The sequence below is a fragment of the Pseudomonas sp. FSL R10-2964 genome, from assembly GCF_009600035.1.
GTDB lineage: Bacteria > Pseudomonadota > Gammaproteobacteria > Pseudomonadales > Pseudomonadaceae > Aquipseudomonas > Aquipseudomonas bubulae.
Window position 1 is genome coordinate 1 of record NZ_WIWH01000027.1, and the last position, 56,656, is coordinate 56,656.

General features: G+C 58.4%; 50 protein-coding genes and 2 pseudogenes (1 of these 52 cut by a window edge). 29 read left to right on the top strand and 23 right to left on the bottom strand.

Annotated elements, in window-relative coordinates:
- Positions 1 to 319 precede the first annotated feature (319 nt).
- Both mgtA and GHN92_RS15870 read right to left on the bottom strand, forming a co-directional pair.
- Positions 320 to 3,082 carry a magnesium-translocating P-type ATPase gene (gene mgtA, locus GHN92_RS15865; RefSeq protein ID WP_153380572.1) on the bottom strand — a complete coding sequence of 921 codons (2,763 nt, stop codon included), beginning with the start codon at positions 3,080 to 3,082 and terminating at the stop codon, positions 320 to 322.
- A 347-nt stretch (positions 3,083 to 3,429) separates the two neighbouring features.
- On the bottom strand, positions 3,430 to 3,909 hold the full coding sequence (locus GHN92_RS15870) for a sigma-70 family RNA polymerase sigma factor (protein ID WP_095019296.1): 480 nt from the start codon (positions 3,907 to 3,909) through the stop codon (positions 3,430 to 3,432).
- A gap of 318 nt (positions 3,910 to 4,227) precedes the next feature.
- Between GHN92_RS15870 and dkgB the strand changes: the two genes are divergently transcribed.
- Positions 4,228 to 5,031: a 2,5-didehydrogluconate reductase DkgB gene (dkgB, locus tag GHN92_RS15875; RefSeq protein WP_133144179.1), complete on the top strand. Its 804-nt coding sequence runs from the start codon at positions 4,228 to 4,230 to the stop codon at positions 5,029 to 5,031.
- Positions 5,032 to 5,185: 154 nt separating this feature from the next.
- On the opposite strand, the gene zapE is transcribed toward dkgB, so the two are convergent.
- Positions 5,186 to 6,304 (bottom strand): cell division protein ZapE, encoded by a 1,119-nt coding sequence (gene zapE, locus GHN92_RS15880; RefSeq protein ID WP_095020886.1) that lies wholly within the window; start codon positions 6,302 to 6,304, stop codon positions 5,186 to 5,188.
- A gap of 304 nt (positions 6,305 to 6,608) precedes the next feature.
- On the opposite strand from zapE, the gene GHN92_RS15885 reads away from it, so the two are divergent.
- The 3 genes from GHN92_RS15885 to GHN92_RS15895 all read left to right on the top strand — a co-directional run bounded on the left by GHN92_RS15885 (position 6,609) and on the right by GHN92_RS15895 (position 8,070).
- Positions 6,609 to 6,863 carry a DUF2790 domain-containing protein gene (locus GHN92_RS15885; protein WP_095001658.1) on the top strand — a complete coding sequence of 85 codons (255 nt, stop codon included), beginning with the start codon at positions 6,609 to 6,611 and terminating at the stop codon, positions 6,861 to 6,863.
- Positions 6,864 to 7,148: 285 nt separating this feature from the next.
- Entirely contained in the window at positions 7,149 to 7,406 is a 258-nt protein-coding gene (locus GHN92_RS15890) for a DUF2790 domain-containing protein (protein WP_095019298.1), read from the top strand.
- 112 nt (positions 7,407 to 7,518) lie between these two features.
- Positions 7,519 to 8,070: a GNAT family N-acetyltransferase gene (locus GHN92_RS15895; RefSeq protein WP_095001660.1), complete on the top strand. Its 552-nt coding sequence runs from the start codon at positions 7,519 to 7,521 to the stop codon at positions 8,068 to 8,070.
- An 86-nt stretch (positions 8,071 to 8,156) separates the two neighbouring features.
- Here the strand turns inward: GHN92_RS15895 and GHN92_RS15900 are convergent, their stop codons facing one another.
- Entirely contained in the window at positions 8,157 to 8,432 is a 276-nt protein-coding gene (locus GHN92_RS15900) for a PepSY domain-containing protein (RefSeq protein ID WP_095001661.1), read from the bottom strand.
- 164 nt (positions 8,433 to 8,596) lie between these two features.
- On the opposite strand from GHN92_RS15900, the gene GHN92_RS15905 reads away from it, so the two are divergent.
- Both GHN92_RS15905 and GHN92_RS15910 read left to right on the top strand, forming a co-directional pair.
- Positions 8,597 to 9,598 carry a FecR family protein gene (locus GHN92_RS15905; protein ID WP_095001662.1) on the top strand — a complete coding sequence of 334 codons (1,002 nt, stop codon included), beginning with the start codon at positions 8,597 to 8,599 and terminating at the stop codon, positions 9,596 to 9,598.
- A gap of 202 nt (positions 9,599 to 9,800) precedes the next feature.
- Entirely contained in the window at positions 9,801 to 10,187 is a 387-nt protein-coding gene (locus GHN92_RS15910) for a fe2+ zn2+ uptake regulation protein (protein WP_095001663.1), read from the top strand.
- Here the strand turns inward: GHN92_RS15910 and GHN92_RS15915 are convergent.
- Entirely contained in the window at positions 10,184 to 10,372 is a 189-nt protein-coding gene (locus tag GHN92_RS15915; RefSeq protein WP_095020889.1) for a hypothetical protein, read from the bottom strand. The genes GHN92_RS15910 and GHN92_RS15915 overlap by 4 nt on opposite strands.
- A 150-nt stretch (positions 10,373 to 10,522) precedes the next feature.
- Positions 10,523 to 11,428, bottom strand: a complete 906-nt coding sequence (locus GHN92_RS15920; protein ID WP_095001665.1) for a LysR family transcriptional regulator — start codon at positions 11,426 to 11,428, stop codon at positions 10,523 to 10,525.
- 112 nt (positions 11,429 to 11,540) lie between these two features.
- Here GHN92_RS15920 and GHN92_RS15925 point away from each other — a divergent pair, with 112 nt between their 5' ends.
- Complete coding sequence (locus GHN92_RS15925) at positions 11,541 to 12,536, top strand: aldo/keto reductase (RefSeq protein WP_095019299.1); 996 nt, start codon at positions 11,541 to 11,543, stop codon at positions 12,534 to 12,536.
- A gap of 117 nt (positions 12,537 to 12,653) precedes the next feature.
- Here GHN92_RS15925 and GHN92_RS15930 read toward each other — a convergent pair whose 3' ends face one another.
- The 3 genes from GHN92_RS15930 to GHN92_RS15940 form a co-directional block, all read right to left on the bottom strand.
- Positions 12,654 to 16,328 (bottom strand): translocation/assembly module TamB domain-containing protein, encoded by a 3,675-nt coding sequence (locus tag GHN92_RS15930; protein ID WP_095001667.1) that lies wholly within the window; start codon positions 16,326 to 16,328, stop codon positions 12,654 to 12,656.
- Positions 16,325 to 18,052: an autotransporter assembly complex family protein gene (locus GHN92_RS15935; RefSeq protein ID WP_095001668.1), complete on the bottom strand. Its 1,728-nt coding sequence runs from the start codon at positions 18,050 to 18,052 to the stop codon at positions 16,325 to 16,327. Before GHN92_RS15935 ends, GHN92_RS15930 begins: the two co-directional genes overlap by 4 nt.
- 64 nt (positions 18,053 to 18,116) lie before the next feature.
- Positions 18,117 to 18,767, bottom strand: a complete 651-nt coding sequence (locus tag GHN92_RS15940; protein WP_095001669.1) for a GNAT family N-acetyltransferase — start codon at positions 18,765 to 18,767, stop codon at positions 18,117 to 18,119.
- A gap of 182 nt (positions 18,768 to 18,949) precedes the next feature.
- Between GHN92_RS15940 and xthA the strand changes: the two genes are divergently transcribed.
- Both xthA and GHN92_RS15950 read left to right on the top strand, forming a co-directional pair.
- Positions 18,950 to 19,762 carry an exodeoxyribonuclease III gene (gene xthA / locus GHN92_RS15945; protein WP_095001670.1) on the top strand — a complete coding sequence of 271 codons (813 nt, stop codon included), beginning with the start codon at positions 18,950 to 18,952 and terminating at the stop codon, positions 19,760 to 19,762.
- A gap of 122 nt (positions 19,763 to 19,884) precedes the next feature.
- Positions 19,885 to 21,192: a substrate-binding domain-containing protein gene (locus GHN92_RS15950; RefSeq protein WP_153380574.1), complete on the top strand. Its 1,308-nt coding sequence runs from the start codon at positions 19,885 to 19,887 to the stop codon at positions 21,190 to 21,192.
- 27 nt (positions 21,193 to 21,219) lie between these two features.
- On the opposite strand, the gene GHN92_RS15955 is transcribed toward GHN92_RS15950, so the two are convergent.
- On the bottom strand, positions 21,220 to 22,425 hold the full coding sequence (locus GHN92_RS15955) for an acyl-CoA dehydrogenase (RefSeq protein WP_095019302.1): 1,206 nt from the start codon (positions 22,423 to 22,425) through the stop codon (positions 21,220 to 21,222).
- A gap of 155 nt (positions 22,426 to 22,580) precedes the next feature.
- Here GHN92_RS15955 and GHN92_RS15960 point away from each other — a divergent pair, with 155 nt between their 5' ends.
- The 3 genes from GHN92_RS15960 (at position 22,581) to GHN92_RS15970 (ending at position 24,976) form a co-directional block, all read left to right on the top strand.
- Positions 22,581 to 23,534: a LysR family transcriptional regulator gene (locus tag GHN92_RS15960; RefSeq protein WP_095001673.1), complete on the top strand. Its 954-nt coding sequence runs from the start codon at positions 22,581 to 22,583 to the stop codon at positions 23,532 to 23,534.
- A gap of 26 nt (positions 23,535 to 23,560) precedes the next feature.
- Entirely contained in the window at positions 23,561 to 23,971 is a 411-nt protein-coding gene (locus GHN92_RS15965) for a MerR family DNA-binding transcriptional regulator (RefSeq protein ID WP_095001674.1), read from the top strand.
- A gap of 108 nt (positions 23,972 to 24,079) precedes the next feature.
- Positions 24,080 to 24,976, top strand: coding sequence for a hydroxymethylglutaryl-CoA lyase (locus GHN92_RS15970; protein ID WP_095001675.1), 897 nt, complete (start codon positions 24,080 to 24,082; stop codon positions 24,974 to 24,976).
- Positions 24,977 to 25,648: 672 nt separating this feature from the next.
- Here the strand turns inward: GHN92_RS15970 and GHN92_RS15975 are convergent.
- Positions 25,649 to 27,331, bottom strand: a complete 1,683-nt coding sequence (locus GHN92_RS15975; protein WP_095020894.1) for an AMP-binding protein — start codon at positions 27,329 to 27,331, stop codon at positions 25,649 to 25,651.
- Between the two features lie 204 nt (positions 27,332 to 27,535).
- Here GHN92_RS15975 and GHN92_RS15980 point away from each other — a divergent pair, with 204 nt between their 5' ends.
- The 4 genes from GHN92_RS15980 to GHN92_RS15995 are packed head-to-tail and all read left to right on the top strand — an operon-like array spanning position 27,536 to position 33,101.
- The gene (locus GHN92_RS15980) at positions 27,536 to 28,699 is read left to right on the top strand and encodes an isovaleryl-CoA dehydrogenase (RefSeq protein WP_095001677.1); all 1,164 of its coding nucleotides are present in this window, start codon (positions 27,536 to 27,538) and stop codon (positions 28,697 to 28,699) included.
- Positions 28,700 to 28,710: 11 nt separating this feature from the next.
- A complete protein-coding gene (locus tag GHN92_RS15985; protein ID WP_095001678.1) occupies positions 28,711 to 30,318 on the top strand; it encodes a carboxyl transferase domain-containing protein in 1,608 nt (535 codons plus the stop codon).
- 27 nt (positions 30,319 to 30,345) lie between these two features.
- The gene (locus tag GHN92_RS15990) at positions 30,346 to 31,164 is read left to right on the top strand and encodes a gamma-carboxygeranoyl-CoA hydratase (RefSeq protein WP_095025486.1); all 819 of its coding nucleotides are present in this window, start codon (positions 30,346 to 30,348) and stop codon (positions 31,162 to 31,164) included.
- Complete coding sequence (locus GHN92_RS15995; protein ID WP_133144182.1) at positions 31,161 to 33,101, top strand: acetyl/propionyl/methylcrotonyl-CoA carboxylase subunit alpha; 1,941 nt, start codon at positions 31,161 to 31,163, stop codon at positions 33,099 to 33,101. The genes GHN92_RS15990 and GHN92_RS15995 overlap by 4 nt, the downstream gene beginning before the upstream one ends.
- A 60-nt stretch (positions 33,102 to 33,161) precedes the next feature.
- Here GHN92_RS15995 and GHN92_RS16000 read toward each other — a convergent pair whose 3' ends face one another.
- Positions 33,162 to 33,821, bottom strand: a complete 660-nt coding sequence (locus GHN92_RS16000) for a LexA family transcriptional regulator (protein ID WP_095001681.1) — start codon at positions 33,819 to 33,821, stop codon at positions 33,162 to 33,164.
- 129 nt (positions 33,822 to 33,950) lie between these two features.
- Here GHN92_RS16000 and GHN92_RS16005 point away from each other — a divergent pair, with 129 nt between their 5' ends.
- A complete protein-coding gene (locus tag GHN92_RS16005) occupies positions 33,951 to 34,298 on the top strand; it encodes a DUF6124 family protein (RefSeq protein WP_095001682.1) in 348 nt (115 codons plus the stop codon).
- A 47-nt stretch (positions 34,299 to 34,345) separates the two neighbouring features.
- On the opposite strand, the gene GHN92_RS16010 is transcribed toward GHN92_RS16005, so the two are convergent.
- Positions 34,346 to 35,398 carry a Glu/Leu/Phe/Val dehydrogenase dimerization domain-containing protein gene (locus GHN92_RS16010; RefSeq protein WP_095020896.1) on the bottom strand — a complete coding sequence of 351 codons (1,053 nt, stop codon included), beginning with the start codon at positions 35,396 to 35,398 and terminating at the stop codon, positions 34,346 to 34,348.
- Positions 35,399 to 35,568: 170 nt separating this feature from the next.
- On the opposite strand from GHN92_RS16010, the gene GHN92_RS16015 reads away from it, so the two are divergent.
- The 3 genes from GHN92_RS16015 to GHN92_RS16025 all read left to right on the top strand — a co-directional run bounded on the left by GHN92_RS16015 (position 35,569) and on the right by GHN92_RS16025 (position 39,212).
- Positions 35,569 to 36,036, top strand: a complete 468-nt coding sequence (locus GHN92_RS16015) for an Lrp/AsnC family transcriptional regulator (RefSeq protein WP_095001684.1) — start codon at positions 35,569 to 35,571, stop codon at positions 36,034 to 36,036.
- A gap of 540 nt (positions 36,037 to 36,576) precedes the next feature.
- On the top strand, positions 36,577 to 37,728 hold the full coding sequence (locus GHN92_RS16020) for a M14-type cytosolic carboxypeptidase (RefSeq protein ID WP_095001685.1): 1,152 nt from the start codon (positions 36,577 to 36,579) through the stop codon (positions 37,726 to 37,728).
- Between the two features lie 173 nt (positions 37,729 to 37,901).
- A complete protein-coding gene (locus GHN92_RS16025; RefSeq protein WP_133144183.1) occupies positions 37,902 to 39,212 on the top strand; it encodes a protein kinase in 1,311 nt (436 codons plus the stop codon).
- A 56-nt stretch (positions 39,213 to 39,268) separates the two neighbouring features.
- Here GHN92_RS16025 and GHN92_RS16030 read toward each other — a convergent pair whose 3' ends face one another.
- From GHN92_RS16030 to GHN92_RS16040, 3 genes and pseudogenes are all read right to left on the bottom strand, one after another.
- Entirely contained in the window at positions 39,269 to 39,973 is a 705-nt protein-coding gene (locus tag GHN92_RS16030) for a YebC/PmpR family DNA-binding transcriptional regulator (RefSeq protein ID WP_016782338.1), read from the bottom strand.
- Between the two features lie 107 nt (positions 39,974 to 40,080).
- Positions 40,081 to 41,456, bottom strand: a pseudogene (locus GHN92_RS16035) (FAD-dependent oxidoreductase).
- A 15-nt stretch (positions 41,457 to 41,471) separates the two neighbouring features.
- Complete coding sequence (locus tag GHN92_RS16040; RefSeq protein WP_095020900.1) at positions 41,472 to 42,797, bottom strand: MFS transporter; 1,326 nt, start codon at positions 42,795 to 42,797, stop codon at positions 41,472 to 41,474.
- 291 nt (positions 42,798 to 43,088) lie between these two features.
- Between GHN92_RS16040 and GHN92_RS16045 the strand changes: the two genes are divergently transcribed.
- Positions 43,089 to 43,958 (top strand): LysR substrate-binding domain-containing protein, encoded by an 870-nt coding sequence (locus GHN92_RS16045; protein WP_133144185.1) that lies wholly within the window; start codon positions 43,089 to 43,091, stop codon positions 43,956 to 43,958.
- A 44-nt stretch (positions 43,959 to 44,002) separates the two neighbouring features.
- On the opposite strand, the gene GHN92_RS16050 is transcribed toward GHN92_RS16045, so the two are convergent.
- Positions 44,003 to 44,860, bottom strand: coding sequence for a LysR substrate-binding domain-containing protein (locus GHN92_RS16050; RefSeq protein ID WP_133144186.1), 858 nt, complete (start codon positions 44,858 to 44,860; stop codon positions 44,003 to 44,005).
- 113 nt (positions 44,861 to 44,973) lie between these two features.
- On the opposite strand from GHN92_RS16050, the gene GHN92_RS16055 reads away from it, so the two are divergent.
- Both GHN92_RS16055 and phnX read left to right on the top strand, forming a co-directional pair.
- Positions 44,974 to 46,083, top strand: coding sequence for a 2-aminoethylphosphonate--pyruvate transaminase (locus GHN92_RS16055; protein WP_095001691.1), 1,110 nt, complete (start codon positions 44,974 to 44,976; stop codon positions 46,081 to 46,083).
- 72 nt (positions 46,084 to 46,155) lie between these two features.
- Positions 46,156 to 46,983, top strand: coding sequence for a phosphonoacetaldehyde hydrolase (gene phnX / locus GHN92_RS16060; RefSeq protein ID WP_095001692.1), 828 nt, complete (start codon positions 46,156 to 46,158; stop codon positions 46,981 to 46,983).
- Between the two features lie 70 nt (positions 46,984 to 47,053).
- Here the strand turns inward: phnX and GHN92_RS16065 are convergent, their stop codons facing one another.
- On the bottom strand, positions 47,054 to 47,602 hold the full coding sequence (locus GHN92_RS16065; RefSeq protein ID WP_095001693.1) for an NADPH-dependent FMN reductase: 549 nt from the start codon (positions 47,600 to 47,602) through the stop codon (positions 47,054 to 47,056).
- 196 nt (positions 47,603 to 47,798) lie between these two features.
- Between GHN92_RS16065 and GHN92_RS16070 the strand changes: the two genes are divergently transcribed.
- Complete coding sequence (locus GHN92_RS16070; RefSeq protein ID WP_095001694.1) at positions 47,799 to 48,020, top strand: hypothetical protein; 222 nt, start codon at positions 47,799 to 47,801, stop codon at positions 48,018 to 48,020.
- A 171-nt stretch (positions 48,021 to 48,191) separates the two neighbouring features.
- Complete coding sequence (locus GHN92_RS16075) at positions 48,192 to 49,103, top strand: LysR substrate-binding domain-containing protein (protein ID WP_095001695.1); 912 nt, start codon at positions 48,192 to 48,194, stop codon at positions 49,101 to 49,103.
- Between the two features lie 53 nt (positions 49,104 to 49,156).
- Here GHN92_RS16075 and GHN92_RS16080 read toward each other — a convergent pair whose 3' ends face one another.
- From GHN92_RS16080 to GHN92_RS16095, 4 genes are all read right to left on the bottom strand, one after another.
- On the bottom strand, positions 49,157 to 49,732 hold the full coding sequence (locus GHN92_RS16080) for a GNAT family N-acetyltransferase (protein ID WP_095001696.1): 576 nt from the start codon (positions 49,730 to 49,732) through the stop codon (positions 49,157 to 49,159).
- Positions 49,733 to 49,799: 67 nt separating this feature from the next.
- Entirely contained in the window at positions 49,800 to 50,558 is a 759-nt protein-coding gene (gene dnaQ, locus GHN92_RS16085) for a DNA polymerase III subunit epsilon (protein WP_153380577.1), read from the bottom strand.
- Positions 50,551 to 51,003 carry a ribonuclease HI gene (gene rnhA / locus GHN92_RS16090; protein WP_095001698.1) on the bottom strand — a complete coding sequence of 151 codons (453 nt, stop codon included), beginning with the start codon at positions 51,001 to 51,003 and terminating at the stop codon, positions 50,551 to 50,553. Before rnhA ends, dnaQ begins: the two co-directional genes overlap by 8 nt.
- Positions 51,004 to 51,089: 86 nt before the next feature.
- The gene (locus tag GHN92_RS16095; RefSeq protein ID WP_095001699.1) at positions 51,090 to 51,848 is read right to left on the bottom strand and encodes a class I SAM-dependent methyltransferase; all 759 of its coding nucleotides are present in this window, start codon (positions 51,846 to 51,848) and stop codon (positions 51,090 to 51,092) included.
- A 109-nt stretch (positions 51,849 to 51,957) separates the two neighbouring features.
- Between GHN92_RS16095 and gloB the strand changes: the two genes are divergently transcribed.
- Together gloB and GHN92_RS24200 are read left to right on the top strand one after the other, a co-directional pair.
- On the top strand, positions 51,958 to 52,737 hold the full coding sequence (gene gloB / locus GHN92_RS16100) for a hydroxyacylglutathione hydrolase (RefSeq protein WP_095025492.1): 780 nt from the start codon (positions 51,958 to 51,960) through the stop codon (positions 52,735 to 52,737).
- 97 nt (positions 52,738 to 52,834) lie between these two features.
- Positions 52,835 to 53,128: a lytic transglycosylase domain-containing protein gene (locus GHN92_RS24200; RefSeq protein ID WP_256666474.1), complete on the top strand. Its 294-nt coding sequence runs from the start codon at positions 52,835 to 52,837 to the stop codon at positions 53,126 to 53,128.
- Here GHN92_RS24200 and GHN92_RS16110 read toward each other — a convergent pair.
- Positions 53,044 to 54,222: an integrase core domain-containing protein gene (locus GHN92_RS16110; protein WP_372239751.1), complete on the bottom strand. Its 1,179-nt coding sequence runs from the start codon at positions 54,220 to 54,222 to the stop codon at positions 53,044 to 53,046. The genes GHN92_RS24200 and GHN92_RS16110 overlap by 85 nt on opposite strands.
- Positions 54,223 to 54,304: 82 nt before the next feature.
- Here GHN92_RS16110 and GHN92_RS16115 point away from each other — a divergent pair.
- A pseudogene (locus GHN92_RS16115) lies at positions 54,305 to 55,519 on the top strand (transglycosylase SLT domain-containing protein); the annotation flags it as partial.
- 180 nt (positions 55,520 to 55,699) lie between these two features.
- Positions 55,700 to 56,656: the 5' portion of an extracellular solute-binding protein gene (locus tag GHN92_RS16120; protein WP_370688601.1), read on the top strand. The gene runs 849 nt beyond the window's last position; the window shows 957 of its 1,806 coding nt (coding positions 1-957); it begins with the start codon at positions 55,700 to 55,702; the stop codon falls past the right edge of the window.

A 56,656-nucleotide genomic window follows, 5' to 3' on the forward strand; every position in this document is an offset into this window, starting at 1 on the left:
TCGCTGGTTGCTCATGGCACCTCCTAATGGGCCTCATTTTAAGGCTTGGAGGTGTCTACGAAACTAGGGGCGATTCATTGCGACAATATTCGCGCATAACACACATAGCCCGTTCGCAATCGCGCCGCGCATAATCACTAATCGAATACGATTTACGAGAAGGGAAATAGCTACACGTCATGTGCGAATTTTCTTAATCTTCCAAATGGTTGTGGGTAAATCACTGCAGTCTGTTGATCCATCACACCGGCCCTTTAAGACCAGGGCCCACGCAAAGACAAAAGACTGCAGTTTTTCGGCCAACTGCCCCGGCCAGGCCTTATTGCCAGCCAAACCTGCCAATATAAAAGCTTTTCACGGCCTGGGTCAGCGCCATGTAAGCCAGTAAAATCACGGGCAAGAACACAAAGTACAGCGGCGGCAGCGCCTGCAATTTGAAGTAGCCCGCCAGTGGCCCCATCGGCAGGAAGATGCCCACTGCCATGATCACCCCTGTCATCACCATCAGCGGCATCGCTGCGCGGCTCTGCAGAAACGGGATTTTAGGCGTGCGAATCATGTGCACGATCAGGGTTTGAGTCAGCAACCCGACCACGAACCAGCCCGACTGGAAAAGGGTCTGGTGTTCAGGTGTGTTGGCCTTGAACACGTACCACATCAAGCCAAACGTCAGGATGTCGAAAATCGAACTGATCGGCCCAAAAAACAGCATGAAACGGCCTACATCCGCAGGCTGCCAGCGCTGTGGCTTTTTCAGCATTTCCTCATCGACGTTATCGAACGGGATGGCAATTTGTGACACGTCATACAGCAAGTTCTGAACCAGCAAATGCATTGGCAACATCGGCAAAAAAGGAATGAATGCACTGGCCACCAGCACCGAGAACACATTGCCGAAGTTCGAACTGGCTGTCATTTTGATGTACTTGAGCATATTGGCGAAGGTTCTACGCCCTTCCAGCACGCCCTCCTCCAGCACCATCAGGCTTTTCTCCAGCAGGATGATGTCAGCTGCTTCCTTGGCAATATCCACGGCACTGTCCACCGATATGCCGATATCCGCCGTGCGCAGTGCCGGAGCGTCGTTGATGCCATCACCCATAAAACCCACAACATGGCCATTAGCCTTGAGTAAACGCACGATGCGTTCCTTGTGCGTGGGTGTCAGTTTGGCAAATACGTTGGTGGTCTCCACAGCCACGGCCAGTTGGGCATCCGTCATCCGTTCAATATCATTGCCCATCAGCAAGCCTTGCTGCTCCAGGCCCACCTCACGACAGATCTTGGCCGTAACCAGCTCGTTGTCACCTGTCAGAACCTTTACCGCTACCCCGTGCTCGGCCAGGGCTTTAAGCGCCGGTGCGGTGCTCTCCTTGGGCGGGTCGAGGAACGCCACATAGCCAATCAACGTCAACTCCTGCTCATCACTCAGGCTGTAAGCGTCACGCCCATCAGCCATGGACCGCGCAGCCACGGCCACAACGCGCAAGCCCTCTTCGTTGAATGCCGCAGTCACTTGGCGAATGCGCACCAAGAGTTCATCGCCAAGAGTTTCTTCCTTCTCCCCATGACGAACTGTCTTACATACGGAGAGTACTTCCTCGACAGCTCCCTTACAGATCAGCAAGTGCGGCCGGTCCTGCTCGACCACTACCACCGACATGCGCCGACGGGTAAAGTCGAACGGAATTTCATCGACCTTGCTGAAGGCCGTCCCCACGTTCAATTCGCGGTGGACCTCGACGTGCTCCAGTACTGCCACGTCCAGCAGATTTTTCAACCCGGTCTGGTAATAGCTGTTGAGGTAGGCCATTTCCAGTACGTCGTCAGACTCCTGCCCCCAGACATCCACATGCCGGGCCAGAAAAATCTTGTCCTGTGTCAGGGTCCCCGTTTTATCGGTGCACAGTACATCCATCGCACCAAAGTTCTGGATGGCATCCAGGCGTTTGACGATGACTTTTTTACGCGACAGGAAGACGGCTCCCTTGGCCAACGTCGAGGTCACAATCATTGGCAGCATTTCCGGAGTCAGCCCCACCGCAACGGAAAGTGCGAACAGCAAGGCTTCAGTCCAGTCGCCCTTGGTGAAGCCGTTGATAAACAGCACCAGCGGCGCCATCACAAACATGAACCGGATCAGCAACCAGCTGACTTTGTTGACCCCGGCCTGGAATGAGGTCGCACCGCGCTCAGTGGTCCCGACGCGCTGCGCCAGAGCACCGAAATAGGTGTTATTACCGGTCGTCAGCACGACCGCAGTGGCGGCCCCGGACACCACGTTGGTGCCCATGAACAAAATAGTGTCCAGTTCCAGCGGGTTGCTGGTCTGGCTGTCGAGCTGACGCGCAAACTTTTCCACGGGCATGGATTCGCCCGTCATCGCGGCCTGGCTGACGAACAAATCCTTGGCGCTGAGCACCCGGCAATCTGCCGGGATCATGTCGCCAGCAGACAATACGATCAGATCGCCCGGCACCAACTGCTTGATCGGCAGCTCGATACGCTGCGCCCCCCTGATCTGGCGTGAGGCGCCGGAAAACTTGCCGAACACGGGCGAAGCGTCTGCACTGAAGTCGCGACGCATCACCGTCGCGGTGTTGCTCACCATGTCTTTGAGCGCATCGGCGGCTTTGTTGGACTTGGCCTCTTGCCAAAAACGCAGCACGGTCGACAGCACCACCATGGTGCCGATCACCACCGCCGCCTGAATGTCATCAGTGGCCAGGGAAACTGCGGCGAGCAAGGTCAGCAGCAAGTTGAACGGGTTTTTGTAGCAATGCCACGCGTGTATCCAGGGGCTTAGCGGCTGCTCGTGTTCGATCTCATTGAGGCCGTGGCGATCGCGCAGCACATCGACCTCGGCGTCGCTCAAACCGTCGGTGTGGGTGCCCAGGTTGTCGATCAGTACCGCGCTGTCACTGTTGGCCGCGACCACCAGCATCTGTGCCAGCGTGGGTGGTACTTCGCGGTTGACCGTGGTGTTGGTCAGGCTGTCGAGCAGGACCAGACGCCGGAAATGCCGGCCAATATGGCGAGTCCGCAAAAAGCCGGCGAAAAATTCTTTCAGGGAGAGTTTCATGGTGCTGCTCCTGCGCCGCCTGCGCTCACGCCATGCAGAGTACCTGCGCAGCCGGCATTGATCTGAGGCCTTCGTTCATGGGGTCAAACTCGTGAGCGAGCCAAAAGGCACGCGCATGCAACGTGCTGCGACCTGCCACTGGAGGGGCGTAATCACATACGTTTCTGTGTCGATAAGTGGACTTGGGCAATCAGGCCAGAACAGCCCAACCAAGACGCCAACTGCTTATGCGCGACGTTTTCGAGATTAAACCTTGGTGGGGTTTGTGGTGTGCATATAAGAAAGTTCTTCAGGCGCAGTTCAGTTTCATCTCTGAAATGTCATGCAATCTGATTTTTTAGCGCCACTCAGGCGTTGTCCCACTGCCTGATACGGATTCGGCAATGCTTCATGGCGTTAACGATATGCTTCTCGACCACACTGCGCGATACCCCGAGGCGTTCGGCGATTTCAGGGTGCGACAGTCCTTCGATCTTGCGCAGCAGAAAACACTCGCGACACGCCGCAGGCAGCTCAGCCAGGGCTTTCTGGATCATGGCCAGGCGCTGGTCGTGGTCCATTAATAGTTGAGGCGAGGGGCTGTAAAAACGCTCTTCGCTATCCAGCACTTCCAGCGGTTCGGCCTGGCGCAGGCTGCTGCGGCGATGGCCGTCGATCACCAGATTAAGTGCAGTGCGATACAAAAAAGCACGTGGCTGCGCGATCGGCTCGTCGCCTGAACGCTCCAGCACTCGCACATAAGCGTCATGCACCACGTCTTCGGCCGCCTGGGCATTACCCAGCCTGGCACTCAAAAAGCCCACCAGTTCGCGATAGTAGTTTTCCAACAGGACTCCTGGCCGCAACAGCAACGGCAACACTCCATGAGCGCAGAAACAGATCTAATGGGATAACGGCGTGATGATGGCACTTTTGTAGATGTAATTTATAGTAATTCTCATATAGATTTAAACCCCAACCCCTCAAACAACTGCGAAACATTCAGCAGCATCCCAATCGGCAAACCGCTAATGGGGTGGCAGTCGGGGGGGTCAGCTGAAGATTCATGATCTGTGGTCAAGAGTGCTTTGCTTGGCCAGCGGTTTTTCCGCCGGTGAAGGGCGAGGAGACTCAACCTCATTCTTACGTCCACCAAGGAGATATCCATGACAGTTCCAGCATTTGGCCTCGGTACATTTCGCCTTAAAGGCCAGGTAGTCATAGACTCGGTCAGCAATGCCCTGGACCTGGGCTACCGCGCCATCGACACCGCACAGATTTACGAAAATGAAGCTGAAGTCGGCCAGGCCATTGCCGAAAGCGGCGTGGCGCGTGACGAACTGTTTATCACCAGCAAAATTTGGGTCAGTAATTTCGCCAGGGAGCAACTGATCCCCAGCCTTGAAGAGAGCCTGAAAAAACTGCGCACCGACCATCTGGACCTGACCCTGATTCACTGGCCGAGCCCTGACAATGCAGTCCCGGTAGCCGAGTTTATGGGCGCATTGCTTGAAGCCAAAGAAAAGGGCCTGACCCGGCAGATTGGCGTCTCGAACTTCACCATCGCCCTGATGAAAGAAGCCATTGCCGCGGTGGGCGCGGAAAATATCGCGACCAACCAGATCGAACTGCACCCCTACCTGCAAAACCGCAAAGTGGTGGAATTCGCACAAAGCCAGGGCATCCATATAACCTCGTACATGACCCTGGCTTACGGCGAAGTACTTAAAGATCCAGTGATCATGGCCATTGCCGACCGCCATAACGCCACTGCGGCACAAGTGACCCTGGCCTGGGCCATGCAATTGGGCTATTCGGTGATTCCGTCTTCGACCAGGCGCAGCAACCTTGAGAGCAACCTCAAGGCCTGCTCACTGAAACTGAGCGATGACGACATGGCCCGGATTGCAGCCCTGGACCGCGGTCATCGCCTGACCAACCCACAGAGCGTTGCGCCAGCGTGGGATTGACCTTGAATCCTTCAAGCCCCTTGTAGTCGCTGACGAGGAACGAAGGCTGCGAGCGGCTGGACACGTTCAGAAGGGGCACCCTCCCATTGCTTTCAAGCCCCCCTCGCAGCCTCGCTCCGCGAGTCAGCGACTACACGGCCCACGCAATCACGGGTTATTGGAGGCCAAACCGCTGCAACTGCATTTCCTGCAGCCGGCTCAAGGTGCGGCGAAAGGCAAACTCCAGGTACCCCTGGGTATACAAATGATCCATCGGCACCTGCGCTTCAATACACACCGGTACCTTGCGGTCATAGCACTCGTCGATCAGGGCAATAAAACGCCGCACACTGTCATCGTATTTTGACAGTTGCGGCAGCTCACGATCCCCCGCCTCGACCTTCACCGCCCCGTCTTCCGTACCACGGGCTATTTTGCCTTCGCGCTGCTCGGCACTCAGGCAGGGCACTTCGCTGAGCAACATGACCTTGTAACGATCACAAATCTGCATGAACTCAGTGGCCGCCAGCGGCTGCTCGCACAGCTCATGAAAATTGCACCACAGCACCCCATCACTGGCCTGCACCACGTTCAGCGAGCGATGGCCCACATCAATGGGTTGGTCAGACACCGCCTGGCCCTCGGTCAAGGATCTGAACACCGGCTCTATGGCACTCGGCCGGCCCGGCCCGGTCACCCAGTAACGCTGATGTGCAATGCCGGGATGCAGGCGGTGGTCTTCAATACCGTTTACCGCCACCACCTCCATATGCTTGAGAATCGCCGTAATACCGGGAGCAAAACGATCACGGTTAAAACCGTGACCATAAAGGTCGTTCGGTGGCTGGTTTGAGGTACAAACCAGCACCACGCCTTCATCGAACATCACCTGAAACAGACGCCCAAGAATAATCGCATCGGCAATGTCATTGACGAACAGTTCGTCAAAGCACAGCACCTTCACTTCCGCGCCCAGGCCTTTAGCCAGTGTCTTGAGCGGGTCCGCCGTACCGGTCAGCTGAAACAGGCGCTGATGTACCCATTGCATAAAGTGATGAAAATGCTGACGCCGTGCGGGCACCCGCAGGCTTTGATAGAACTGATCCATCAACCAGGTTTTGCCCCGCCCCACCGGCCCCCACAAATACACGCCATTGACCGGCTGCGCACCCGAGTGCAGGGCCTCATGGCAGCGCTGCAAGGCCTGGACTGCAACCCATTGGGCGGGGTCGTGGACAAAGCCCTGGTGTTCGACAGCTTGTTGATAGGCATTAAGGGGGGACACGACATTCATATCGATAAATGGCTCCTGAACCAGAGAGGCCAGTATGCCAGCCAGGAGACGACCCAGGCACTTGAAAAATAACGCAGGGCCCTCACATTGTTACCCATGTGGTAACAGAGCATTTTGCCATCAGCTATTTTTACTTTTGCAAATCAGCGTAACCTCACTCACATGACTCAACTATCAGTTGCACTTGAAACTCCGGTACTTCGTACGCACCCGGCGACCTTGCCGGGTGTCGTAACTTCTTCCCGCCTTATCGGCAAATGAAGTCAGTCAGCTTTAAATCTTGATTACTTTAGAGGCCAATCACATGAAAAATCTTATTGCACTGTTTCTCGCCGGTTTTGCCACATTGGCTGTTGCAGGTGAAACTTCCACTGTTCAGCCTGCGACTGTAGAACACTACCACTACGGTACCCAACTGGATATTGCGCGGGTGGTCAGCCTGTCCAACATACCCAAGGTGTGTGAAGTGGTACCGGCCACCATGGTCTATGAAGACTCCCAAGGCCAGCGCCACACCCTTGAATACCAGGTGATGGGCGACGGCTGCAGCACCCACTAAAGTTCAATGGTTGCACGCACGGATGCGACCCCAGCCCCCTCTTTGAGGGGGCTTTTTCGTGGTGCTGCGGAAAAAGCGTCGATTGTTACTGATCCGGAAAGACTCCATGACGATCTTTTGACTTTAATCAATACGCAGCGCGCGTATTCTATGTACATCCCTCAACGCAACACTGAAACAGGGCACGGTACTTCGTGTTACGCCACTTACTCCACGGCGTAACAACTTCGACCGCCACCATGGCAACTGAAGTCAGTGATTCGTGATTGTTTTAAGGTCTTATAAATGAAACGTTTGATCGCTCTTGCACTTATTGGCTTTTCTACGCTGGCGGCTGCTGACGAACTTCAAGTTACGCAACTACAACCGGTGGTCGAGCATTACACTTATGCCACCGACCTGGATATTGCCAAAGTTATCAGCGTGTCACCGGCTGCCGACGTCTGTGAAGTAGTGCCCGCACAAATGACCTACGAAGACCACCAGGGTCAGCGTCATATTCTTGAGTATCGCGTGATGGGCAATGGTTGCAGTAACGGCTGATATTATCGCCAGGCGCAACTATCCCCATACAGCCCCCGTTTAACGGGGGCTTTTTTATGGATGGCATTGCGCGGTACTCTCGACGCAAACCAATGGCAAGGAGCCACCCACGATGCAGCCCCTACCTACCCTCCAGACCTCGCGACTGGTACTGCAACCCCTGCAACTAAGCGACGCGCCCGCCATCCAGAGGCGCTTTGCCCACTGGCAAGTCGTGCGCTACCTGAATGCAGTCGTGCCATGGCCCTACCCGGACGATGGCGCACTGAGCTATGTGCGTGACGTGGCGCTGCCAGCCATGGCCCGCAGCGAAGAGTGGCACTGGACGATTCGCCTGTTAGCAGAGCCAGATGAGCTGATTGGCAGCATCAGCTTGATGGATGCCGTGGACAACAACCGGGGGTTCTGGCTGGCGCCGCAATGGCAGGGTCAGGGGTTGATGAGCGAAGCCTGCGAGGTGGTCGATGCCTACTGGTTCAAGACCTTGCACCGCGCGTGCATGCACGTGCCCAAAGCGGCGCCCAATACGGCTTCACGACTTATTTCCGAGCGAGGCGGAATGCGCTTGATAGGCAGGGAAGAGAAAGACTTTGTCAGCGGCAGGCTGCCATGCGAGCTGTGGGGAATAACTCGCGAACAATGGTTGGCCCGGCAGAAAACCTGAGGCGTAAAAACACCCGACCCTGTCAAAACAAACGATCAGGGCCGGGTAGAAACGCTCAGTGCACGATTCGTTTCAGGTACCGGGAATCAGTCTTTCTTCTCGGAAATTACCTTACCGGTCGAATCGAAAATAATTTCGTATTCCAGGCCATCGACCTTCTTGATGCCTTCGGCCTTCCAGATACCGGCAGCCGGGTCCTGGGCTTCAATTTTCTTGATCACGGTGTAGCCGTTCTTGTTCTTGAGAACTTCGACCAACTCCTTGGAGAATGCCCAGTTCGGATCAACAGGCTGAGCCATCGCTGCACCGGCACCCAACAAAGCAGCAGTAGTGATCACAGCAGCAAAGGTTTTCTTCAACATTGTCTTAACTCCATTAATTGATGTTGCGTCTGGTACTCAATGTGACTGGAACAACCGTAGCAGAGAAAAACCCGGCCATAGGGCTAAATGACATGCTTTTGACATGGCTCATGTTCTCGTTAGCTCTGGCACGGGGTTAGAATGCGCAAAACCGGGAAATATCAATGAGTGAAACACGCCACACAGACGCTGAAAACGAGGCCATCACCGAAGCTGCGGCTCAGTGGTGCCTGCGTTTGCACGAGCCCGACTGCACCTGCCAGGAACGTGAAGCTTTCGCTGTGTGGCTAAATGCCAACCCCCTCCACGCGCTGGAATATGAAGCGATGCTGGATGTCTGGGACATCAGTGCGCACCTGACACGTCCGGCCCCCGCTCCAGCCCGGGTGGTTGCATTGCCTCCCGCACCGCGCCGCAGCACCTGGCAGCGCTTTGCCGTGGCCGCCGCCATTACCCTGCTCGCCCTTCCCGTGGCAGCCTACAGCGGCTGGCAACTGGGCTGGGTGCCCAATGCCCATGAGCGCTACAGCGCCGATGCCAGTGCCAGGACGGTGACACTGCCCGATGGCAGCCAGGTCGAACTCAACCTGGGTAGCCAACTGACCTTCAGTAACTACAAGGATCAGCGCCAGGTGACCCTGAGCAAGGGCGAGGCCTTTTTCAAGGTCAGTCACGACGCATCCCACCCGTTTCTGGTGCAGGCGGCAGAAGGCCAGGTGCGTGTCACAGGCACCCAGTTCAATGTGTGGATGTACGAAGACCAGGTGCGGATCACCCTGCTCGAAGGTTCGGTGCTGGTCACCAGCAACAAGCGCCTGAGTGGCGATGGCCTGCGGTTGGAGCCGGGCATGCAGGCGCGTTACAAGGCAGGCGACCATGCCGCGCAAATTGGCCCGGTCGCGGCCGTCACCTCCGAGCTGGCCTGGCGCAACGGCCAGCTGGTGCTGGACAACCTGTCACTGGCTGACGCCTTGCCCCTGATCAACCGCTACCTCGACACTCCCCTCGCCCTGGCCGACAGCGCCACCGGCAAACTGCGCATTGGGGGTGTATTCAATACCCGGGAAATCGATCATCTGGTGACCTCCCTGCCCAAAGTGTTGCCGGTATACCTGAGCCGCAACACCGAGGGTCGGCCGGTGCTGACTGCCCGCCAGGCCCTGTAGAGGGCCAGAGCATGCCCTTCACGATTAAAAAAATTTAATAATCGCTCCAAACCCCCGCCTACACTGGTCGCAAACGCGATTGAGACGAATTCACGACAAAATTTCTACATTTGAATGTTCATGATTTCTGTCGCTCATTCGTCTAGTTAAGTAAGAGCATTTTTTTCTTTTCCTGATCAGGCTCTGAAAAGGAGTTTTTTGCATGCATAACCAGCAAATACCAACGGATGGTAGAAACCCGCATCGCGAAGTCGCTTTTCAGCCCGATACCGGGCTGCTTGAAGCGCTCGCGCCCTTGCAAGGCAACGAACGGATCCGCCACCTGCTCAAGTGTTTCGGGCTGCGTACCAGCCTGGTGCGGCTCAAGGTCATTGACGCGCTGTTAACGGCTGCAGGCAATGATCGCAGGCTGGGGGTGCGCGGCATGCACAGCCACTTGCAGGCGCTGGATATCCCGCTGTCATTCTTGAGTGTGCGCGAGGTACTCAAGCGCCTGTGCAGCGAAGGGGTGGTGGTACTCAACAGCGACAAGAGCTACAGCCTGCATCCACAGGCTGAAGCCGTTTTGACCGGCAAGATCGAAGCTTAGATCTTGGTCTTGCGGCGCATGACGCCGTTGATGACAACCACGACCACGGCCACACCGATGGCGATGTACTGGAACATCTTCTCGGTGATCATGCCGGCGTTTTGCAAGTAAGAAAGGCCGAACATGATGCCCAGAACCACCAGTGATATCAAAATCGAGTATTTCAAGCGCTGCGAAGGGGTCATGACCTGTTCCTGACAGTAAGTCCGTATACGAAAGCCGCCAACCGGGTCGGTTTTCATGGAGAAATTGAAAAAATCGGGCCCCATCTTACAGCCAAGCCAGCTTTTTGGCTGCCACCAACGAACATCCCGGGCCTGCCCTGCAGGCCCGGGCTAACGTTTGAAGGCACTCCCCGGCCGGGCACACAGGTCCACCAGCCAATCCACAAAGACACGTACCCGCGGCGACAATTGCCGATGGTGTGGATATAAGGCTGTTAACGCCAGCCGCGGTGGCAAACAGTCTCTGAGCACTTCTTGCAGGCGCCCTTCGCGCACCAGCTGCGCAACATGGTAATGGGGGGTTTGCACCAGCCCGTACCCCGCCACACACGCCGCCAGATACCCCTCGGCACTGTTGACCGCAAGCCGCTTGGGCAAGTCGACGAGGCGCACTTCATCATCGACCTGGAATTCCAGCCCGTAACGCTTGCCCGAGGCGCTGGAGAAATATTCCACCACCTGATGCCCGCTCAGGTCTTCGAGCGATTGCGGTACACCGCGAGCTTGCAAATAGGCAGGGCTGGCGCATGTCACCTGATCCATCTGCACCAGGGGCCGCGCCACCAGGGAGTCGTCCATGGTCAGTCCACCGCGGATCACACAATCCACACCTTCCCGAATCAGGTCCACCGGGCGGTCGTTGAGGCCGATTTCCAGTTCGATCTGCGGGTAACGGTCCGTGAACTCCGGCAAGGCCGGCAACACCACCAGACGCCCCACCGAAGCGGGCATCTCGACCCGCAGCGTGCCTTTGGGCTGGCTGCCGCGAAACAGCCCTTCGGCATCTTCAAGATCATCCAGCAGGTTGACGCAGCGCTGGTAGTACGCCGCGCCGTCCAGGGTCGGACTGACCTGGCGAGTGGTGCGATGCAGCAGCTGCACGCCCAAATGCGCTTCCAGTTGCTTGATCAACACCGTCACCGATGCACGAGGTAATTGCAGACTGTCGGCAGCCTTGGTAAAGCCGCCCAGTTCAACGATGCGAGTGAAGACCCGCATCGCGTTGAAACGGTCCATAACCCCTCCATTGTTTAGAAATTACGAACAGTGATGGTGTATTTACCCTGTTTATCTTGCCACTGTCGAGGTGAAGAATAGCTCTACCCCCACTCATTCAGGAGCACCTCGCATGCACACTCGCCAACTGGGTAAAGACGGACCTCAGGTCAGCGCTATTGGCCTGGGCTGCATGGGCATGACCGACTTCTACACCACCGGCAGCGACACCCGCGAAGCCGTGGCCACCCTGCACCACGCTCTGGAACTGGGCATCAACCTGCTCGATACCGCCGACATTTATGGGCCACACACCAACGAAGAACTGATTGGCCAGGCCATTCGCGGGAAACGCGAGCAAGTGTTTCTGGCCAGTAAATTCGGCATCGTCCGCGACCCGGCCAATCCGGCCTTTCGCGACATAAATGGTCGCCCCGAGTACATCCGCCAGGCCGTCGAAGGCAGCCTCAAGCGCCTTGGGGTTGAGACGCTCGATCTGTACTACCAGCACCGCATGGACCCGAACGTACCGGTTGAAGAAACCGTCGGCGCGCTGTCAGCTCTGGTCAAGGCAGGCAAGGTGCGTTATCTGGGCCTTAGCGAGGCATCGGTGGCGACCCTTGAACGAGCGCACAAAGTGCATCCGATCAGCGCATTGCAAAGTGAGTACTCGCTGTGGAGCCGCGACCAGGAAGGCAACGGTTGCCTTGAAGCCTGTCAGCGCCTGGGCATTGCCTTTGTGCCCTACAGCCCGCTGGGTCGGGGGTTTTTGACCGGTGCGCTAAGAACCGTGGACGATTTTGCCGCAGACGATTTCCGCCGTTTCAATCCCCGTTTCCAAGGTGAGAACTTCGGCAAAAACCTGCTGTTGGTCGAACAAGTGCAAACCCTGGCTGCCGAAAAAGGCGTGACGGCCGGGCAACTGGCGTTGGCCTGGGTACTGGCACAGGGCGATTACCTGATCCCGATTCCGGGCACCAAGCAACGCAAGTATCTGCAGGAGAATGTGGGAGCGCTGGAGGTCAAGCTGAGCGCCAGCGAGCTGGCCGCACTGGAAAGCATATTCCCGGCCAGTGCCGTGGCCGGGTTGCGCTATGCCGAAGCAACGATGAAGCAGCTCACTCTCTGAGACTGCACTACCTTTACCCTATCCTGTGGGAGCGAGCCTGCTCGCGATACAGGCAAACCGCGTCGCCTGTTTCGCGAGCAGGCTCGCTCCCACACCATCAGGTCATATCACAGCACGTCAGAAATCCCGTTTGTAGAAGATATCCAGCGAGCTGGCAAAACCGCTGGCTACTTCGACATACACACGCTTGCTCAGTTTGTAGCGCAGGGCAATGGTACTGGCAGGTTCAAACACACCCACACCATAGCGTACGCTCAGCCGCTCGTTGATCTTGCCACTGGCCACCACTGCAGTGCTGTTGCCGGTGCCTTCGGTATCAAGCTCAAAATCCTTGATCCCCAGGTGGTTGGCCAGGCTGGTGGTAATCCCCGAACTGCCCATCAGGCCCAGGCCCAGCGCCGCCTGCGCCAGCAGGTTTTCATCTTCCCCGGTACCCGTCAGCGGACGCCCAAGAATCAGGTAGGACAACGCCTGTTCCTGACTCATGGCCGGTTCCGAGAAGATTTGCGTAGTGGGCTGTTCCGCACTGCCTGTCAGGCGAATCCCGGCAATCACGTCGTCGGTCTGGCGGACCGCTTCGATATCCAGATAAGGCTGGTCAATCGGCCCGGCGAACAGCAAACGCGCACGGCGTATGGTCAGCTTCTGGCCATAGGCACGGTAGCGACCGTTATTGAGGCGCAGCTCGCCACGGGTGTCCATGTCGTTGCCAATATGCACCTGCCCCGCCAGATCGGCGTTCAGGCCAAAGCCGGAGAATGTCAGCAACTCCTGCCCCACCACCACGGTGATATCCATGTCGACCTGCATCGGCGCGGCTTCACCCGTCGTCTGCTGGCCCACAATCACCGTGTCATCTGACACCTTGACCGTCGAGGGTGGCAATTCCCGTACCACGATTTCACCCTTGGGCACGTTCACCGTACCGGCGATCAACAGGGTGTTGTCGGGGTTGAGGGAGATTTTCAGGTCCGGGGCGACTTCCAGCTTGGCATAAGGCTCGACCGTCACCGGCAGGTTGTTGCCCTTGACCAGCACATTGACCGCCACTGCCTGACCCCAGGCCACATTGCCGCTGACGCTGCCCTGGCCCTTGTCGCCGCTGGTCCAGCCGCCATTGATCTGCGCCGTTTCGCCGTTGATGGCCAGCGAAAGCTGCACATTCTCGAAGTTGGTCGGCAGCTCCGGCCCCGAGATTTCACCGCCGGTCAGGGCCACATTGCCGTTGACATGGGGCGACAGCAAAGCACCCGATATCGTGCCAGAGCCGTTGAGCTGGCCGGTGAGTTTTTCCACCATCGGCGCAAACGGACGAATCATCGACACATCCAGCCCGGTGAGACGGAATTCACCGGTAACAGGTTTGCTTTTGGGCAGCGGATTGATCCGCGCTGCCAGCATCAACTGCCCCAGCTTGCCACCATCGAAATCAAGCCGCGATTCAACCCGGTTAGGGGTCAGGTTGCTGGTCAGCTTGAACGCCTGGTATGGGAAGTCCAGCCACTGGCCCTTGTCTTTGAAGCGCAACGTGCCACCACTGGCATCCACCACCACCTGGCCTTTAGGCCCGCTGGCAGGCAAGTCCAGCATCAAGTCGGCATTGAGCTGGCCCTGCCACTGGAAGTCCTTGGGCAACCACTCAGCCAGGCTGTCGAGGGGGAACTGCTTGAGGTGCAGACGCAGTTTCGGGTCCGGCACCAGGCGCTGCTCTTCGCTGCACAAGCTCGCCGGGCCGGAGAGCCAGCACTGCGCGCCCAGATTGAGCCGGCCATCGGCCAGGCGCTCCAGCCGTGCCGGGTTTTGCAGCACCCAGGCCTGGCCGCCGGCCTTGACGTCGCCACTGGCCAGTCGCCCGCGCCAGTTGCCTTTGTCCAGGCCGCCATCCACGGCCAGGCCCAGTTGCACCAACGGTCCTTGCAAATCCAGCTTGAGCTGCTGACGCTTGATATCGCCACTGCCGTTGGCGGTGAGCACGCCCAGTTGGGTGTCACCGGCGCGGATGCCGCTGCCCTTGAGGTCGATGCGGCCACGCTGGTTGCGATCGAGGCTGGCATCCAGGGTCAGGCTTTGCAGATGATTGTCGGCAAACGCAAGTTGCTGCCCATTGAGCGCCACTTTGCCTTGCGGTGCCTTGAGGGTTCCGCCTACATCGACACGGCCCTTGAGCTGACCGCGCAGTTCGGGCCACAGCTGGCCCAGACGCGGCATATTGAGATCAAGCTGGGCCTTGATTTGCTCCTGCAAACTGGCGCTACCATTGATGCGATTATCGCCCAGGCGAATATCCAGCGCACTGACGGTCCAGGCCTCACCGGCGCCCTGGGCCTTGGCTTGCAGCACCGCAGGCAGGCCGCGCAAACGGCCCTTGAGGTCGAGATTGGCATCCAGCTCCAGACGCTCGTTTTTAAATGAACCCTTGCTGCGCAACGGGCCTGCCAGCGTACCCGGCAACTCGGCCACCCAATACGCAGGGTTGAGCGCACTCAGGTCCAGCGCCGTGTCCCACACCACGCCATCGGCAAACTGCACATTGACGTGGCCCTCGGCTTTGCCCTGCCCGGCCACCAGTTTGAGCTGCGGCAGGAAGACCTTGCCCAGATCGCCACTGAACGGGCTGCTGAGGCTGAACTTGCCCGCCGGGCCATCAAGGTCCGCCTTGAAGTTGCCCAGATAATTACCGTCGCGATAGGACACTTCACCCACAAACGTGCGCAAATCCACATCAGGCTTGTCGATCAGCGGATACAGGTTGTGCCAGGGAAACTCCAGCCAGTCGATTTTGGCCTCGGCGCTCAAGCCTTCATGCCAGTCCACTTGCCCCGACAGTTTCAGGCGCTGCTGCGGGTTGGCGGTCAGGTCCAGCGCAGCGATCTGCGCACCCTTGGCATCCACGCGGCCTTTGAGCTGCAGGTTCACTGGCTGTTTTTCGGCAGGCAACAGGGCGCTGCCATTCAATTCATAGCCGTCCTTGAGGTCGCCCTTGGCCGTCAGCAACAACTGATTGAGCACCAGGGTGTCCGGCAGATCGGGGCTGGCCTTGAACGGTTCGGCGGTGATTTTCAATTGCGCCGGCAAGTTGTCGGCCAAAGGCTGCAGCTCGCCCGTCAGGTGCGCATTGATGTAACCGGTGGTGTCGGCCTTGAGGTTCAAGCTAGTACGCAGATTGCCATCAACCTTGAGCGCGATCGCCAGGGGTTTGCCATCCGGAGCTGGCAGGCTGACGTTACCTTGCAAGGTCAACGGCCAGTCGCCATTGGGTTGCAGCAGGCCGGACAGGTCAACGTTGAGGTCTTCGCGCTCGACCTGCACCGAGTCGAGCTGCAAGCCCTTGGCCGTCCACTGCGCCGACATCTGCATGCCCTTGAGCTGCTCGATGCCGTTGAACAGTACATTGCCGACCTTGACCACACCCACTTCAATCGCCAGCGGCAATTTCAGCTCCGGCAGGCTGATCGGCCCGCTGCTGCTGTCTTCACTGGGCGGAAATTGCAGGCTGATGGCGTCAGCCTGCAATTGATCGATACACAGCGTCATGCGGGTCAGACAACCCGGCGACCAGGCAAAGATCGGCCGGCTTACCTCCACCCGGCTGGTGCCTTGCTCCCACAAGAGATGATCGGCACCCCACTGGCCGCCCAGGCGCCCGGCAAAATTCTCCACCTGCAAACCCGGTACCTGCCCCAGCACCCAGCGGCTGCCTGCTTGCGTACCCAGAATCACGCCCACACTGACAACGGCCAGCAGCACCAACGCCACCAGCACCAGCCCGGCTATTTTCAAACCACGAATCACAGTTCTGGCCCCATCGAAAAGTGCAAACGGACACCGCCATCGTCATCCAGCGCATGGGCCAGATCCAGACGTATGGGGCCTACCGGCGAGATCCAGCGAATACCAACGCCGACCCCGGTTTTCAGGCTCGGAAAGTCCAGTGTGTTGAACGCATTGCCCTGGTCGACAAAGGTCGCCCAGCGCCACTTTTCGGCGAACTGATATTGATATTCCAGGCTACCCGCGAGCATGTAGCGCCCGCCAATACGATCACCTTCGGAGTTTTTCGGCGACAGACTCTGGTAATCATAACCGCGCACGCTCTGGTCGCCACCGGCGAAGAAGCGCAGGGACGGTGGAATCGATTTGTAGCCGTTGGTGGCACTGCCACCAAACTGGATCCGGCCCAAAAAGCGGTGTTTTTCCCACAGGGTGGTCAACGCCTTGAACTGCACATCGCCATGCAGCAGGTTGGTATCGGACATCAACCCTTGCTTGGCCACCTGCATATCCGTGGTCACACTGTAGCCGTGACTGGGGTCGATGCGGTTGTCGCTGCGCAATACCGAATAGCTGACGCCCGGCATCAGCAAGGTACTCAGGCCCGAGTCATCGCCCAGGCGGTACTCTTCATGCTGCCATTTGAGCGAGATGACGCGCGTCCAGCCGTTATCCAGTTTGCTGTGCCACTCCGGGCCGACCGTGAGCAGCTTGCTCAAGGTGTCGGTGTTGGCGATTTCTTCGTTTTGATAACCCGCAGCAAGACGCAGTTTATCGGTCAGCGGTGGATCCAGCGGGATGTCATACCAGGCACCGACGTTTTGCTTGGGCTGGGATATTTCGGATTCAAAGCCGTAGCTGTCACCGCGCGGGTTGCCCCAGTGGCGCATCCAGCTGGCCTTGCCACGGGCTCCGGTATCGGTCGAGTAACCCAGGCCCAGGGTCATGGTGCGCGGCTTGCGGGTTTCCAGGTCGACGTCGACCGGGATCACCTGCCCCACCGCAGTACTGGGTGCGGCATCGACGCGCACCACTTCAAAGTAGCCACTGCTTTGCAGGTTCTGGTTAAGTTCGGCAACCAGTTCCGAGTCGTACGGGGTATCCGGGGTAAACGGCACCATGCGTTGCAGCAAGGTCTGGTCAAAGGGTGCATCGCCGGCAAAACTGACTTTACCGAGAAAAAAACGCGGGCCGCTTTCGTAGACCAGATTGATATCGGCAAAACCGCCCTTGGGGTCGACCAGCAGTTCATGCTGAGTGAATTTACCATTGAAAAAACCGTAACGCAGGGCACGGTTCTGGATCAGGCGCTTGGCGTCTTCGTAGTTGCCCTGATTGAGCACCGCGCCGGGTTTGAGATCATCGCTGGCCGGTATCTGAAAGGCCTTCAGCGAAGCGGCCGGGCCTTCGACGCGCACGTTGACGTTGCGCAGATGCACCGGCTCGCCGGGATCGATGCTCAACACCAGACGCGGCGGATCGCCGGGCTTGACCTCGGCGTCGATGGAGGGCTGGTAGTAACCCAAGGCCTGGGAGGCTTTCAGGGCCTGCTCCTGCGCGCCACGTTGAAAACGCAAAAGCGCTTTCTCGTCACGATCGCCGAGGCTGCCAATATAGCCTTCCACGTTGGCCTTGAGGGCGTCGTTTGCCGGTTTGACCTTGACCACCAACTCGCTTTGGGCACACGCCGCAAAACTGCTGAGCAGCAGGACAACACCACTGGTAAATCTTCCTGGGAACGTCATAGGCGCGGATGCTATCACGGGCTGGGGTGCTCATAGAGCGCGTCAACGGGCAAAAAGTTCGTGTTCAAACCGTTGCGGTATGTGACACCTGCGGATTGGCATGGAAGAACACATGTTCTATCACCGGCCCCACCGCAACTTCCCCGATCTCCACATAGCCCTGGCGCTTGTAGAATTCAAGGTAATGCGGGTTTCCGGTGTCGAGCACCACACCTTCGGAGTGCTCGTCCTCGGCGCACCAGTTATGCACTGCTTCAAGCAACTGCTCACCGTAATGCAAACCCTGGAATTCGGGATGAATACCCAGCAACGGCAGCATATGCACGGCATCTCCCGGCACGCAGGCCTGCACTGCCTGGTGATAGTCCAGATACCGCCGCGTGCAGTTCAGCCCGGCACTGAGCACCATGCGCAACTGCCAGGCCCAGCTTTCGGTAATCCCCAGGCGCCGCTGCGGCGGGGCAATCAGGGCAATGCCCACCAGACGGTCATTGACCAGCAACCCCAGCGCCGGCAAGTCCTGAAAAAAATGTTGCCTGACCAGCTCCCGCACTGTCGCGCGAACCCGTTGTTCGTAACCGCTGCGCTCGGCGTTGAACAGAAAGCGGAATGTCGGCTCATGGCGATAGGCCTGATACAGCAAGGAGCGCGCTTCTCTTGAATAGCCACTGTCAAGCAACTGGATCTGACTGGTGGCGTTCGGCGTTTGCGTCATGCGATCAACTCCCCGGCGCGGCCTGGATAGCGGCGCTTCTAATGCGTACGAACCCCCGAGGGCCACAACAGTTCCATCATGGCCAAGTGCATCCTACGTTAGCAGTGCATTTGCCCCACTGCACGCTGGCAGCCAGAGCGTCAGTCCGCTAGCATCGCAGTTTTGTTCAGGACTGCCCGCCCATGAAAATCGTTTCATTCAACATCAACGGCCTGCGCGCTCGGCCACATCAGCTGGCAGCGCTGATCGAGAAACACCAGCCTGACGTGATCGGCCTGCAGGAAACCAAGGTCCATGACGATCAGTTCCCCATCGCCGACATCGAAGCGCTGGGGTATCACGTGCACTTCCATGGTCAAAAAGGCCATTACGGGGTCGCCCTGCTCTCGCGCCAGGCACCTCTGGAGCTGCACAAGGGTTTTGCCGGTGATGAAGATGACGCCCAGCGGCGTTTTATCTGGGGCACTTTCGCTGACGAAAACGGCCAGCCGGTGACCATCATGAATGGTTACTTCCCACAGGGCGAAAACCGCGATCACCCCACCAAATTCCCGGCCAAGCAGCGTTTCTACAGCGACCTGCAGCAGCTGCTTGAAAGCCAGTTCAGCAATGAACAACCACTGGTGGTAATGGGCGATATCAATATCTCGCCGCAGGACTGCGATATCGGTATCGGCCCGGACAACGCCAAGCGCTGGCTGAAAACCGGCAAGTGCAGCTTTTTGCCGGAAGAACGCGAGTGGCTGGAACGTCTCAAGGGCTGGGGCCTGGTGGACAGCTTTCGCTACCTGCACCCGGACGTGGCCGACCGTTTCAGCTGGTTCGATTACCGCAGCCGTGGTTTTGAGGATGAGCCCAAGCGTGGCCTGCGCATTGACGTGATCCTTGCCTCCCAGGGGCTGGTGCCACGAATCAAGGCAGCGGGTGTGGACTACGACCTGCGTGGCATGGAAAAACCATCGGATCATGCGCCGATCTGGCTGGAGTTGAGCTAAGAACAATCCCTTAGCAGCAGCCTCGTTCCTTCGGCAGCTGCTACAGAGGGGCCTGTCATCGGCTTGAAACCTTTCTGACTTAAATTGCAGGCCTTTCTATGGCTCCAGGAAGGTGCCTGCCGATGCTGCGTCTTATGTCCTTGACCCTGTTATGCGCGCTGACCGGCCTGGTCTGCGCTGCCGACCTGCGCATCCAGGGCTCCAACACCATCGGCGCCAACCTTGGCCCTGCACTGGTCAGCGCCATGCTCGCCGAGCAAGGCCTGCATGACATCCACAGTGTCCCGGTCATCCCGCCCAACGAGCACACTATTGTCGGCACCACGGCGCAGGGCCGGCAGATCCGGGTGGATGTCGCCGCCCATGGCTCGGGTACCGGCTTTACTGTCCTGGCCGCCGGGCATGCGGATCTGGTGGCGTCCTCGCGCCCCATCAAGGACCGCGAACTGGTAGACCTTGAGCGCCTGGGAGACCTGAAAAGCCCGAGCGCCGAACAAGTGATTGCCATCGATGGCCTGGCGATCATTCTCCACCCGCGCAACCCGCTCAATCAGCTTGATACCGAGCAACTGGCACAGGTTTTCAGTGGCCAGATCAGCCGCTGGGAACAGCTGGGCGGGGTCGGTGGTGCCATTCATTTATATGCCCGCGATGGCCAGTCCGGCACCTGGGAGACCTTTAAAGAGCTGGTCTTGAACCGCAACGGGCAGTCCTTGAGCAGTACGGCACAGCGTTTCGAATCCAGCGAAGAGCTATCCGATGCCGTCAGCCGTGACCCACAAGCCATCGGCTTTATCGGCCTGCCGTATATCCGTGAGGCCAAGGCCCTGGCTATCGTTGATGGCGCATCGCAGCCCATGCTGCCGCTCACCAGCCTGATTGCCAGCGAAGACTACCCCTTGTCGCGGCGTCTGTTCTTTTACCTGCCTCCCTCGACGATAAATCCCTGGGCAAAAGCACTGGTTGCCTTCACCCAAAGCCCGCAAGGTCAGGCCATTGTCGGGCAAAACGGCTTTGTCGCCCAAAGCGTACAAGCTGGCAGCGTGCTACCGGGCGCGCACATGCCCCAGGCGTATCAGGCGCTGACGCGGGAGGCACAGCGCCTGTCAGTCAACTTCCGTTTTGAAGAAGGCAGCGCCTCACTGGATAACAAGGCGCGTCAGGACTTGCTGCGTGTGGCCGACTACCTTAGCGCCCATGGCAAACTCGACAAACAGATCACACTGGTGGGTTTTGGCGATGCCAAGGATGACCCGCAGCGTGCACAATTGCTGTCAACGTTGCGGGCGATGGCCGTACGCCGCGAGCTGGTGAAAAGCGGCGTGGTGCCCAGGGAAATTCGGGGCTATGGCGCACAAATGCCGGTGGCAGCCAATATCGAAGATGAAGGGCGCCAGAAGAATCGTCGGGTTGAGGTGTGGGTTTATTGAGTGTGCAAGGTCAAATGCCCCCTCTCCCTAGAGTGCATATTTATCCAGCTCAAACTTGCCCACTGCCGCCCGGTGTACTTCGTCCGGGCCATCCGCCAGGCGCAGCGTGCGCTGCATGGCGTACATATAAGCCAGCGGAAAATCCGCCGAAACCCCTGCCCCGCCATGCATCTGAATGGCCCGGTCAATCACCTTCAAGGCAACGTTGGGCGCGACAACCTTGATCTGGGCGATTTCACTTCTGGCCACCTTGTTGCCTACCGTGTCCATCATATACGCAGCCTTGAGGGTCAACAGGCGCGCCATGTCGATCTCCATGCGCGAGTCGGCGATCTTGTCGATATTGGCCCCCAGACGTGCCAGCGGCTTGCCGAACGCGGTACGTGCCAGCGAACGCTTGCACATTAAAGCCAGTGCCCGCTCGGCCATGCCAATCGAGCGCATGCAGTGGTGAATCCGGCCCGGCCCAAGACGCCCCTGGGCAATTTCAAAGCCCCGGCCTTCACCCAACAAAACGTTTTCATACGGCACTCGTACGTTGTCGAACAGCACTTCGGCATGACCATGAGGAGCATCGTCGTAGCCGAATACCGGCAGTGGCCGTACGATTTTCACCCCTGGGGTGTCTACCGGCACCAGGATCATTGAGTGCTGCTGATGCCGCGGATTTTCAGGGTTGCTCAAGCCCATGAAAATCATGATCTTGCAGCGAGGGTCACAAGCTCCCGACGTCCACCATTTGCGGCCATTGATCAGCCACTCGTCACCGTCACGCACGGCGCATGCCGTCATATTAGTAGCATCCGACGAGGCGACGTCCGGTTCGGTCATGGCAAACGCCGAGCGAATGTCACCCCGCAACAGCGGCTCCAACCACTGCTTTTTTTGTGCCTCGCTGGCGTAGCGCACCAGTACTTCCATATTGCCGGTATCCGGTGCCGAGCAGTTGAAGGGCTCGGAACCCAGCATCGAGCGCCCCATGATTTCTGCCAGCGGCGCGTATTCAAGGTTGGTCAGCCCGGCGCCCAGTTCGGACTCTGGCAAAAACAGATTCCACAGCCCTTCAGCCCTGGCCTTGAGTTTCAACTCTTCCATGATCGCTGTGGGCTGCCAGCGATCACCTTCAGCCACCTGCTGATCAAAAATCGCCTCCGCCGGGTAAACATGGGCGTCCATAAACGCTGTCACACGCTCACGCAGGGCCTGAACTTTCGGAGAGTAAGCGAAATCCATAAGTGACTACCTTCTACCGGGCTGCTGAAAAGTGATACCCGATGCTAGATTAGCCACCCTTTATTTGCGCCATCTATTAACGACGTGTATTACCATTCATAAGCAATATATGATCGGGGCGCGTTTTCCTTTCCAATAACAAGAGCCAGCGCGTCATGAACCTGAACAAGGTCGATCTCAATCTGTTTATCGTCTTCGACGCCATCTATACCGAAGCCAACCTGACCCGCGCCGGGCAGATTATCGGCATCACCCAGCCAGCCGTGTCCAATGCCCTGGCGCGATTGCGCGAGAGCTTCAATGACCCGCTGTTCGTGCGCACCGCCCAGGGCATGGTGCCCACCCCCATGGCACAGAACATCATCAGCCCGGTGCGCAGTGCCCTGGCGCTGTTGCGTGTTTCGGTGCAGGAAAGCCGCACCTTCAACCCCCTGCAAGCCAACAAGACCTACCGCATCAGCATGACAGACCTGTCAGAAGCGGTGATTTTGCCGCCGCTATTCCAGCGGCTACGGCGTCAGGCGCCTTCGGTGGTGGTCGAGAGTTTTCTCTCTCATCGGCGTGAGACCACCAGTGATCTGGCTGCCGGGCGTCTGGATTTTGCGATAGATGCCCCCCTCAATACCGACCCGCAGGTACGCCATGTCAAATTGATGGAAGACCGTTACGTCTGCGCCATGCGCCAGGGCCACCCATCAGCCGGCAAGGCAACCCTGAGCCTGGATGAATACCTGGCGCTGACCCACATTCATATCTCGACCCGACGCAACGGCCTCGGCGAGGTCGACCTGGCCCTGGGCAAGATGGGCCTGCAGCGCAAGATCACCCTGCGCTCGCAGCATTACCTGATGGCCTCCAATGTGCTGCAGCAAACCGACATGGCAATGACCGTGCCCGAGCGTTTTGCCCGCCGCCATGGCCTGCACTTTGTAGCCTTGCCCCTCAATGAACTGCCCAATGTGGAAACCCATTTGTACTGGCACGAAAGTACCGAGCAAGACCCGGCCAATCGCTGGATGCGCGAGCAACTGATAGAGCTGTGCCAGCAACAACAGAAATTCGAAGCCGCAAGCCTGCTTGACGTATACGTCAACCAACCTTTAGTTTAGCAACACGATTTCTCCAGAGCCCGCCCATGAGCAGCCAGACGTACAGTATTTCCGACCTTGCCCGTGAACTTGACATCACCACCCGTGCCATTCGCTTTTATGAAGAGCAAGGCCTGCTCGCCCCTGAACGACGCGGTCAGGAGCGGGTGTATTCGGCGCGGGACAAAGTCAGCCTGAAACTGATTCTGCGCGGCAAGCGCATCGGCTTTTCGCTGGCCGAATGCCGCGAACTGATCGAGCTTTATGACCCCACCAGCGGCAACCAGAAACAGCTCAACAGCATGCTGGCCAAAATCGCCGAACGCCGCGAGCAGCTTGAGCAGCAGTTGCTGGATATCCAGCAGATGCAGCTGGAACTCGATACCGCTGAAGAGCGGTGTCTCCAGGCGCTGGAACAGACCATAAAAAAACAGACGACTAACAGTCCCTCGCTCTGACTGACCGCCTGCGAACTCCAGCACACCCCCATCTGCCCCCTCTCCCTCCGGGAGAGGGCTGGGGTGAGGGTTGGGCAAGACCCCATTTCAACGGACACGGTGATCCCCATGACACTTCCAACCCATGTGCGGCTGATCGAAGTAGGCCCGCGCGACGGTCTGCAAAACGAGGCCCAACCCATCAGTGTCGCGGACAAGGTGCAACTGGTTGACGCCCTGACCGACGCCGGATTGGGCTATATCGAAGCCGGCAGCTTTGTCTCCCCCAAGTGGGTGCCGCAAATGGCCGGTTCGGCTGAAGTCTTCGCACAAATCCGCCGCAAGCCGGGCGTGGTCTACGGTGCGCTGGCACCGAACCTGCGTGGTTTTGAAGATGCCGTGGCCGCCGGGGTAAAGGAAGTCGCGGTATTTGCCGCCGCATCCGAAGCGTTCTCGCAACGCAATATCAATTGCTCGATCAGCGAAAGCCTGGCGCGCTTTGTGCCCATTATTGAAGCGGCCAGGCAGCACGGCATCAGCGTACGCGGCTATGTGTCCTGTGTGCTGGGCTGCCCTTATGAAGGCCAGGTCAGTGCGCAGCAGGTGGCACAGGTAGCGCAGGAGCTGTACGCCATGGGCTGTTACGAGGTGTCACTGGGCGACACCATCGGCACCGGTACACCGACGTCCACACGCACCCTGTTTGAGACGGTAGCGGCTTGCGTCCCGCGGGAAAAACTCGCCGGGCATTTCCACGATACCTACGGTCAGGCGCTGGTAAATATCTACGCCAGCCTGCAGGAAGGCATCGCGGTATTCGACAGCTCCATCGCCGGCCTCGGCGGTTGCCCCTATGCCAAGGGTGCCAGCGGTAACGTGGCCACGGAAGACGTGCTGTACATGCTCAACGGCATGGGCATCGAAACCGGGGTCGACATGGACAAGCTGTTATTGGCCGGCGCGCACATCTGCAAGGTGCTGGGTCGTGTTACCGGATCACGGGTGGCAAAGGCCCGCCAGGGCTAAAAAGTGTTCCGGGGTGTTACCTCGCCGCCACACAAACGAGTAACACGGAAACAAACCGGCCATGCCCAAGGCCGGTTTTTTATTGCTTTAATTCTCAAGTAGTTGATTTATAAGGGTTTTTAAAAGTTGGCACGGATCCTGCTATCTCTATGGCATAACAAGAATAAAAACCGCAGCAACATAATAAAAACAATACGAAACGACTCTGACATAACAAAAACAACACGGCAGAGACGCAGCTAACAGATTTTTTTGGAGAAGGTTTACTTTTCCGAGGCGCCTAAAAACCACCTCGCAACCGGGCAGAGAAGAATAAAACTACCTTCAGGTAGCACCCGCACAGGTTGGATCACGGGTTTGATAGCCGGTGATAAAAGTGGATCAGCGCTCAAAAAAATACGTTTGCTCTTGACCCCGGATGGGGGTCGCACAAAAACGCAGCAAAAGGGCGAGTTCCAAAAACAACAATAGACCGCCCTTCAATAATAAAAAAAGAGCACGCAACGACATATTAAAGGGGAGCCTCGGCTCCCCTTTGTGCTGTCTGTGGTTTGATAATTTGCTTAACTGCATACCCCCGTGGGAGCGAGCCTGCTCGCGATTCAGGCGCCGCGGTCTGTCTGGCAAATCGCGGTGATGCCATCGCGAGCAAGCCCGTTCCCACGGGCTTGGTCATTTCTGTTGGCACTCCTGAATACTGATCTCGCGCATTTTGAATTTCTGGATCTTGCCGGTCACGGTCATCGGGAATGCATCGACAAACTTGAAAAAACGCGGCGCTTTAAAGTGCGCAATCCGCGACTTGCACCAGGTTTGCAGCTCAAGCTCATTGGCCGTATGACCGGGATGAAACTTGATCCAGGCAACGATCTCTTCGCCATATTTGGCGTCAGGGATACCCACAACCTGCACGTCAGCCACTGCCGGGTGGGTAAAAAAGAACTCCTCCAGCTCCCGCGGGTAAATATTTTCTCCACCGCGAATAATCATGTCCTTGTTGCGCCCCACAATGCGTACATAGCCCTGCTCATCCATCTGCGCCAGGTCACCGGTATGCATCCAGCCGTCGCCGTCGATGGCATCAGCGGTGGCCTGCGGGTTGTTCCAGTAACCGAGCATCACGCTGTAGCCACGGGTACACAACTCGCCAATCTCACCCCGGGCAACGGTGTTGCCCGCAGCATTGATCAACTTGCTCTCAAGTTGTGGCTGGGTACGCCCCACCGTGGTAACCCGCAATTCCAGTTCATCCGCAGGCCCCGTCTGTATCGATACCGGGCTGGTTTCGGTCATGCCATAGGCGATTTGTACTTCGCCCATATGCATTTCACTGATGACGCGGCGCATGACCTCGATCGGGCATGTGGCCCCGGCCATAATCCCCGTGCGCAGGCTCGACAGATCAAACGAGGCACGCTGCGGGTGGTCGAGCATGGCGATAAACATGGTCGGCACACCGTACAGCCCGGTGGCGCGCTCTTGCGCAACCGCTTGCAGCGTAAGGCCCGGGTCAAAGGCCTCCGCAGGGTAGATCATGGTAGTGCCATGGGTCACGCAACCCAGATTACCCATCACCATGCCAAAGCAGTGATAAAGCGGCACGGGGATTACCAGACGGTCGCTGGCCGTCAGCCCCAGGCTTTCGCCTACCATATAGCCATTATTGAGAATGTTATGATGGCTAAGGGTCGCCCCCTTGGGGAAGCCTGTGGTACCGGAGGTGTACTGGATATTGACCGGCTGGTCGACGTGCAGGCTGGCTTCGCGGCAGCGTAACTGCTCCGGTTCGACCTCGTCAGCCAACATGGCAAGGTGCGACCACGGCAAAAAACCTGCCGGCGGCTCAGCCGCGAGGCTGATGACCCCACGCAAATCGGCAAAGCGCACACAATCCAGCGCCCCGACCGATTGCTCCGCCAGCTCAGGGATCAACTCCTGGAGCATGGCGTGATAGTTGGACGTCTTGAACGCGCCCGCACACACCAACCATTGACACGCCGATTGCTTGAGTACGTATTCGAGTTCCGAGAGCCGGTATGCCGGGTTGATATTGACCAGAATCACGCCAATCTTGGCGCTGGCAAACTGGCTGATAAACCACTCGGCGCCATTAGGCGCCCACACCCCCAGCCGGTCCCCTGCCTGCAAACCCAAAGCCAGCAGTGCCCTGGCATGCAGGTCGACCTCCTCGGCCAATTGTGCCCATGTATAACGTTGCTGCTGATGGCGTACCACCAACGCCTCCCCCTGCGGGTAACGCGCAGCAGTCTGATCAAAAGCCTGGCCTATCGTCATCGCCAGCAGCGGCTTGTCCAGCGCACCCTGGCTGTAACTGGGGACGGATTGCAACTTCATGGCAACTCCTCTTGTGATTGTTTTGGGAGCATGAGCAAGGCGCGTACTGCACCGGCTCATTTGAAGAACAACAAATACTCTGGCCTAAGTTGACGTTAACGTAAAGGTCGTTGACAGTTAAAGGCGCCAAGTTTACGTTAACGTAAAGGTTATCAATGGCGACGCAGTAACTGCCTCCACAAGAACAATGAATATAGGTGCCCCATGAGCTACCCCACCCTGAACTTCGCCCTGGGCGAAACCATCGATATGCTGCGCGATCAGGTCCAGGCATTCGTCGCTGCCGAACTGGCGCCACGGGCGGCGCAAATCGACAAGGACAACCTGTTCCCGGCCGACATGTGGCGCAAGTTCGGTGACATGGGGTTGCTCGGCATCACCGTCTCAGAAGAGTACGGCGGCACCGGCCTGAGCTATCTGGCCCATGTGGTGGCCATGGAAGAAATCAGCCGCGGCTCGGCATCGGTGGCCCTGTCCTACGGCGCCCACTCCAATCTGTGCGTCAACCAGATCAACCGCAACGGCACCCACGAACAGAAACTCAAATACCTGCCCAAGCTGATCAGCGGCGAACACGTCGGTGCCCTGGCCATGAGCGAACCGAACGCCGGTTCCGATGTGGTTTCGATGAAACTGCGCGCCGACAGACGCGGCGACCACTTTGTCCTCAACGGCAGCAAAACCTGGATCACCAATGGCCCGGACGCCAGCACCTATGTGATCTATGCCAAGACCGACCTGGAGAAAGGCCCGCACGGAATCAGCGCATTTATCGTTGAGCGTGACTGGAAAGGCTTCAGCCGCAGTAGCCATTTCGACAAGCTTGGCATGCGCGGTTCCAACACCAGCGAGCTGTTTTTCGACGATGTCGAAGTGCCTGAAGAGAACCTGCTGGGCACCCTCAACGCCGGCGTAAAGGTCCTGATGAGCGGCCTGGACTACGAGCGTGTGGTGCTCTCGGGCGGCCCCACCGGGATCATGCAGGCGTGCATGGACCTGATCGTGCCGTACATTCACGACCGCAAGCAATTCGGCCAGAGCATCGGCGAATTTCAGTTGATCCAGGGCAAGGTGGCTGACATGTACACCCAGCTCAATGCCAGCCGTGCCTATCTGTATGCCGTGGCTGCCGCGTGCGAACGTGGCGAAACAACGCGCAAGGATGCAGCCGGCGTGATTTTGTACAGCGCCGAACGCGCCACGCAAATGGCCCTCGATGCCATTCAGATTCTCGGCGGCAACGGCTACATCAATGAATTCCCTGCCGGGCGCCTCCTGCGCGACGCCAAACTGTATGAAATCGGCGCTGGTACCAGCGAAATCCGACGCATGCTGATTGGTCGCGAACTCTTCAACGAAACCCGCTAAGGAGCGCAGGCATGTCCATCTTGCAGACGACAATCAACCCGCGTTCGGCCGAGTTCGGGCTTAACCGCGACGCCATGCTCAAACAGGTCGACGCCTTGCATGCCCTGCTAGCGCAGGTGCAACAAGGCGGTGGCGCCAAGGCGCAGGAGCGGCATACCTCACGAGGCAAGTTGCTACCTCGCGAACGGATTGACCGCCTTTTGGACAGCGGTTCGCCCTTCCTTGAATTGAGTCAGTTAGCGGCTTACAACGTGTACGGCGAAGACGTTCCGGCAGCCGGGATCATTGCCGGCATTGGTCGGGTCGAGGGCGTGGAGTGCATGATTGTCGCCAACGACGCGACGGTCAAAGGCGGTTCGTACTACCCACTGACGGTCAAAAAACACCTGCGGGCGCAAACCATCGCCGAGCAGAACCGCTTGCCGTGCATTTATCTGGTGGACTCGGGGGGTGCCAACCTGCCGCGCCAGGACGAGGTGTTCCCGGACCGCGAGCACTTTGGACGGATCTTCTTCAACCAGGCCAACATGAGCGCAGCGGGCATCCCGCAAATTGCCGTGGTCATGGGCTCCTGTACCGCAGGCGGTGCCTATGTACCCGCCATGGCCGACGAAGCCATTATGGTGCGTCAACAGGCAACGATTTTTCTCGCTGGCCCGCCGCTGGTAAAGGCCGCCACGGGCGAAGTGGTCAGCGCCGAAGACCTCGGCGGGGCCGATGTGCACTGCAAGATTTCCGGGGTGGCCGACCACTATGCCGACAGCGACGAACACGCCCTGGCGCTGGCCCGGCGCAGCGTTGCCAACCTCAACTGGCGCAAGCTGGGCCAGTTGCAGCAGCGCACACCACAGGTACCGCTGTACGACCGTGATGAGCTGTACGGCATAGTCCCGGCTGATGCCAAGCAGCCTTTTGATGTACGCGAAGTGATTGCGCGGCTGGTGGATGGCTCGGTATTCGATGAGTTCAAGGCCCTGTTCGGTACCACGCTGGTGTGCGGCTTTGCCCATTTGCAGGGTTACCCGGTGGCGATTCTGGCCAACAACGGGATCCTGTTTGCCGAGGCCGCGCAAAAGGGCGCGCACTTTATCGAGCTGGCCTGTCAGCGCGGCATCCCCCTGGTGTTTTTGCAAAATATCACCGGCTTTATGGTCGGGCAGAAATACGAAGCCGGTGGGATTGCCAAACACGGTGCCAAATTGGTCACCGCCGTTGCGTGCGCCAGGGTGCCCAAATTCACCGTGATCATTGGCGGCAGCTTTGGCGCCGGCAACTACGGAATGTGCGGCCGCGCCTACGATCCACGCTTCTTGTGGATGTGGCCAAATGCCCGAATCGGCGTGATGGGTGCGGAGCAAGCCGCGGGTGTGCTGGTGCAGGTCAAGCGCGAACAGGCCGAGCGCAATGGCGTCGGGTTTACAGCCCGGGAAGAGGCCGAGATCAAGCAGCCGATCCTCGACCAGTACGAGCATCAAGGCCACCCCTACTACTCCAGCGCGCGCTTGTGGGATGACGGCGTGATCGATCCGGCGCAAACCCGAGAGGTTTTGGCCCTTGGCCTGTCGGCGGCCTTGAACGCCCCTGTCGAAGCCACCCGTTTCGGTGTGTTCCGGATGTAACCCCACAGCCTTTCAGGACTGACAAACATGATGGATTTCAACACCCTCGAACTGCACACCGATCCCCGGGGCTTTGCCACCCTGTGGTTGAGCCGCGAGCAGAAGAACAATGCATTCAATGCCGAGATGATTCGTGAGCTGATTCTGGCGCTGGAGGCCGTACAAGCCGACCCTGCCCTGCGTTTTCTGGTGCTGCGCGGGCGCGGCAAGCATTTCAGCGCCGGTGCCGATCTGGCCTGGATGCAGCAATCGGCCGAACTGGACTACCACACCAACCTTGACGACGCCCGCCACCTGGCCGAGCTGATGTACAACCTGGCCAAGCTGAAAATGCCCACCCTGGCCGTGGTCCAGGGCGCGGCCTATGGTGGTGCGCTGGGCCTGATCAGTGCCTGCGACATGGCTATCGGCACCGAAGACGCGCAGTTCTGTCTGTCGGAAGTGCGTATCGGCCTGGCACCTGCGGTGATCAGCCCCTTTGTGGTGCAGGCCATCGGTGAGCGCGCTGCCCGCCGCTACGCCTTGACGGCTGAACGCTTCAGCGGCGAACGTGCCCGGGAACTGGGCTTGCTATCGGAGTGCTACCCGCTCGCCGAGCTTGAACAGCACATCGACCTCTGGATTGACAACCTGCTGCTCAACAGCCCCCAGGCCATGCGCTCATGCAAGGACCTGTTGCGGGAAGTCAGCCACGGAGCACCGACCCTGGCTATTCGCCGTTACTGCGAAAACGCCATAGCTCGCATCCGCGTCAGCCCCGAAGGCCAGGAGGGCTTGCGCGCCTTTCTGCAAAAACGTGCCCCCAGCTGGCAAGCCGATCCATCGACCCTGGAGCCGCGTTCATGAGCGCCCCTATTCTGACATCCGTACTGGTTGCCAACCGTGGCGAAATCGCCTGTCGGGTAATGCGCACAGCCAGGGCCCTGGGCCTCACCACAGTAGCCGTCCACAGCGCGACCGATCGCGATGCGCGGCATTGCCGCGAAGCCGATATCTGCGTAGACCTGGGGGGCAGCAAAGCGGCCGACAGCTACCTGAAAATCGACAAGATCATTGCAGCCGCCAAGGCCAGTGGGGCCCAGGCCATTCATCCCGGTTATGGCTTTTTGTCGGAGAACGCAGGCTTTGCCCGTGCCATTGAAGCTGCCGGGCTGATATTTCTCGGCCCGCCCGCCAGTGCCATTGATGCCATGGGCAGCAAGTCCGCCGCCAAGACCTTGATGGAAGTGGCGGGCGTACCGCTGGTGCCGGGTTACCACGGCGACGCCCAGGATCTGGAAACCTTTCGCCTCGCCGCAGAACGCATCGGCTATCCGGTGCTGCTCAAAGCCACGGCAGGAGGCGGCGGCAAGGGCATGAAGGTGGTCGAGGACGTCGCCCAGCTGGCAGAGGCGCTGGCCTCGGCACAGCGCGAAGCCCTGTCGTCCTTTGGCGATGCGCGCATGCTGGTGGAAAAGTACGTACTCAAGCCACGACACGTGGAAATCCAGATTTTTGCCGACCAGCACGGCAACTGCCTGTACCTCAATGAGCGCGACTGCTCGATTCAGCGCCGCCACCAGAAAGTCGTAGAGGAAGCGCCAGCACCGGGCCTGAGTGTCGAACAGCGTCAGGCAATGGGCGAGTCCGCCGTGCGTGCGGCCCAGGCCATCGGTTATGTGGGCGCGGGCACTGTAGAGTTCCTGCTGGATGCGCGAGGCGAGTTCTTCTTTATGGAGATGAATACGCGCCTGCAGGTTGAGCACCCGGTCACTGAAGCCATCACCGGCCTCGACCTGGTGGCCTGGCAAATCCGCGTGGCACGGGGTGAAACCCTGCCCATCAGCCAGGCTCAGGTCCCGTTGAACGGCCATGCCATAGAAGTGCGACTGTATGCAGAAGACCCGGGCCATGATTTCCTTCCGCAAACCGGCCGTCTTGAGGTGTATCGCGAGTCGGCCGCTGGCCCGGGCCGTCGCGTGGACAGCGGTGTCAGCGAGGGCGACGAAGTTTCACCGTTCTACGACCCGATGCTGGGCAAGCTGATTGCTTGGGGTGAAGACCGCGAGCAGGCACGTTTGCGCCTGATGGCCATGCTCGATGAATTCGCTATTGGCGGGCTGAAAACCAACCTGAATTTCTTGCGCCGCATTATCGGCCACCCTGCCTTCGCCGCAGCCGAACTCGATACCGGATTTATCCCACGCTACGAAGAAGAATTACTGCCTGCTGCCGAACCTTTGCCTACGGCATTCTGGTCTGCCGCTGCCCAGGCATTCAGCCAAAGCCAACCGCTACGGGTGCGCAACGATGACCCGGCATCGCCCTGGTCGACAGCCAATGGCTTTCGTAGCGGCCTGCCGGCAAACACCTTGCTGGTTCTGGCCTGCAAGGGTGAACAGCAGGTTATCCACCTCAGTGGCAACACCACCACTTTGCGCGATGAACACTTGCTCATCGAGCAGGACGGTGTACGCCGTCAGCACCTGGCCATCCGTCGGGGCGATGCGCTGTACCTGCGCTGGGACGGTGAACTGCACTGCGTGCGTCTGCACGATCCGATCAGCGCCGTGGACGCCAGTCACACGGCCCAGGGCGGCCTGACTGCACCGATGAACGGCAGCATCGTACGTGTGCTGGTCGAGGTCGGGCAAACCGTCGAGGCCGGTGCTCAGCTGGTGGTACTGGAAGCCATGAAAATGGAACACAGCCTGCGAGCCCCCCATGCAGGCGTGATCAAGGCGCTGTTTTTCCAGGAAGGTGAAATGGTCAGTGAGGGCTCGGCACTGGTCGAGCTGGAATGAGAAAAGGCGGGTACCGTGACCGGTATCCGCCTTTTCACTTGCAGCATGGACACACCGCTTCTAAAACTTGGCAGTGGCCTGTACCACCACGCCGATAATCCGGCAGTTTTCATCAAACAGGGTTTTCGGGTAGGTCGGATTGAGTGGCTTGAGGTAACGTTGCCCGCTTTCTTCGATCAACTGCCGGAAAGTCGTGGCATCGGATTCCGGCGTAAGAGCGATGACCATTTTGCCTGGCGTGGCCTCGATGTCCGGATCAACCAGAATCATCATCCCCTGCGCAATGCTGACCCCCACCGGGGCAGTCATTGCGTCTCCCGTGACCAGCAGCCAGAACGCAGCGCCCTTGGCGTAGTGATCACTCACTTCAAACAGCGTACCGGGCGGTGCATAACCGGGCAGCAGCTTTTCGCTGACGTGACCCGCCGCTACCCAGTCGCGCACCGGGTAGCGGAATGCCGATGTGATCTCGTAGGTGTATTCGTCAACCCCGGGCTTGTCGCCCGCCTCGTTGCGCTCACGAATCACCAGGGCGACCTCAAGGTGCTCCAGCCCAAGGGCGTGAAGTACGTTGTTCATCGTCGGCAAGTCGGGTTGACGGCGTTTATTGAGCCAATGGCCGACTCCGCCCTGGGAAGCCCCGACGCGTTCGGCTAGTTTTTCTTGCGTGAGTTTCAGCTCGCGCAATTTGGTTCTGACTAAAGCGATCCATTTATCCATCTGCCGAACAATACGGATTGAATTCGACGCAACAATACACGAATTGTATTATTTACTTATAAGACAAAAATACTTAATGTACTAATCTGCTTTAGCTGACTCGATCAACTCCTGAGACGCAGGTAAATCATGACTCCAATAACAAAAATCCCTTTCGAAACCGAGTCCGATGCCGGGCTTGAATCCATCAAGGACAGCATCGCGACCCAGCGTGCCCTCGACTATTATTTGAAACCTCCTGTTTCTCAACACGCTACGGGTAAGAAAATTTTCCAGGTCAGCGATGACGTGAGCCAGGAAGAAGCTCTGGTGCTGGCCTCGGATTACTTGCGCTGCGCAATTGCCAATGCGCAAAGCGCCAGCGAGCATCAGCAGGGCTCTCAACGGGATCTGCTGCTGAGCCTGCTGCTGCTTATGGAGCCATCCCGGCAATTGCTGGACAAGGCTATCGACATGCAACAACTGACTGCCCGCTGAAGTGAAAAGGCGCTGATTGCCTGCTGCGGGCACCAGCGCCCTGGCTATCACGCGTTCAGACGCTCCTGGGCGAGGCTGTCGGCAATGCGCGTGGTGTTCATGTCCTGCGCTTTAGCCCTTAGAAAGATCTGACGCAACGTCTCGCCAATGCCTTCAACGTGCTGGCGAACCTGCTCAGGCGTGCCACCGTTGTACTCGTAAGACACGTCAATAATGCCGCCCGCATTGATTGCGTAATCCGGTGCGTGCAAGCAACCCCGACGCCACAGTTCATCGGCATGGGAAGCCTTGGCCAATTGATTGTTGGCCGCACCGGCAATCACCGGTGCACGCAGTACCTGCAAGGTTTCATCGTTGATGATGGCACCCATGGCACAGGGCGAGAACACGTCGACATCGAGCCCGTAAATATCCAGTGCACTGACCGCATGGGCACCGAGTTCGTCGACAGCACGGCGCACATTGGCCTCCTGGATATCGTGAACCCACAGCTCGGCGCCCGCCTCCTTCAGGTGCCGGGCCAGGTTGTATCCCACCTGACCCAGCCCTTGAACGGCCACCCGCAGGCCCGTCAGGTCGTGGCGCCCCAAACGCTGCAACACTGCCTCACGCAGGCCAATAAAGACCCCTAGGGCGGTAGCCGGAGACGGGTCACCACTGCGCGTGCCACCGCCCAGTTGTTCGCGGGTGCCAGCACCCACCACGTGGCGGGTGCGCTGGCCCATGAGGGCCATTTCAGCAACCCCGGTGCCGGAATCCGCCGCCGTGATGTAGCGTCCGCCCATGCTCTCGACAAAACCGCCCATTGCCTGAAACAGCGCCTCGCTCTTGTCTTTGCGCGGGTCACCAATGATCACCGCCTTGCCGCCACCCAATGGCAACCCGGCCAGCGCCGACTTGTACGTCATGCCACGGGACAGGCGCAGCACATCGTTCAAGGCTTGCTGCTCGTCGGCATAGGGCCACATGCGGCAACCGCCCAGGGCTGGCCCCAGGCGCGTGTTGTGCACCGCAATAATGGCCTTGAGGCCCGTGGCCTTGTCATGACAGAACTGGACGTGTTCGTGGTGATCGAATTCGGGGTGGGTAAAAATCGGCATTGCGTTCTCTCTCTTGTTTTTAGCCAGAATGCGAGCCAGACCTTAAAGTCAGTCTGTGACCCGTGGCAAAAGAGTGAGGGTTTTACCTAGGATTTTTCTTTCTAAATTGCAGGAATTGTTCTGCTAATCTGCATGCATCATTCAAAAACAATAAGAAAACAGATCAATTCATGCAGATAAAGTTAAGCGCCATCGACCGCAAGATCCTTCGCCTGCTTCAGCACAATGCCGACCTGTCTGCCGCCGAGGTGGCGGAACGCGTGGAATTGTCGCAATCACCCTGCTGGCGGCGTATCCACCGTCTGCAAGAGGAAGGGCTGATCGAGCGCAAGGTCGCCCTGCTCAACCCGAAAAAACTCGGTCTCAATGTAGTGGTGTTCGTCAATGTGCGGCTGTCGGGCCACGGCCGTCGCCATCTGACCGAGTTTGAAGAGGCGATTACCGATTACCCCGAAGTGATCGAGTGCTACACCATGGCCGGGGACATGGACTACCTGCTCAAGGTGGTCACCCACGATATCGACAGCTACGAACGTTTTTTGCGCGATCACTTGCTGCAGAAACCACACGTACAGGAAGCCCACTCCAATATCGCCATGAGTGAGGTCAAACGCACCACGGAACTGTTACTCGATTAGGTCTGCAGGCCGCTGGATAGAGCATTGGGCCGGGGAGCGAAAAATTAATTTCGGAAAAGCGCGGGAAATAGCTTGATTTGCAAATGATAATGATAATGATTATTATTGCATGCAGCTGGTCGCGAGATCAGTCGATAATTCAAGGGACCTTAGGTCGGTCTTTTGAATTACCTCCTCATCAGGCTAATCACGGTTATTTGACCCGGCTTCTGGCCGGGTCTTTTTTTTGCGGCCAGTTATCTGGCTCTGCGTGCTTCAGGCTAATGAAGTCTGGTGTGCAGCCATTTTCTTGGGTGGCCGTCACGATAGGGTGATGATAGCAAAAGAACATCGAGAAACGGAAGCCTGAAGTCTAGGACTATAGCCGTAATGGCAATCTAGCACTTGAGAATCAATCGCAAAAACCCTACAATTGCGATGCGTCAAGGATGACGCCCCCTTCGCTATTTCCTTCTTCCTCCCGCCTAAAATTCTGTATTGGCCTATCGCCATAGCACGGTACAGTAACGTCCACAATTATCAGATTTCGGGATTTGGACGATGACCGTGGCGCCCTCTTCACTTCATATCAGCAGCGACTTCGACAGCGGCAATATCCAGGTGCTGGATACCAGCAACCCGTTGCAGGTAAAACTTGCCATCAAGCCGGACACCAAGAGCCCGCATTTTCAGTGGTTCCATTTCAAGGTCGATGGCCTGACACCCGGTCACACCCACCATTTCCAATTGAGCAACGCCAGCCAGTCTTCCTACAATAAAGCGTGGGATGGCTACCAGGCAGTGGCGTCTTACGATCAGGAAAACTGGTTCAGGGTACCGAGCGATTTCGACGGCACATCCCTGAATATTCATTTTGCAGCCGAGCAACCTCAGGCCTGGTTTGCCTACTTCGAACCCTACAGCCGCGCACGTCATGATCAGTTGATCAAAAATGCCCTGCAGTGGTCAGGTTGCGAGCTGCTGGCCACCGGCAAGAGCGTTGAAGGTCGCGACATCCAGTTGTTGCGCAAAGGTAGCGGCGCCAGCCACAAGCGCAAGATCTGGATCATCGCCCAGCAACATCCCGGCGAACATATGGCCGAATGGTTTATGGAAGGCCTGTTGGAGCGTCTGGAGCAAGGCAGCGACCCGCAAATGCGCAAGCTGCTGGACTACGCCGATCTTTACCTGATTCCCAACATGAACCCTGATGGCGCCTTCCACGGGCACCTGCGGACCAATGCCAACGGTCAGGACCTGAACCGCGCCTGGCAAAACACCAGCCCGCAGGTCAGCCCCGAAGTGTTTTTTGCCCTGGAGCAGATGAGCCAGTACGGCGTCGATCTCTTCCTGGATATCCACGGCGACGAAGAAATCCCCTACGTGTTTACCGCAGGCTGCGAAGGTAACCCGGGCTACACCCAGCGCCTGGCAACTCTGGAAGAACGCTTTCGCACGCACCTCAGCGCCCTGACCAAAGATTTCCAGACCACCCACGGCTACACCCGCGACGAACCCGGGCAAGCCAATATGACCCTGGCCTGCAACAGCGTTGGCCAACGCTTCGACTGCCTGTCGCTGACCCTGGAGATGCCGTTCAAGGACAACAACGATGCGCCGGACCCGCAGACCGGCTGGGATGGCAAGCGTTCTAAGCAATTGGCCAAGGACGTGCTGACCACCCTTTCGACGATGGTCAGAGAGCTGCGTTAAAAGCTGCATAAGCAGTACCGGGCCCGACCAAGGGCCCTTTACCGCTGACTGGCCAGAGCCCAGGAGCATCACGTTTTGCGCTCATAACCCGCCGACAAATCCTCGGCCCCAAGCCGATAAATCGCTATCATGCGCGACACTTTTTGTCCTGCTTACGAGTCCCGACCCTGCATATGGATACCCTCGCTAAACTGCGCGCTGGCCAACTGGCGGGCCTCAAACGTCTTGATCTGTCGTGCGGGCTGACCGAGTTTCCGGCCGAGATATTCCAGTTGGCCGACACCCTGGAAATCCTCAACCTCAGCGGCAACGCCCTGAGCAGCCTGCCCGCTGACCTGCATCGCCTGACCCGGTTACGCATCCTGTTTTGCTCGGACAATCAATTCACCGAGCTGCCGGTTTGTCTTGGGCAGTGTGCGCAATTGAGCATGATTGGTTTCAAGGCCAACCGGATCGCCAACGTACCCGGTGCGGCACTGCCTCCTTTACTGCGCTGGCTGATCCTGACCGACAATTGCATCGAGCAACTGCCCGAAGAGCTGGGCCAGCGGCCACTGCTGCAAAAGCTGATGCTGGCCGGTAACCGCTTGCAGCAACTGCCCGCCAGTCTGGCCAAGTGCGAGCGCCTGGAGCTGATCCGTCTGGCTGCCAACCAGTTCAGCGAACTGCCCGACACCCTGCTGGCCTTGCCGGGCCTGAGCTGGCTGGCGTATGCCGGCAACCCGCTGCGTGAAGATGCCAGCACCCGGCACCAGCCCGACACCACGCCAAATATTGACTGGTCGCAGCTCGAGCTTGAGCAAAAGCTGGGCGAAGGCGCCTCCGGGATCATTTATCAGGCGCAGTGGCGCGCACCGGGGCAATCCCTGCAACCGGTGGCGGTCAAACTGTACAAGGGCAGCATCACCAGTGATGGCTCGCCGCTCAATGAAATGAATGCCTGCATCGCGACAGGCCAGCATCCAAACCTGATCAAGGTACTGGGCCGCGTCACGGGTCATCCCGACGATCAGGCCGCATTGGTGATGGAACTGATCGACCCGTCCTTTATCAATCTCGCGGCCCTGCCCAGCTTCGACACCTGTAGCCGCGACGTGTATGCCGACAGCACCCGTTTCACCCGCGACAGCGCCTTGCGCATTGCCCGCGGTATTGCCTCGGCGGCCGGCCACCTGCACGCGCAGGGCATCTGCCATGGCGACTTGTACGCGCACAATATTTTATTCAATGCCCGGGGTGACTGCCTGCTGGGCGATTTCGGTGCCGCGTGCTTCCATGCCCTGGACGACAGCCCGCAAAGCCGGGCGCTGCAACGCATCGAAGTGCGAGCGTTCGGGATTTTACTGGGCGAATTGCTGGAGCGGATCGACTCGGGCTTGAGCGATCAACAGCGCATTGAGCTGCAAGGGTTGCAACAGCGCTGTATTCAGCCAGAGGTACTGGCACGGCCGGGATTTGCCGAGGTTATACGGGCATTAGAGTAAGTCCTGTAGCAGCTGCCTTCGTTCCTCGGCAGCTGCTACGGGATAGGCTCGATGGCTTACGCCAACGCTACAAACATGTCCTGCACGTCGTCCTGCTCTTCCAGCTTGGCCAGAAACTCTTGTACTTCGGCCATCTGCTCGTCCGTCAAACCGCTTACCGGGTTCTTCGGCTGGTAGCCCAGCTTGGCTGAAACCACGGTAAAACCTTGCTCGGGCAATGCTTTCTGTACAGCGTCGAGGTCAGTCGGCTCGGTGATGAACAAGGTCGTGCCTTCTTCTTCGCCTTCTTCGAAATCCTGGGCACCGGCTTCAATCGCGGCCATTTCAGGGTCTGCGTCCGGGGTATCAGGCTTGGCCTCGATCATGCCGACATGATTGAAGTCCCACGCCACCGAACCCGAAGCGCCCAGTTGGCCCTTGCGGAAGGCCACGCGGATTTCAGCGACGGTACGGTTGATGTTGTCCGTCAGGCACTCAATGATCAGCGGCACCTGGTGGGGAGCGAAACCCTCGTAGGTAACGCGGTGGTATTGCACGGCCTCGGTGCCGATACCGGCGCCCTTGTTGATCGCGCGCTTGATGGTGTCAGCCGGCATCGAGGCTTTTTTGGCCTGCTCATAGACCAGACGCAAGTGCGAGTTCATGTCCGGGTCGGCGCCGTTGCGCGCAGCAACCGTCAATTCCTTGGCCAGCTTGCCAAAAATCTTGCCGCGGCTGTTGGCGGCGTCCGCTTTATGTTTAACCTTCCACTGTGCGCCCATTACTCACTCTCTCAATCTGGTGTGTCGCAGCCTGTCGGCCGTCGAATGGGCGCAAGTTTATACGGCAAGAAGTCGGCAATCGACCAAAAAATCCAATTGATACCTGCTTAACCCTTGTCAGCCTTGCCCGCCGCCGCGGCAAATCTGGCCAGGCGCACATCCAGATGCCGAGGCCGGCGGCCATGATCTTCGGCCCGTTCCTTGCGCCGAATGGCGTTGCGCACCATCAGCGACCCCAGGTAACGAATGGGTTCGGGCGGGAAAAACCCCAACGGTCCGTTGACCAGCGGCGAGCGGGTCCAGTCATTGGCCAGCCCCAACACCAGCGAGGTGAGAATCTGCCCGCCCATATGGCAAGGCCCCACGCCGCTGCCTGAATAACCAAAGCCATAAAACACATTGCCGTGGCTGCTCATCTGACCAAAAAACGGCAAACCGGTGACAGAGCGGTCTGAAGGACCATTCCATGTCGCCTCGATCCCAACCCCGGCAAACGCCGGAAAGAACTGCTCCAGGCTTTTGCCCAGCAGCCCGGCGTAGGGCGACGGCTGATCGAACACAGGCAGCATGCGCCCACCGTAGGAAAAGGTATTGCCACCCTTGCCCAACATGATTCGTCCGTCCGGGGTGTTGTGGTAGTAGTGCACGAATATTCTCGAATCGAGCACGGTGACACCACTGGTCAGGCCGATGTCCTGCAGCAGGTCCGGGCGCGGTTCCGTGATCAGCATATCGCTGGAGACAATCGCCACACTGCGCTCGAACTGCGGGAATGCCCGGGCCATCCAGGCATTCATCGCGAGCACCACGCGGTCAGCACGAATGCTTCCGCCAGGCGTGCGGATCAGCGCCGGCGCCCCCTCTTCCAGCCCGGTCATTGGCGTGTTTTCGTGGATTTTAACCCCCAGCTGCAAGGCCACCCGACGCAAACCACGCACCAGTTTGCCAGGCTGTACGCTGGCAGCAGCGGGAGAAAACCAGCCCTCCAGATGCTGGGCAGAACCGGCCCGGCGCTGCACGTCATCAACCGCCAGCTTGCTGAACGAGTTGATGGCCTGGCGCTCCAGCGCAGCAATCACGCCATCCGTCGATCCGATCTGGGCCTGATTGGTCGCGGTGTATAACGTGCCATCGAGGCGGTAATCAGCCTCCACACCATAGCGCTCACAAAATGCACCGATTGCGTAAATGCTCTGTTCCGAGGCTTTGACCAGCCGCACGGCCTCCTCCACCCCGAACAACCGCTCAAGGGTGAAGTAAGCGCACAGCCACCGTTGCGCCCGCTGGCACCTGCGCCGCATATATCGGCTTCAATCAGCACTACATCCAGTTCAGGGCTTTGCTCCTTGAGCATGATCGCCGTCCATAACCCGGTATAACCGCCCCCCACAATGCACACCTGGGCACGGGTTTCACCCGCCAGCGCCTCGCAGGGTGCTTCATTTTCCAGGGCCAGTGCCTGTTCCAGCCAAAAAGGTCGCATGGGTCATTCTCCTGCTCAGGTGCGTAAAGGCTTGATCAGCAATGGATGATTGGGCACAAACGGGCACGCGGCTTTGAGCCCCGCAGGTCGGCTGTTCCAGTGCGGAATCAGCACCAGCGAGGAAAACAGCGCGCAGCAGGCAAATACGATAAACACCGTGACCGTGTCGAAATAACCGGGCAGCAGGCCGCCCAGAATCGCCCCGACCGAGCCGCAGCCATTGACGAACCCCGCCGCCGTGGCTCCGGCCTTGGCGGTGCCGAAATCAATGGCTGCAGCGCCGCTGATCATGGAGTCAGGCCCATACAGAGTCAGGCCCATGACAAACAGCAAGGCCACCACCAGCACCACGCTGCCGGAATGCAGTGCACCCATGAAAAACGCCAGGGAAACGGTCAGCGCCAACAGGCTCAAAATGCAGGCGGGCATGCGCCGGGCACCGAACAGCTTGTCGGAGGCCAGGCCGATCATGATCGGCCCCAGCAAACCCGCCAACTCAAAGGCCGTAGGAATAATCGCGGCGCCGACCTTGCCCACTTGCGGCATTTGCTCGAACACAATCACCGGCCCCCACAGCAGAATCGCGTAGCGTGCCGGCTTGAGCATGAAGTACGCCAGACCCAGGGTCAGCACCGTGCGATTGCGCATGATCTCGCGCAAGGGTGCCCAAACGCTGATGCGCTTTTCGGCAGCGATTTCATCGGCGCTCATTGGCGGCTCGGGCTCAACCGCCGGCAGGCCGACATCTTGCGGCGTATTGCGCTGGAAGAAAAAGAACAGTACCGCCACCAGCGCCACCACCGCCGCGCTGGAAATAAATGCCGCGTGCCAACTGCCGATCAGCGTATAGGCCCACCACCCGGCAAAGGGTGAAGCTACCAACCCGCCAAAGGCATAACAGGAACTCCACAGCCCCAGCACCCGCCCACGTTGCTGGGCGGGGAAAAAGCTGCCGATGTTTTTGCACAGCCCCGACCAGCCGGTGGATTGCGCCAGGCCCTGAACCAGCATGCAGGTGGCAAAGATCGGCAAGGTGGCGTAAGTGCCCATCACCAACGCCGCCAGTGCAGAGATGATCAAGCCGCCCAGCACCACAACCCGTGGGCCGAAGCGATCGGCGAGGATGCCCCAGGTAAATTGCCCTACGGCGTAGGCTGCCAGATAGATGGCATCGAGGTTGGCCATTGCCATCTTGTCCAGATGAAAGCCGGGGTCATCAGCAATCCCCAGTTTGGCCACGGAAAAGGCTTTGCGAGTGAAGTAAAAGGCCGCGTAGGCCAGCCAGGTGATGGCAAAAATCTGCACGCGCCAGCGCTTGATGGTGGCAAAGGAGTTGTTCATGTCGGGTCTGACCTCAGAGGTGGAATGTGCCGGCAGAATCAGAAGAGAACGCCTGTTTTTTTATTGTGTTGAGCACTTCAATACCGCCCTTCAGACAAGAGCCGTATTTGACAGACACACCCTGAACGGCCCGTTTTTTGTTGGAGTTAGGGGCTGCACATCAGTGTGTCGCGACCCACCGTTATCGAGGACATAACGCCGGGCTGAGGTCGATCAAAGCAATTACTGACTAATAGGTAAAATCGATTTATCGTATTTCACTCATAAGCTCAGCTTGTAAGAGGTTTTTCAATGTCAGTTTCCCATGCGCAGTTGAAGGCCTTTCATGCCGTCGCCGTTCACGGCAGTTTCACGCGGGCTGCCGAACGTCTGTTTTTAAGCCAGCCGGCCATCTCCGATCAGGTCAGAAAACTTGAAGAACGCTTCGGGGTGTTGCTGTTCCACCGCAACAAGCGCTCGGTGCGCCTTACCGACCTGGGTGAGCGGTTGCTGAGCATCACCCAACGCCTGTTCGGGGTACAGGCCGAGGCCCAGGAGTTACTGCAGGACTCCCAGGCCCTGCAAACCGGCAGCCTGATCCTGGCGGTGGACGCCCCTGTTCATGTGTTGCCGCAAATCGCCCGCTTTTGCCAGCGCTACCCCGGGATCACGGTAAAAATCGAAACAGGCAACACCGACGAATGTCTGGCGCGGCTGTTCAACTACCAGGCAGACCTGGCCCTGCTGGGGCGCGATGTGAATGATGACCGGCTGCTGAGCGTGCCCTTGCGCAGCGACCCGATGGTGGCGTTTGTAGCACGCACGCACTCTTGGGCAAGCCGCCGTTCGATCTGCCTGGCCGACCTGGATGACACACCGCTGGTATTGCGCGAAGTCGGTTCGGTAACCCGGCAAACCCTGGAAGAAGAAATGAGCCAGGCCGGCCTGCGTATCCGCGCCGCGATCCAGGTAGAGGGTCGTGAAGCGGCGCGTGAAGCAGTGGTGGTCGGGATTGGGGTGGGGGTGGTGTCGGCGGCGGAGTTTGGCTCGGACTCCCGGGTGTGCGCCCTGCCCATCATCGACTGCAAAAGGCGCCTGACCGAAACCCTGGTGTGCCTGCAGGAGCAGAGCTCACGGCGGGTAGTGGCAACGTTTCTGGAGATTGTGCGGGCAGACCTGTAACACACCATTCGTAGCAGCTGCTACGCGTGTTATTCCCGCACAAATCACACCGCCAGCTCCATAAACGCCTTGATCAACCGCAACTCGGCCCGCCGTTCCATGCAGCCGAGCATATGCAGATTGACCAGCCCCGCGCCGTTGATCGGTACCGCACGCACGCGGGGGTCATGACTGACTTCCACCGACGACACAATGCCCACACCCAACTGCGCAGCGACGGCTTCGGTCACCGCCTCCCGGCTGTCCAGTTCCAGTAATACCCGTGGATTGACTCCAGCCTGCTCACAGGCATTGTCGAAAGTGCGACGGGTAATCGAGGTTGGTTCACGCAGCACCATGATCACCTGATCCAGTTGCCCGATCGCGATGCCATCAGGCAAGGCCAGCCACGGGTGGTTGGCGGGAACCAGCGCACAAATCCGTGACTCGTTAAGCGCACGCAAGGTCAGGCCCTTGCGCGGCTCCACTTCGGTCAGCACCGCCACATCGGCATGCTCCGACAGCAACGCCGCCAGGGTTTCCTGAGCGTTGCCCAGGCGCAAATTCACGGTAACCCCCGGATAACGTGCGCGCAGGCTTGCCAGCATCGGCATCACCAGATGCGGACCATCGGCCGCCACCTCAAGTCGCCCGGTAAGCAACTGGCGGTTGGCCTCCAGCATGACCTGCGCTTCATCCACCAAACCGAACATGGCCCGGGTGATGGCCGCCAGCTTGATGCCTTCTTCAGTCAACTCCACCCGCCGCGCCGTACGCCGCAGCAAGGTGATCTGGTAGTGCTCCTCAAGCGCCTTGATATGCCCGGTCACCGCCGGCTGGCTGATAAACAGCCGGGCCGCAGCCCGGGTAAAACTGCCCTCGCGGGCCACGGCATCAAACGCACGGAGCTGGAATAAATTCATTTATAAGTCTCACTGATGGCAGGCATAACAACAAACAATTTGATTGATATCAACACAAACTGCAATTTATGTCCTGTACCAAGTAGCCATCCCATGCTTGTGAGGAATTCAGAATGAGTACTGCCGCGCCGATCCTGCTGACCCCTGGCCCACTGACCACCTCGGCGCGTACCCGCCAGGCGATGATGGTTGACTGGGGCTCATGGGATGACAGCTTCAACCAGCTGACTGCCAGCCTGTGCCAGCAACTGCTGGCCATTATCAACGGCGCCGACAGCCATCACTGCGTGCCCCTGCAAGGCAGCGGCACCTTTGCCGTCGAAGCCGCCATCGGCACCCTGGTACCCCGGGATGGCAATGTACTGGTGCTGATCAACGGTGCGTACGGCAAACGCCTGGCGAAAATCTGCGAAGTGCTGGACCGTCGCTACAGCACCTTTGAAACCGCTGAAGACGAGCCCACCACGGCGGCAGACGTCGACCGCCTGCTGCATGCAGACCCGAGCATCACCCACGTGGCGTTGATCCACTGCGAAACCAGCACCGGCATCCTTAACCCGCTGCCCGACATTGCCGCAGTGATCGCTCAGCACGGCAAACGCCTGATCATCGATGCCATGAGTTCCTTCGGTGCCCTGCCGATCGATGCCCGGCAAGTCCCTTTTGATGCATTGATCGCTGCCTCCGGCAAATGCCTCGAAGGTGTGCCCGGCATGGGCTTTGTATTCGCCCGCAAAGAAGCCCTGGGCAATGCCGCCGGTAACAGCCATTCACTGGCAATGGACCTGCACGATCAGCACGTTTACATGAGCAAAACCGGACAATGGCGCTTTACCCCGCCGACCCATGTGGTAGCCGCCCTGCACGAGGCACTGCTGCAATACAACGAAGAAGGCGGCTTGCCTGCCCGCCATCAGCGTTACGCCAACAACTGCCAGGCCCTGCTCGACGGCATGGCCAAACTGGGCATTAGCAGTTTTCTGCCCGAGGCTATCCAGGCGCCGATTATCGTCACCTTCCATGCGCCAAAAGACCCCCGCTATCAGTTCAAGGAGTTCTACGAGCGGGTCAAGGCCAAGGGTTTCATCCTGTATCCGGGCAAATTGACCCAGGTTGAGACTTTTCGTGTGGGCTGCATCGGCCACGTCAATCAGGCCGAGATGCAGGCAGCCGTAGACGCCATAGGCCAGGTGCTGCAGGAAATGGAAGTCTTCGATATTTGATGGTGCAGGAACAGGCTAGAACAACCCTATTTACTTCGTGCGGCACAGCCCGCTCTTACAGGATTAACAGACATGAACTACACCAACCCGAGCAAGCTGCAAGCCGCCATCCTCGACTGGGCCGGCACCGTGGTCGATTTCGGCTCGTTCGCCCCAACCCAGATTTTTGTCGAAGCCTTTGCCGAGTTTGACGTGCAGGTGTCCATCGAAGAAGCTCGCGGGCCGATGGGCATGGGCAAGTGGGACCACATTCGTACCCTGTGTGATCAGCCGCAGATAACCGAGCGCTATAAAAAAGTGTTTGGCCGTGCACCGACCGACGATGACGTCACCGCGATTTATGAGCGCTTTATGCCGCTGCAGATCGAAAAGATCGCCGAGCATTCGGCCCTGATTCCCGGCGCACTGGACACCATTGCCCAACTGCGTGAGCAAGGTATCAAGATCGGTTCCTGCTCGGGCTACCCCGCGCAGGTCATGGCCAAAGTGGTTGAACTGGCCGCCACCAATGGCTATGTGGCCGACCACGTCGTGGCCACCGATGAAGTCCCTAACGGTCGCCCCTGGCCGGCCCAGGCACTGGCCAACGTGATCGCGCTGGGTATTGATGATGTGGGTGCCTGCGTCAAGATCGACGACACCGTACCGGGCATTCTTGAAGGTCGCCGCGCCGGCATGTGGACCGTGGCGCTGGTGTGCTCGGGCAACGCCCTGGGCCTGACCTGGGAACAATACAAGGCACTGGCCCCGGCAACCCTGGACAGCGAACGCAACCGCATTCACGCCCTGTTCGCCGGCTCTCGTCCCCACTATCTGATCGACACCATCAGCGACCTGCCCGCAGTGATTAGCGATATCAACCAGCGCCTGGCCAAGGGCGAGATGCCACAGAGCAGCTGATAGCTGCAGGTTGATAGCTGCAAGCTGCAAGCTGCAAGTTTCTGACTTGCGGCTTGCGACTGCTGTAGTCCTAGCGCTCTACCCACCCGGCAAACTGATCGATAAATTTCTGCAAAAACGGTCGGGTTTTATCCGACAGTTTACCGGATGCATCAAACGCATCACCGGCTCCTCCCAGATAGGCCTCAGGCTGCTGCATGCACGGCACATCGAGAAACACCAGCGACTGGCGCAAGTGATGGTTAGCCCCAAAGCCACCAATGGCCCCAGGCGAAACGCTGATCACCGCGCCCGGCTTGCCACTGAACACACTCTGCCCATAGGGTCGCGAACCGACATCAATGGCGTTTTTCAACACCCCTGGCACCGAGCGGTTGTACTCGGGGGTCACAAACAGGATGGCATCGGCCGGGCGGATCTGATCGCGAAAAACCGTGTATGGCGCAGGTGGCGACGCACCATCAATGTCTTCGTTGTAAAGCGCCAGCTCACCGATTTCGACAATAAACAGTTTCAGGCTTGGCGGAGCCAGCTCTGCCAGAGCCTGAGCCACTTTTCGATTGAGGGAATCCTTCCTCAAACTGCCAACCAACACTGCAACGCTGTAGACCTTGCTCATGGAAAACCCCGAGTCAGTAGCTGTAGGAAGAGTAGTTATAGATGATCGGACGGCTTTCTTGCACCCCAGTTCACCCTATCGGCCTGCAAGCCTGTAAAGTAGGGGGACTATTTTTTTCACATGGTTAAACTTCCCCTGCTGAACAACGGTCTACAGAACCGCAAATTGGGTGTTTATCTCCAGAGGTTCTCTACAAATGGCGGCAGTTCTCGTTGGACAATTTCATGCAAGAGATGCGGAAGGTCGCGTCTATTCCGTGCATGAGTTTGAAGATTCACAAGCAACCGGCGATCAACCCGTAATGACCTACAAACTGGCCATTGGCGATCGTGTCAAAAAGAACGATGACAACAACTTCGAGCTGGTGCAGTCGGGTGTCATCCTGGTTCGCGACCCGTCGCCCGTCGTCGCAGCCTGACCTGCCACTCAGGGCGTACAGGTTGAAGTCAAAGGATGAGAGACGGATCAGGCTTCGCAACGCTGAAACCTCATCTGCCGGGCACTGGTGTCCGGCCTCATGATTACGATCCTTTTTGACGACAACAGACGCCGTCAAAAAGGATCAGTATTTGCGAGACAGGACACCAGTATGCGTCTACGCCACATCGAAGTGATTCAAGCCATCTTGCAAACCGGCAACCTCGGCCATGCTGCCGAATTGCTGCAGTTGCCCACGGCCACCCTCAACGCAACGCTGCAGGAAGCCGAACAGCAATTGGGCTTTATGCTGTTTGCCAGTATTCGCGGGAGGCTGCAAGCCACCCGCGACACCCTTGTGCTGCAACCCCTTATCAATCAGCTGTACCAGGCACTTGAGCCTCTGCGCCAGTTGGGCAACGAGCTGCGCCAGCATCAGGAACCGGCCTTGCGCATAGCCTGCAGCGAAACCCTGGCCCAACCGCTGCTGCCTCATTGCATAGGCGCCCTCAGACGGCGCTTTCCCGATACCCCGACAACCTTGAGCAGCCAGCCTTGCGCCGAAATTGTGCGCCGTCTGTTAATGGACGAATGCGATCTGGGCTTGAGCCTGCAGCAATCGGAGCAATCCGGGATCGAATCTCAGCCACTGGTTCAAGGCAAGGTGCAGTTTCTGGCGCCTCATGGCTGGTTGTCACCCAAGCACAAATACATCGCACTGCAAGAGCTGGCGGGACAGGCAATGATCGGCCTGCATCAGCACGACCCGTTGAGCCGCCTGCTCGACAGCAAGCTGCAAGCCTTGCGTCCGGCACCGGTGGTGCAGATTCAGGTGCAGAGTTACCAGATGATGCGCAGCATGGTCGAAGCGGGAGAAGGACTGGCGCTGGTCGACCCGTTCACGGCAGTGGGTGCCAGGGCAAGCGGGCTGGATGTGTGCCCGATCTCACCGGCGATCCCGGTGACGCTCTATGCGCTTACACGCAAAGGCACCCGGCACGGGCTGGCACTGGATGCCTTGCTGGAGATCGTGCGGCAAAAGGCCGAGGCATTGCTGGCGGATCAGGGCTTGGTGGTGCTTTAAAACACGAGCCCTGTAGCAGCCGCCGAACGCAGCCTCGCAGAGCTCGACAACTGCTACAGATCCCTGCGCTCAAATATCAAATACCAGAAAATAGCCACTTCACGGGTCTGTGGGTCAATACCGCGATAGCGCAAATCATCGATGCCCCCTACCTGATACCCGCAACGCTCATACAACCGGCAGGCGCCCAGGTTGTTGTTCTGGGTCTCGAGCATGATCCCCGGCAGGTTTTTTTTATGGCTCCAGAACCTCACCACTTCCAGCAATGACCTGGCCACACCGTGGCGACGGGCGCCCGCGATAACGGCCAGTTCATCGACATGGGCAAAGCCGTTCCAGTGGGTGCTTACCACCACATGCCCCACGGGCTGGTTGTCCAGGTACGCCATAAAGATGTCGCTGCCCTTGCCACCGCGGTAGCTGGCGAACTCATCCGGGTCGATGCCGTAGCACTTGCGATAGGGCGTAATCAGCTCCAGCGGCCAGTGCTCGACCTTTTTATGCCGGTCGGCACGGGCATAGGCACGAACTTCAAAGCTGAAATCGTTGCACCAGACATAGGGCGCAAAACCCTCGTCGGCCAGGCGTACCGAGACTTGAGGGTCTTGGGGGTTGATAACCAGATGCATGAAAAATCCTTCTTTCCTGTCGTCGACGCTGACAATAAGCGGCAGCGGCAGTCAGGTAGGCGCCAGGTTACTGCAGCGTCTGCCCTTTCGCGTCGAGGAGTTGCGCCCACAACGACGGGCCGCCAGCCGATTTGGCAATGGCTTCAAGTCGAGCCGCATGCTCGGTCAAGTCGCTTTCACTTGCACGAATAATCCGGCCCGGTTGACGGTCCGCCGACAGGCGGCGAATTTCGCTGGCCTGATTGCCCGACCCCTCACCCGAGCCATTACCGTCAGAAGCATTCCCGGCCAACGACAGGCTGGTCTGGCCACCGGTCATGGTCAGGTAAACGTCGGCCAGGATCTCGGAGTCGAGCAAGGCGCCGTGCAGCTCACGGCCCGAGTTGTCGACACCATAGCGTTTGCACAGCGCATCGAGGCTGTTGCGCTGGCCCGGGTGACGGGCCCGTGCCATGGCCAGGGTATCGAGGATGGTGCAGTGCTGAGTCAGGTCGGCGCGATCGATCTGGCCGATCAGGGCAAACTCGTTGTTGAGGAAGCCCACGTCAAACGCAGCGTTATGAATAATCAGCTGTGCGCCCTTGATGAATTCGAAAAACTCATCGGCGACTTCAGCAAAACGCGGCTTGCCCACCAGGAATTCATTGGTAATGCCGTGGACGCCAATGGCGCCTTCGTCACTTTCACGGTCGGGTTGCAGATACACGTGAAAATGGCGACCGGTCAAACGGCGCCCCATCAACTCGACGCAACCGATCTCGATCACCCGGTGGCCGTCGGTGACCGGCATACCGGTGGTTTCGGTATCGAGTACAACACTACGCATGCTTGATTCCCCGTACCTGATCGACCCCACGATTGGCCAACTGGTCGGCGCGCTCGTTGCCGGGATGGCCGATGTGACCGCGTACCCACTGCCATTTCACGGTGTGACGACTGACCTGCTCATCGAGCAGCTTCCACAGGTCGGCATTTTTTACCGGCTCCTTGGAGGCGGTTTTCCAGCCGCGTTTTTTCCAGTTGACCATCCACTCGGTGATGCCTTTCATCACATACTGCGAGTCAGTCACCAGCAGCACCTCACACGGACGCTTGAGCTCTTCAAGCCCGCGAATGGCGGCCATCAGTTCCATGCGGTTGTTGGTGGTATTGGCCTCGCCACCCCAGAGCTCTTTCTCGACACCCTGGCAGATCAGCAAGGCACCCCAGCCACCCGGGCCAGGATTGCCCTTGCAGGCACCATCGGTGAACATTTCAACGCTATCAATCATTGCAAACTATCCAGGTAAGGCTGCTTATGGCCTGACCATCAGCAATGGCCAGCACCTGAGCCGGGCAAACCCGGCCCAACATAAATTTAGGAGTCTGTGTGGCGCCGATTGACCTTGGCCATCTGCAAGGGAATCAGCTTGCCCATCGGTTCCCGGCGCATCGGGTTGACAGGGCGCAAGCCCACCACCATTTTGCGAGCAACCAATACATAGAAGCCGCCACCTGCCAATTGCCAGCTACCGGCCTTGCGTTCCCAGCCGGACAAGCGGCTTTGCCACACTTTGGAAGCAAGCGGCGGACGATAGCACCCGAAGCGGCGTTTCTCCAGCGCAAAGCCCAGCAGGTTCAGCCAGTCGGCGACCCGTGAAGGTGAGATACAGCGTGCCTTGCGCAGGGCATCCTTGGCGAAGACATGGCGCAAGCCCCAGCTGCTCCAGGGGTTGATCCCGACAATCAGCAGGTGCCCGCCAGGGCGTACGCTGCTGGCCGCTTCGCGCAACAGACCGTGGGGCGACAGACAGAAATCCAGCCCGTGCTGCAGCACCACCACGTCGGCAGCGTGCTCGCACAATGGCCAGGCCTGTTCTTCGCAGATGATTTCAACACCCGGTAATGGCGCGCCCAGGCGTACGTTGCGCTGAACCTGCGGGGCCTTGGGCGGGGTGTCGGCAGCAGGGCCGTAATGCACCAGATAGCCGCCGAAAAAGCGCCCCAGCTCGTCCTCAAGCACCCGTTGCTCATCTTCGAGCAACAACTGCCCATGGGGGCCAGACAGCCACTCACGCGCCGAACTGATCAGTGCCAGCCACTCAGGATCAGCCTGAGCCAATGCTTTATCGGTCATTGCTCCTCCAACTCGCCCTTTATCTGTCGCAAGCCCTGACGACGCGACTCGCAATAAAACGTCAACAGCCCCTAAGATGCGCCATTGTTTCACACTTGGGAATTGCACCATGTTACAGATCGACGCCCTGCCCGCCTTCAACGACAACTACATCTGGTTGTTACAGGACACTACCCAAAAGCGCTGCGCCGTGGTCGACCCGGGTGATGCCGCGCCTGTTCTGGAGTGGCTGGCCAGGCGCCCGGACTGGGTCCTCAGCGACATTCTGATCACCCATCACCATTTCGATCATGTGGGCGGTGTCGCGCAACTTCACGCACACACTAACGCGAAGGTCTGGGGGCCGGCGCTTGAGACCATACCGGCCCGACAAGTGGCACTCAACGACGGCGACCGCATCGAGGTACTGGGCCTGGAGTTCCAGATCCTGCTGGTACCCGGCCATACGCTTGGGCATATCGCCTACTATCACCAAGACCCGACAGCGCCCCTGCTGTTCTGTGGCGACACCCTGTTCGCCGCGGGTTGCGGCCGACTGTTCGAGGGCACCCCGGAACAGATGCATCACTCCCTGACTCGCCTGGCCGCGCTGCCCGCCCACACCGGCGTGTACTGCACCCACGAATACACCTTGAGCAACCTGCGCTTCGCCCAGGCCGTGGAACCGAACAACCCGGATATTGCCGCGCGTGTAGCGCAAGTCACGCAGTGGCGGGCTGAAGGTCGTATCAGCTTGCCATCATCTATGGCACTGGAACTACGCACAAATCCCTTTCTGCGAGTCCACGAAACATCTGTTAAAGAAAAAGCTGACGAGTGGAACTCCCGCGACAACGACTCGCCCAGTGCGGTCTTTGCCAGCCTGCGCAGCTGGAAAGACAGGTTCTAAAACCGGCCGCGGTCAGAACAAAAATTCTCAACAGTTGACCGCGCCCCCCCTGCTTTCTAGAATCCCCCGACATTTTTTCCTGACTTTTTTCAAAACAATGTCGTCATTTAAAGGTAACTCCATCAATTCAGACGCATTGACGCGCATGGTCAAAGCCATTGCGGTGGCTGTCTGCGCCACGCTCGCGGGCTGCCAGTCCATGGATCATTCGGCGCAGACCACGGAGCGGGCCAGCCTTAAAATCGCCAAACGCATTCCCCAGGATCCACTCTGGCTCAGCCAGAAGTGTACAGACGGAGACATCCTTTACAAACGAGACCGGGGACATCCTTTACGTTTCTGGGTGCTGGACAGCCGGCTTGCACCGCTGTCTAGCCTACCCAGTGGATAGTTACATAGGTACATGTCCCACACGTTGTCGTCCACTTCTCGCAGTCCAACGGACTCTCCTACCAGTGACTCACTCAAAAAGATCATCCTGCCCCTCCACTTCATTGATCCGTCTGTTCTGACTTTGCGTACCTCCATATCCGCCCCATATTCGGCAGGAGGTACCCAGCCTGTATAGATCCTTGGCGATTTATCGTACAGATCGTTCGGCACTTTCATACCCAACGCCTCGTGCGGCCGATCATGATTGAATTCCTGTCGAAATCGTTCAAACGCCAACTGCTGCTGGACCATATTGGCTTCTGGCGTCTTCAGTAACGCGGCCTTGAGTGAGCGATGCATACGTTCATGCCGCCCGTTCTGATCGGGTCGCCCCGGCTGAATACGCTCTGGGTAGATACCCAGTCGTATCCACCATACGGCCAGACTCGAGAGCCTGTTGAGGCCGGTTGAAGCGAAGGGTGAACCGTTGTCAGTCCTGATGACGTCAGGCAGACCATACTCGCGAAAAGCCCAGTCAAAACCCTCGCGGGCCCCAGCCACACTGGGCTGAGCACGACACAACAATATGAATCTGCTGGCCTGATCCGTGAGTGTCAGCGGGTAACAGCGTCGGCCATCCGCCATTAAAAAGTCGCCTTTGAAGTCAGCGGCCCACGTTTGATTGGGGAGGTTTGCCGGGCGAAGTTTGACGGGGCCGGTAGGCGGACGATTGCGCTTGCGCCGCTCTTGGACCAGTCCCGCTCGTTTGAGCCATTCCCCCGCCGTGCTGGGTGCCGGCCAATGACATTCCGGATAGCGATTGGAAAGGACCTTGACCAGCTTTTTGGGGCCCCAGTCATGGTGTTGATGCTTGAGCTCAATTAGAGCAGCAATATGTGCATCGCACGTTTGAAAAGGGCTTGAGAGTGGACGGCGTGAAGCCTCCTTGAGTCCGTCCAAGCCCGCAGTGGCGTACCGTTGCAGCCACTTGTCCAAGGTCGGTCGACTAATGCCGTAGCTCAATGCCAGTTGATGTTTTGAATAGGCGCCGGACAGCCAGTCGCCTATCAATCTGACTTTTTGGTCCATAGGGGACTCTCGATTCCATGACATGGCCAGTTACCTCCTGGCCATGATTAATACATGTAAACGATGTCTCCGGTTTAAAACGTAAAGGATGTCTCCGGTCTGTACCAAGCCCAGCCCCCTCCCCCCTCAAGATGTGTGGGAGCGCATGCGCCAGGGTTTCAAGTTGCAGGACGGCCAGAACGTCAACCCCCGAATTGAACAACAGCGCCTGTGGTTTGCGAGCAACCCGTCGTTTCTCGAGAATGCGGGCGAGCGCGGCAGCCTTTATATCCACTACATTGTAGAGCGCCTCGAAGAACGCAATATGCCGCTGGAACTGGCCCTGCTGCCAGCCATTGAAAGCGCCTACAACCCAATGGCGTATTCCCACGCAAATGCGGTCGGGCTCTGGCAGTTCATTCCGTCGACAGGCCGCTACTTCAACCTGCGTCAAACCCGTGCCTACGATGGTCGCCGTGACATTACCGCCTCGACGCTGGCAGCCCTGAACTACCTGAACCGTCTGCATGACATGTTCAACGGCGACTGGCTGCTGGCCCTGGCGGCCTACAACGCTGGCGAAGGTACCGTCAGCCGGGCCATCGAGCGCAACGAAAAGCTCGGCCTGCCGACCGACTACTGGAACCTGCCACTGCCGCAGGAAACCAAAGACTACGTGCCAAAACTGCTGGCCCTGTCACAAGTGGTTCTGGCCCCTGAAGCCTACGGCATCAACCTGAACCCGATCGCCAACGAACCCTACTTCGAAATGGTCGAGATCAAACAGTCCATGGACCTGTCCCGCGTGGCAGCCCTGGCCGAAATCGACGAAGACGAAATGTTCCAGCTCAATCCGGCCTACAAACAGCGCGCCACCACCGATGGCCCCCAGCATCTGCTGGTACCTACGGCCAAAGCCCAGCTGTTGACTGCCAGCCTGTCCAATCTCAGCTCCGACCAACTGGTCAGTCTGCGCCCCAACAAGCCGGTATTTGACAAGGTTGCAAGCACATCCCCAGCTCGCCTGAACCGCAAGTACAGGGTCAAGAGCGGCGACAACCTGACCCTGATTGCCAAGGCCAACAAGGTCAATGTCAAAGACTTGCAACACTGGAACAAACTCAGCGGCAACAACCTCAAGGCCGGCCAGGTCCTGGTGATGCAGGACACACGCAAGCCCTCGGGCAAAAAGCCGACCCAATACAAGGTCCAGAAAGGCGACTCGCTGTATATGGTTGCCAAGCGTTTCAACGTTGAAATGCAGCATCTCAAGCGCTGGAATCCAAACAGCGCAAAAGCCCTCAAGCCGGGGCAAATGCTGACCGTTTCCAAACCCCGATAAGCACAGCGCTGACATCCCCGCGGGCAAGCTGATTCCTACACAAAAGTAGGCCGCAGCTTGCCCGTCGTGCTTACCAGCGTGGCCTTTTTCCTACAGATACAAGCTGTTACTGTACGGAAACCTTAAGCCCAATGCCTGGATCGGATCTCTGACTTGACGCGTCCCCTCCTTACGCTATTTATCTGCCTGGCCTTGAGCTTCACCGCCAGCGCAAACCTGAGCGAAAGCCACGGTTATGCGCAGTTCGGCACACTCAAGTACCCCGCCACCTTTACCCATTTCGACTGGGTAAACCCTGACGCCCCCAAGGGCGGCACCTTGAAGGTCATGGCGTTCGGCACGTTCGACACGCTCAACCCCTACACCTTCAAAGGCACCAGCCCGGTTTCGACTCCCAACTTCCTGCAGTACGGGGTCAATGAACTCAATGAAACCCTGATGGCCGGTACGGGCCAATATGCCCCCTCCGGCGATGAGCCAACATCCAGCTATGGTTTGATCGCTCAATCAGTGGAGTACAACGAGGACCGCAGCTGGGTCGTCTTTAACCTGCGACCCGAAGCCCGCTTTCATGATGGGACGCCGATCACTGCCTACGATGTTGCCTTCTCCTACGACCTGTTACTAAAAGAAGGTCATCCGCAGTACCGCACCAATCTTCAGGAAGTCCAGCGGGTCGATATCCTGGGCCCCAAACGAATTCGTTTTGTCTTCAAGCGCTCAGGCAACCCGTTGCTGATTTTGCGCCTGGGCGAACTGCCCGTGTTGCCCCAGCATTACTGGGTAAAGCGCGACTTCAAAGCCACCACCTTCGAGCCACCGCTGGGTAGCGGCCCCTATCGCATTACCCGGGTTACCCCCGGGCGCCAACTGGTCTTTGAGCGCGTCAAGAACTGGTGGGGCGCCAACCTGCCGGTCAACCGCGGCAAATACAACTTCGACCGGGTTGAAGTGGAGTTCTACCGCGACAGCGATGTCGCCTTCGAGGCGTTCAAGGCCCGCGAGTTCGACATTTACATCGAGCACCAGGCCAAGAACTGGGCCAATGGCTATAACTTCCCGGCGGTACGCCGCGGCGATGTGATCAAGGCCGAAATTACCCACCAGATCCCGACACAAACCCAGGGGCTGTTTATG

What these genes read in the sequence shown, in the direction of transcription:
- mgtA (WP_153380572.1), bottom strand. Translation starts at nt 3,082, where the DNA reads ATGAAACTCTCCCTGAAAGAATTTTTCGCCGGCTTTTTGCGGACTCGC.
- dkgB (WP_133144179.1), top strand. Translation starts at nt 4,228, where the DNA reads ATGACAGTTCCAGCATTTGGCCTCGGTACATTTCGCCTTAAAGGCCAG.
- zapE (WP_095020886.1), bottom strand. Translation starts at nt 6,304, where the DNA reads ATGAATGTCGTGTCCCCCCTTAATGCCTATCAACAAGCTGTCGAACAC.
- GHN92_RS15885 (WP_095001658.1), top strand. Translation starts at nt 6,609, where the DNA reads ATGAAAAATCTTATTGCACTGTTTCTCGCCGGTTTTGCCACATTGGCT.
- GHN92_RS15890 (WP_095019298.1), top strand. Translation starts at nt 7,149, where the DNA reads ATGAAACGTTTGATCGCTCTTGCACTTATTGGCTTTTCTACGCTGGCG.
- GHN92_RS15895 (WP_095001660.1), top strand. Translation starts at nt 7,519, where the DNA reads ATGCAGCCCCTACCTACCCTCCAGACCTCGCGACTGGTACTGCAACCC.
- GHN92_RS15900 (WP_095001661.1), bottom strand. Translation starts at nt 8,432, where the DNA reads ATGTTGAAGAAAACCTTTGCTGCTGTGATCACTACTGCTGCTTTGTTG.
- GHN92_RS15905 (WP_095001662.1), top strand. Translation starts at nt 8,597, where the DNA reads ATGAGTGAAACACGCCACACAGACGCTGAAAACGAGGCCATCACCGAA.
- GHN92_RS15910 (WP_095001663.1), top strand. Translation starts at nt 9,801, where the DNA reads ATGCATAACCAGCAAATACCAACGGATGGTAGAAACCCGCATCGCGAA.
- GHN92_RS15915 (WP_095020889.1), bottom strand. Translation starts at nt 10,372, where the DNA reads ATGACCCCTTCGCAGCGCTTGAAATACTCGATTTTGATATCACTGGTG.
- GHN92_RS15920 (WP_095001665.1), bottom strand. Translation starts at nt 11,428, where the DNA reads ATGGACCGTTTCAACGCGATGCGGGTCTTCACTCGCATCGTTGAACTG.
- GHN92_RS15925 (WP_095019299.1), top strand. Translation starts at nt 11,541, where the DNA reads ATGCACACTCGCCAACTGGGTAAAGACGGACCTCAGGTCAGCGCTATT.
- GHN92_RS15935 (WP_095001668.1), bottom strand. Translation starts at nt 18,052, where the DNA reads ATGACGTTCCCAGGAAGATTTACCAGTGGTGTTGTCCTGCTGCTCAGC.
- GHN92_RS15940 (WP_095001669.1), bottom strand. Translation starts at nt 18,767, where the DNA reads ATGACGCAAACGCCGAACGCCACCAGTCAGATCCAGTTGCTTGACAGT.
- xthA (WP_095001670.1), top strand. Translation starts at nt 18,950, where the DNA reads ATGAAAATCGTTTCATTCAACATCAACGGCCTGCGCGCTCGGCCACAT.
- GHN92_RS15950 (WP_153380574.1), top strand. Translation starts at nt 19,885, where the DNA reads ATGCTGCGTCTTATGTCCTTGACCCTGTTATGCGCGCTGACCGGCCTG.
- GHN92_RS15955 (WP_095019302.1), bottom strand. Translation starts at nt 22,425, where the DNA reads ATGGATTTCGCTTACTCTCCGAAAGTTCAGGCCCTGCGTGAGCGTGTG.
- GHN92_RS15960 (WP_095001673.1), top strand. Translation starts at nt 22,581, where the DNA reads ATGAACCTGAACAAGGTCGATCTCAATCTGTTTATCGTCTTCGACGCC.
- GHN92_RS15965 (WP_095001674.1), top strand. Translation starts at nt 23,561, where the DNA reads ATGAGCAGCCAGACGTACAGTATTTCCGACCTTGCCCGTGAACTTGAC.
- GHN92_RS15970 (WP_095001675.1), top strand. Translation starts at nt 24,080, where the DNA reads ATGACACTTCCAACCCATGTGCGGCTGATCGAAGTAGGCCCGCGCGAC.
- GHN92_RS15975 (WP_095020894.1), bottom strand. Translation starts at nt 27,331, where the DNA reads ATGAAGTTGCAATCCGTCCCCAGTTACAGCCAGGGTGCGCTGGACAAG.
- GHN92_RS15980 (WP_095001677.1), top strand. Translation starts at nt 27,536, where the DNA reads ATGAGCTACCCCACCCTGAACTTCGCCCTGGGCGAAACCATCGATATG.
- GHN92_RS15985 (WP_095001678.1), top strand. Translation starts at nt 28,711, where the DNA reads ATGTCCATCTTGCAGACGACAATCAACCCGCGTTCGGCCGAGTTCGGG.
- GHN92_RS15990 (WP_095025486.1), top strand. Translation starts at nt 30,346, where the DNA reads ATGATGGATTTCAACACCCTCGAACTGCACACCGATCCCCGGGGCTTT.
- GHN92_RS15995 (WP_133144182.1), top strand. Translation starts at nt 31,161, where the DNA reads ATGAGCGCCCCTATTCTGACATCCGTACTGGTTGCCAACCGTGGCGAA.
- GHN92_RS16000 (WP_095001681.1), bottom strand. Translation starts at nt 33,821, where the DNA reads ATGGATAAATGGATCGCTTTAGTCAGAACCAAATTGCGCGAGCTGAAA.
- GHN92_RS16005 (WP_095001682.1), top strand. Translation starts at nt 33,951, where the DNA reads ATGACTCCAATAACAAAAATCCCTTTCGAAACCGAGTCCGATGCCGGG.
- GHN92_RS16010 (WP_095020896.1), bottom strand. Translation starts at nt 35,398, where the DNA reads ATGCCGATTTTTACCCACCCCGAATTCGATCACCACGAACACGTCCAG.
- GHN92_RS16015 (WP_095001684.1), top strand. Translation starts at nt 35,569, where the DNA reads ATGCAGATAAAGTTAAGCGCCATCGACCGCAAGATCCTTCGCCTGCTT.
- GHN92_RS16020 (WP_095001685.1), top strand. Translation starts at nt 36,577, where the DNA reads ATGACCGTGGCGCCCTCTTCACTTCATATCAGCAGCGACTTCGACAGC.
- GHN92_RS16025 (WP_133144183.1), top strand. Translation starts at nt 37,902, where the DNA reads ATGGATACCCTCGCTAAACTGCGCGCTGGCCAACTGGCGGGCCTCAAA.
- GHN92_RS16030 (WP_016782338.1), bottom strand. Translation starts at nt 39,973, where the DNA reads ATGGGCGCACAGTGGAAGGTTAAACATAAAGCGGACGCCGCCAACAGC.
- GHN92_RS16040 (WP_095020900.1), bottom strand. Translation starts at nt 42,797, where the DNA reads ATGAACAACTCCTTTGCCACCATCAAGCGCTGGCGCGTGCAGATTTTT.
- GHN92_RS16045 (WP_133144185.1), top strand. Translation starts at nt 43,089, where the DNA reads ATGTCAGTTTCCCATGCGCAGTTGAAGGCCTTTCATGCCGTCGCCGTT.
- GHN92_RS16050 (WP_133144186.1), bottom strand. Translation starts at nt 44,860, where the DNA reads ATGAATTTATTCCAGCTCCGTGCGTTTGATGCCGTGGCCCGCGAGGGC.
- GHN92_RS16055 (WP_095001691.1), top strand. Translation starts at nt 44,974, where the DNA reads ATGAGTACTGCCGCGCCGATCCTGCTGACCCCTGGCCCACTGACCACC.
- phnX (WP_095001692.1), top strand. Translation starts at nt 46,156, where the DNA reads ATGAACTACACCAACCCGAGCAAGCTGCAAGCCGCCATCCTCGACTGG.
- GHN92_RS16065 (WP_095001693.1), bottom strand. Translation starts at nt 47,602, where the DNA reads ATGAGCAAGGTCTACAGCGTTGCAGTGTTGGTTGGCAGTTTGAGGAAG.
- GHN92_RS16070 (WP_095001694.1), top strand. Translation starts at nt 47,799, where the DNA reads ATGGCGGCAGTTCTCGTTGGACAATTTCATGCAAGAGATGCGGAAGGT.
- GHN92_RS16075 (WP_095001695.1), top strand. Translation starts at nt 48,192, where the DNA reads ATGCGTCTACGCCACATCGAAGTGATTCAAGCCATCTTGCAAACCGGC.
- GHN92_RS16080 (WP_095001696.1), bottom strand. Translation starts at nt 49,732, where the DNA reads ATGCATCTGGTTATCAACCCCCAAGACCCTCAAGTCTCGGTACGCCTG.
- dnaQ (WP_153380577.1), bottom strand. Translation starts at nt 50,558, where the DNA reads ATGCGTAGTGTTGTACTCGATACCGAAACCACCGGTATGCCGGTCACC.
- rnhA (WP_095001698.1), bottom strand. Translation starts at nt 51,003, where the DNA reads ATGATTGATAGCGTTGAAATGTTCACCGATGGTGCCTGCAAGGGCAAT.
- GHN92_RS16095 (WP_095001699.1), bottom strand. Translation starts at nt 51,848, where the DNA reads ATGACCGATAAAGCATTGGCTCAGGCTGATCCTGAGTGGCTGGCACTG.
- gloB (WP_095025492.1), top strand. Translation starts at nt 51,958, where the DNA reads ATGTTACAGATCGACGCCCTGCCCGCCTTCAACGACAACTACATCTGG.
- GHN92_RS24200 (WP_256666474.1), top strand. Translation starts at nt 52,835, where the DNA reads ATGTCGTCATTTAAAGGTAACTCCATCAATTCAGACGCATTGACGCGC.
- GHN92_RS16110 (WP_372239751.1), bottom strand. Translation starts at nt 54,222, where the DNA reads ATGTCATGGAATCGAGAGTCCCCTATGGACCAAAAAGTCAGATTGATA.